Source organism: Enterobacter sp. SST3 (genome assembly GCF_000286655.1).
GTDB classification, from domain to species: Bacteria; Pseudomonadota; Gammaproteobacteria; order Enterobacterales; family Enterobacteriaceae; genus Enterobacter; species Enterobacter roggenkampii.
In genome coordinates, this window is record NZ_ALNS01000025.1 from 1 (window position 1) to 45,437 (window position 45,437).

Consider the following 45,437-nt stretch of genomic DNA (forward strand, 5'->3'; position numbering starts at 1 on the left):
CTTATTCGCACCTTCCTTAAATACTTCACGTTTACTCAAAATTCAGAATGTGATCGCAACTGGCTGGTGAGATACATTCCTGTTGGTGTTTCCAAAGATTATGTTGCCAGAGATCTTAATCAGAATGTCTACGGAGATTTTCCTTCGGTATCAGAAGTGAAGAGAAATATTCTCCACAGACTGCATTATGAACTGTGGAAATCACAGGCTAAATTAACAATTGAGGTCAATAATCTCGAAACGCTCTTAATGGAAGTCGCGCAACGGTCCGCTGATCAGAATAACTACATTCTGATGATCTATGGTTCCCGCTTCAGCGAAGAACTGAGGGAGCTGGTCTACCAGCCGGCAAGGCATGACGCGTTTAGCATACATGTTGATGTATCGGCCAGAGGTAGCCGCTCTCTGCCCTTCAGGATCAATAACTGTCTTATTTACCTTGTCCTCAATTCCGAACAGAAATTTTCACTTATGGTCAGTGCTGAATCCTTTGGTGAACTCAGGTTGTTCAGGTATCCGGATGGAACCCTTTTTAACACTTTCTACCGCAGCAACGGTGATCCACTTGAAGGTGTGATGAAAACGCTCTGGGAAATGGAGATGGAAATTACCGATACACCAGTGGTGCGGTTTGAACATCGCTGAGCAAAATTAAGGTGACCCCGGATGGGGTCGCTGTTAAATTGCTTTGTTGTTAATAATTAATTTGAATTGCGATATTTACAGCAATAATCCACTCATCACAACAATTCACTCTTTTTTGTGCTTATCCTGCAATAATCTCTCTCTTCCTCTCCTGAGATCCGAAAAGATGTTAAGTCGGATCCTTGGCCAGCGCTGGCTCATAACTATGAAGTAAAGGAGAGTGATTTATACCGGGACTTTGGTTGATGGGACATAATACCCCTGGAACATATGAGTAAAAATGTCATTCTCTGTGTACAAAATCTCTTATAGTTGGGAGACTTCTAAAGCGCCATGGAAAAGGAACAATGATGGTAGGATCTCGCTGGTATAAATTTGATTTTCATAACCATACTCCGGCTTCACATGATTACAGATTGCCTGATATCACTCCCAGAGAATGGCTTCTTGCTTACATGCGGCAGCAGGTCGATTGCGTTGTTATCAGCGATCATAACAGCGGTGCCTGGATCGACATCCTGAAAGATGAGCTGGATAAAATGTTTCAGGATGCGAGTACCGGCGAGCTGCCTGAATTCCGACCACTGACGCTTTTTCCGGGGGTGGAGCTGACATCAACCGGCAATGTCCACATTTTGGCAGTTCTTCACACGCACAGCACCACTGCCGATGTGGAAAGGCTTCTGGCCCAGTGCAATAACAACTGCCCCATTCCACGTAATGCCCAAAATCACCAGCTGGTTCTCCAGCTGGGACCAGCCGGTATCATTAACAATATTCGCCGTAACCCTGAAGCGGTCTGTATTCTTGCCCACATAGATGCGGTTAAAGGCATTCTTCAAAGCCTGACCAATCAGGGAGAATTGACGGCCGCATTTCAGGAAAAACCCCATGCGGTTGAGATCAGAAATCAGGTGGAAAATATTACTGATGGAACCCATCGACGACTTATTGATGGTTTGCCGTGGCTACGGGGCTCAGACGCGCACCATCCTGAACAGGCCGGTGCACGAACCTGCTGGCTAAAAATGTCGTCCCCTGATTTTGACGGGCTCCGACATGCCCTGCTTGATCCGGATAACTGTGTTCTTTTCGATCAGCTCCCTCCCGAGGAACCTGCTTCGCATTTACGTAGTCTGAAGCTCAGAACCCGTTACTGCCAGCCTGCAAATCAGGACGCAGCGTCGGTAGAATTCAGTCCTTTTTATAACGCCGTAATTGGCTCTAGGGGCAGCGGTAAGTCCACGCTCATCGAAAGTATTCGTCTTGCTATGCGTAAGACCGGGGGACTCACTGCGTCCCAGAACCGGAATCTGAGCCAGTTCAGTGAGTCGGGGATGACAGAAGATTCCTTCATCGAATGTGTGTTTCATAAAGAAGGCACCGATTTCAGGCTCAGCTGGCGACCGGGTGGTAACCATGAATTACACATCTTCAGTGACGGCGAATGGATGCCTGACAACCACTGGTCGGCGGACCGTTTCCCGCTCTCGATCTACAGTCAGAAAATGCTCTACGAGTTGGCTTCGGACACCGGTGCATTCCTGCGCGTCTGTGACGAGAGTCCGATGGTGAATAAACGGGCCTGGAATGAGCGATGGGAAGAGCTGGAGCGAGAATTTCTGAACGAAAAAATCACCCTGCGTGGCCTCCGGGCCAGACAGGTGACAGCTGACTCGCTGCAGGGAGAATTATCTGATGCACAGCGTGCTGTCAGCCAACTGCAGTCAAGCACCTACTATCCCGTTTGCAGCCAGCTGGCTGTGGCCAGGAGTGAGCTTTCTGCTGTGACCTTCCCTCTGGAACTCTACGAGCAGCATATTGCAGCCATTCAGGCTCTGGCAGCAGAACCGCAGCAGATACCCGTCATTCCACCGGCTCCGTCCGACACACTGACGGAATTCATGGCCCGCCTGTCATCTGTACAACAGCATTACGACCAACGACTTAATGTTCTCCTGGCAGAATGTGCTGCTGAGCTCAGCGACATCAGGCAGGAACAGTCTTTTAAGGCTCTGGGTATTGCCGTCAGTGAGCAGGAGGCCGCAGTGGAAGCTGAAGCTGTTGCCCTCAGGGCTCAGGGACTTAATCCCGATGTGCTCAACGAACTGATGACGCGCTGTGAGTCACTGCAAAATGAGCTGAGAAATTACGACGGCCTTGACGGAATGATTACTGCCTCACTGGCGCGGTCTGATCTGTTACTGGCTGATATGCGTGCTCACCGAATGACACTGACACATAACCGGAAAGCGTTTCTGTCTTCCCTGTCTCTTAGCGATCTGGATATCAAGATCCTGCCTCTTTGTGCCCCGCATGAAGAGATCGTGTCTGGTTATCAGGCAGTTACTGGTATCAGTAATTTTGCCGAACGCATCTATGATCACGGTGACGGGAGTGGTTTACTGCATGCATTTGTCAGCCAGCGTCCATTCAGCCCCCAACCTGCTGCAACAGAGCAAAAATACAGGGCGCTGGACGAATTGAAAGCGCTGCACCAGGAAATCCGTCAGGATAACTCCGGGGCAGGGGCCTCGCTTCATGGTACTTTCCGGAATCGCCTCAGAGGTCTGAATGACCAGCAGATGGATGCACTGCAATGCTGGTATCCCGACGACGGCATTCACATCCGGTATCGGACACCCGGAGGACAAATGGAGGATATTTCGTCCGCTTCTCCGGGACAAAAAGGGGCGAGCATGCTTCAGTTCCTTTTATCTTATGGCACTGATCCACTCCTGCTGGACCAACCGGAGGATGACCTGGACTGTCTGATGCTGAGCATGAGCGTAATACCCGCGATTATGTCGAACAAGAAACGCCGGCAGCTTATTATTGTGTCGCATTCTGCCCCTATCGTGGTTAACGGAGATGCAGAATACGTTATCAGTATGCAGCATGATCGTACCGGCCTGTATCCAGGACTTTGCGGCGCGCTTCAGGAAGCCCCGATGAAGGCACTGATATGCAGGCAAATGGAGGGAGGCGAAAAAGCGTTTCGTTCACGATATGAGCGTATTCTGAGCTAAAGAGTGGGTTGCTGCAATGCCTGATGAGCCATTCCAGTAGACCACGGAGATTCTGCAACAGGCCGGAACGTCTTGGTACAGGACGCAAAGATCAGATGAATGGTCTTTGCGCCTTTTCAGAACAGTTGTTCAGGTCGACCGCGCGCTCCGGATGAGGCTGTTAATATCACTTTTTCTTTTACGCCACACCGCCATCAGGGCAGATCATCAGTCATGAGCATTAAGCCACGCAATCAGACGCGCATCGCTGCGGGATATTGTCCCCTCAATCATTTTTTTCTCAATGGCTGCAATCGCTTTCTTTTCAGTGATCTCGTGCAGAGGATTGAGCTCCCTGAATACGGATTCAGCGGTGAACTGACATCGGGTAAATGCTTCCTCAGCGGTACTAACGCTGGGATGTATCACGACAATATTAAACAACGCGCTGATGGTTGCCCTCAGATAATGTTCCAGATTCACCGTCAGTAGGTCAATATGCGGGCTGGTACCCGCATTATGCACAATTGTGTTTCTCAGAAGATAAAGCCGGTGTAGATGTCGGGTGACTTTCTCGGCATGTTGCTCCAGTTTATGTGCCATTTTTTCGGGTGACGCGCAGATCCCGGCAAGCTTACGCACCCGGTACATTACATACGGATACCGCCGCAAATCTTCCTGCAGCTCACGGGCACGGTCAGCATCTTTAAGGAGAGAATATAGTTGACCAAGCGGAAGTAACGCTATGTCTGGTACGCGTAAGGGATGTCCGGGCTCCCGTTGAATGAAGCTGAGTACTTGTCGGAGTGAAAACAGCTGTTTGACGATATAATCCAGTACCATACATGGAACCACTACGCTGATGACATGCTGTTCATGTGAAGGCGTGCCGGATGCAACGCCTAATGTTAATGATTCAAGAGCAGACCAGTAAGCGGTGAATCGACTTTCCTGTACTTGGCTTTCAATTCCGTTTCGGAAAAAACGAAAGGCAGAACTGATTTTTTTTCGGGAAACGACAGGTGTATCCGTAAACAGTCGATCCATCGCAACCATAAAGCGTGCAAATTCCTCGTCTGTTAAACGGTCCGCATTTGCCTCGATTTCATTATCGAATCGCGGCACTTCGATTTCTCCGTCGTCCCTGATAATCGTGAACTGTTTCTGGACCGTGATTTCCCCTTTCCCCGCCATATAGGCAATCACATCCAGGGATTCACGCAGCATCTGACCGGCCATGTTACGGGCCGATGCATCAGACATTGAACAGACTGGAATGTCGACAGAGAGGGTAAAGCGTGATCGGGATTCAGTCAGTGGCCGGAATACGCATCCATTGAACTGCAGCGTGGGTCCCTGCGTGTTAAGTAGATTATGCAGTTTCTCACTGGTAATAAACATTCGGACCGTCACTTTTCTGGTAGGGGTCACCAGTTTCTGCCGGAACGAATGAAAGGCATCACGAAATGCGTCTGGTTCAGCATTCATATTGCGGAAGATATTGTTGTACAACAGATAACATTCTGTCAGTGTCATTCCCCGGGTGAGAAGAACACTCATGATCCCGTTCGTCAGCGCGTAAATATTCTGAGCATTTCGTTCTTCAAAGGCCTGTTCCGTAAACAATTCCTGCTCAAGCATCTCAAGCGCCTCCGTTACATAACTGGCCTCGGTGACTTCAGCCAGTTGCACACAAAGGCTGCTGATGAGGCGTGGACGTCTTTCCACGGTACTTCGTGTGGGATCGGGGAGGATATCCCTGTCCAGAAGTCTCATCAGCTGATCGGGTATGCCACCAAAGGCCTCTCTCTTGAGAACCTGATCATTTTCAAGTAATTCAAGTAATTCAGTTGCAACCCTGAGTCTTTTTTTATCAGCACTGAAACGATCTTCCATTCCGTAAAGAAACAGCAGTTCCCGGATGGTACTGAGGGTGTTGCTGTACCCGACACGATCCGTGTCCGGGCTGTATTTATGGCAGAAATTAGCCCAGCACTCTGTAAAATAGAGCTGACGCTCAGTGAGTGCATCCCTGCTAAGACGTCGGTCGATGCGCATAGGTCTGGAAATCTCTTGTTCTGTGAGTTATGATTCATTCATACCATATTTAAATCATCTGCCGCCATGCGGGGGATGTTACCGAAAAAACCGGCTCTCCCTTCCGTCAGTGGTTTAATCCCGGGGAGGCTCAGAGCCTCATATTCAGAAAGCCACCCCCAGAGGGTGGCTTTTTTCATTTGGTCGACCATCAGCAGGAATATGCCGCCCGGGACCTTTCACTAGCGAAGATAATCCGCCGCTGTGGCCTTCCCCGGGGTCACCGATGATGAACCGGAATTGTAGCGGCATACGGGCGCAGACTGTCATCCACTGTGCTGACAAGCAGACTCGCCACTTCGCTAAGGGTTTCCGCAGGGCCGGTACGTTCGTCCGCCAGGGTATAGCAATGCAGTGAACTGCTTTCATCGTGAAAACGGAAACCCAAACCGAGCGTATTAAAGTGGCCCACCTTCGGTACCCCGTAGCCTGGATCAGGCGTCAGTATATGGCCATTGAGTCCCGGAATCTGGAAAAAATCGAACACACCAGTCGGCAGTGTCCGCGTGTTCTCGGCGCGCAGCGTCAGAAGCACCTGGCTCAGTCCCTGCTGCCCGCTCTCATCTTGAAACACGGATACCCGGCTGTACAGACCCACGGCATGCGCTTCACTGAGCCCATCCGCAGGCTCATAACCCATCACACCGCGAAGCTGGTTAATCTGAGAGTAGTAATCCTGGCGGCGATACCAGGTACCCCAGAAGCGCGCAATGCTGGCCCAGAAGGCTTCAATCGTCGGCTCATCGCGACTGGCGACCTCACAGAACAGGGCAAAATAGAGCGCCGTTCCCCCGTAGAACTGCTGCTCTCTCGCCATCACCTGGCTGGTTCGCATCCGGAGGTACTGCGCATTACGAAGCAAAATACGTGTCAGATCATCTTCCGTGTGGATACCAAGCAGATCGCGGTAGGCCGCCTCAAACTGCGGTGCCGGAGGAGCACAGTTCCAGGCTGGCAGGAGATGACTGGCGTTATACTGGGCAATATCCTGATCCAGGGACGCGACAAGCGGGCTCTTGAGACAGAAGACGTGGATGATACTGCCCATGCTGGCATTGACCATCTCACGCAGCAGTGCAGACTGGTTAATATCACGCGCCTTTGCCACTTCTTTCAGTGCGAGGCCCTGGTCGGTCGGAATGCCCTTGAGCGAGACTGACACGGTCCCCTGGGATGCATTTTGCTCAGATGAAGTCTGACTATCCATAATGAACACCTCTTTGACGTTTTAAGCTAAAACAGAAATAATACTCCCATTTGGTAATTTACACCCAAACTGGAGGTGATAATACTATTTCATTTATGTATTACTTTTTCAAGAATTTTATTACCTTTTCGCCTTCTCATCATTCCGGATCCGATTTCTGGTGGTTCCGGATCTTCCGGAACAGCCCCGGCGCGCAGCGGCCTAAAAACACAATATGTGCTACGCCATAGGCTGATTTTTCTTCTATATATAGTGTTTACCCCCTTCCCTGCGACCCTTCGTGCAGGGGCAGATATTGCCGCTTTGTTTATTCCCTCACCGTGTTACACTTCCGGAAAGTTGTTATATGACGGAAAGTCGGATCTGCCGGAAACGGGTATCCGGTAATTTAATGGCGTGGTTATATGGCTGCTTATTATCTTTCTGGTGATATTCATGGCAGGAAAAATAAGCAGGGGAATATTCAGGTGGGTGACTGATGCAGTCCTGTGCGCAGTCAGTTGTGCTGCACATAATAATTACTCTGAGTGACTATTGCGTATGAATACATCATCACATGAAAGCGAGCGCGTCCCGGTTTCACTTGAAACCGTCTGGCGGGCGCTGACCGCCCTCGGTCATCAGCGGCTCTGGCTCCGCCCTCCGGATGAGCGGAGCGTGAACACTTGGCTGATCGTCACCTGGGACGGCCTGACGGTGGCTGAGCGAATCAGAAATTCCGGAACGTGGTGGCTGGCCGGGGATGCGAATGCCATCTACACCAATCCGGAACGGATCGTCCCGGACGGGCTGGAAGAGCTCACCTTGCTCTCTGTGCAGCGGCGAATGAAGGACGGATTCTGAGAACGTCATGAGATAACTGGTGGCGGGATTTCTCAGTAGAGGAAGGGTTATGTGTGATTTATGCAGGGCGGACGGAAATTACTTTCACTCGGCTGAATGCGTATATGACCAGCTGGTCAGTGAGTACCCCGTTATGTGGCTGCGGGACTCGACCCGGATTGGCGCCTGCTACACGCTCCGTGAGCTGCTGTCGCCGGAAGGGATGGTGCTGGCCATACAGAACGCGCCTCCCGTGACGGGATGGCGGCTGCGTATGTGGTATAACGAGGCCACAGATGAAGAGATCGACCCGCTGCGCGGGGACTGTACCGAGCTGCCCTCCAGGACGTACGCCCTGTTGGCCTTTGAGCCGTTCCGTGAAGGCGCTACGTCAGTATGACCGACGGGATTTTTCATTTACAGAACCATACAGAAGGGTACTGGCATTATGGGAAGCATGAAAGACCAGATGATGGATATTGAATCTGAACGATTTGATAAATGGCTTGCGGAAAATTCTCCGGATGTTGTACCCGGCTCAGAAGAATGGGAACAGGCCGCTAACCTTTATTACTGGGAACAGGAGTATCTCGCCGATCAGGCTCAGTGGGATCATGAACACGGGCTGTTTGTGGCTTCCCTGAACAATGTTCATCAGCGTTACCTTCACGCCAGGCAGGAGTTGAAGGGGCTGTATACCCTGCTCGATACAGAGCAGCCTGAACTGGTGTACAGGATGTCTTTCGTCCATGCCGTGACGGTCATGGAGGCGTACCTGATGTACTGCGCCAGGGCTCTGCTGGAAGAGGATTTTCCGCTTACACGGTTCAGGGATGAGTTTTATATGAAGTCCGATAAAATCAAAAATCCGGTAAAACATGCTGCCCGTGAAATGGCTCTTTCTATGTTCCGGCCTGCGGCGCAGAATTTTGTTTCCCGGATGACGTTTCATAACGTAAAAACCATTGAGCGCTATTTCGGGACTGTGCTTCATATACCGCCCGTCTGGCCAACTGAGCCGCTGGGTATCATCGCAGACTGGCGAAACGATCTGGTACACCGCAACGGTGTGGATGTGCATGATGTGCAACGAGTGATATCAGCGCCGCAGCTGCAAAGCGCCCTGCAGAAAGTGTCGGATCTGATAGAGGCTGCAGATCATTCCCTGCGTCTGGAAGTGGACTATTTTGGTAACTCGCGTACCGAAGAAAACCGGGAAATCATTGCGGAAGCACTGCGCATATCCCCGGGCGGAGAATCATCCTGATGACCGGACTCGTTACCCTGGGAGGGTATTCGACCACAGGGGCTCAGTTACCTGTTTCTATCGACTATCCGGCGGCGCTGGCCCTGCGTCAGATGGCTCTGGTTCAGGACGAACTGCCGAAATACCTGCTGGCCCCGGAAGTGAGTGCCCTGCTCCACTATGTGCCCGACCTTCACCGCAAGATGCTTCTTGCTACCCTGTGGAACACCGGCGCCCGTATTAACGAAGCACTGGCCCTGACCCGGAGTGATTTTTCCCTGGCACCGCCCTATCCGTTCGTGCAGCTGGCCACACTCAAACAAAGGGCTGAAAAAGCCGCCAGAACGGCTGGCCGTGCGCCCGTCGGCAGTCAGACTCACCGGCTGGTACCGCTTTCTGATGCGAATTATGTCGGTCAACTGGAGATGATGGTGGCCACGCTGAAAATTCCTCTTGAACGACGTAATAAGCGAAGCGGCAGAACCGAGAAGGCACGCATCTGGGAGATCACCGACCGGACGGTCCGCACCTGGCTCAGCGAAGCAGTTGAAGCCGCAGCGGCCGACGGGGTGACGTTCTCCGTGCCGGTGACCCCGCACACGTTCCGTCATTCCTACGCGATGCACATGCTGTATGCCGGTATACCACTGAAGGTGCTGCAGAGTTTGATGGGGCATAAGAGCATCAGTTCGACTGAGGTGTATACGAAGGTGTTTGCGCTCGATGTCGCGGCACGGCACCGGGTGCAGTTCCAGATGCCGGGCGATGAGGCGGTAGCGTTGCTAAAAAAATAGATGATTAAGATAGCAAGATAGTAATTTATTATCTTGCTATCTTATTAAGTTATTAAATTATTATTTTAATCTAGATTTTTCAATGAGTTGAGATATTTCTTCTCGCGATAAATTTTCTAACGCCATCACTGCAGCTCTAACTACATCTGATCTATTGACTCTCCTGTTCCCTGATAACATCTCTTCCCTTATGACATTATCAATTGAGCTAAGATTCTCTTCAGCAAGAGAGATGCTGACTGGTTTTGCTTTACTAGTCGCAGGTTTATTACTTGGTTCGTCAAGATTTTTTGCAGTAAGGCCAGCTGAACCTCCATTTATAAACGAAGCTTCATCCTTTGGCGGCGTATGTGCTCTATTTCTCACAGAATGATCTCCTTAACCAGAGCTTCAATTTCTTCTTGGGCTTTGATGTTCTGTGTTTCAAAAATAGTCATTGATTCGGCCCAGGCATCCCTGTGAGCTTTTCTGTCACATACGCGAGCATTAGACAGATTCATTTCCGGAAAGTCTTTGAGAACATCCGCCGCCTGATTAGCTTCATTAACGAACATGTTAGTTGGTGTCATATTCAACACTAAATACCCACGTACAGACTCGTTGAAATCTTTAGCAGCAGTAAAAACAGAGCATGTATGAGGTACAACATCCAAATCCATTTGGGACGGTCGTAAAGGGGAAATAAACACATCTGCAGCCATTAATCCACTTCGCATCTCTGCACTGTCACGGCCAGCACAATCGGCGATTACAAAGTCATAAGATTTTTCATGCTCTTTAAGCATGGCTTTGATGTTGCCGGACGCTCCAGTCACAGGCATATGAGGCAAGTTCTCTGGTCGATTGTTATACCAGGTCAGCACTGATTTTTGATCGTCGGCATCTACAATGAGAACTCGCTTTCCTAATGCCATAAGATATGCAGCGATGGAAACTGCGAGCGTACTTTTACCTACTCCACCTTTTTGACTACCAAGAACAATGATCATATTCCGCACACCTTGTTTGTTATCTTATTAAGATAATAGGATAGCAAACATTAATTTTCAATATGCGCTGGAGTTGATATTTTGTTATCATGCTAACTTAATATGTTAACAACTACATTAAATTCAATTGATTAGAATGTAACACTACCATCTTGCGATATTAATAAGATATTACGATAACAAGATGCTATCTTGTTATCGTAATCGCACTTTTGAGTGAAGGAGTAAAGCAATGGACCTGGTGTGGAAAAAAAATCCAAGGGGAAGGCTTGAAAGGAAACTGAATCTGGCAGAGAGAGAGGCATTGCTGCATGTGTTCAGCAACGGTCGAAAACCCGCTCAGGCTGATTTACGTATAGCAAATTCTGTGCTTGAAGAAATGGACCGCCGTAAGTTGTGGTTAAAATGCGATTGCGTCGAACATGACCCGAACATTGAAGGTCCTTTTAACTGCGAGGTTAACGTTGCCAGGTTACGCCACGTCAAGACGACAAGACAGCATGATGAACAGTGCCCTTTGTTCAGGCTAAAGAAAAGTAAGGACGCTGATAACACTATCACTGAAGGAAAAACCAGCCCACTAAATCCGGTTGGCGGTAATGACTGGCTACCTGACAAGAAGAAAGACACCAAAATCACCGCTGTGGAAGGGCCGGTAGTGCCCCGTAAGCGTCGACGCAAAACTCTTAAACCCATTCCGGCTCTAGGCCGAAAATTGCTGACTCTCATTCAGGCAGCTGGCCTGAACCAACTTGAACTAGTACCTGAATATAAAAGTCCGGGGTTAGTCGGTTCGGTCAAAAGAATAAAAGAAGTTCTGGATGAACATACAATGGGCAATGGAACACAGCTTAATATGCTGTTCAGTTGCGCGCCCTGGCTGTCCCTCGAACGGATTAACGACATGCTGACTCAGCTGGAAGTCTCACTGCAGACTGATAGCAGTGATAAGGAGTCATGCGTGTATATCATTGGTATTGCGACCGATGCCAGTCGGGAAGAAGTAACCTTTAGCGTTCGGAGTAATACTTTTATCCATAGGCCTGAAGCCCGAGTCAGTATCAATGGCGAAAGCACCTACAACACTGGCAGTCGGGCCCCATACTGGGCAATTCTGGAATACCGCAGAGGTAGGGATGGCAAGGTTTACTGCCATGAGGGCTATGCGCATGCTGCGTATACGCTTGATAATCCTGTGCCTGTGGATAGCAACAAAGAACGCGACACACTGAAGGTAATAATAAACGCCAGCAGCTATGCTGGCCGTCAGGAAAATCATCCGGATGCTATCAGCCTCAGCAAGCCACTTTTCACGTCTAAAAGCACTAAAAATGGGGTGGAGGAGGTCATTCATCCTGACTTCATACTGAATGTAGTTCCGAGCAAAGAAAACATCGTTACCACTTTGATCATCGAAACAATGGGCTCTGAATCCGAGGAGTATGTCGAGCGTAAACTGCAAACACATAGCTGGATGGAGCAGGAAGGTGTGCTCTTAACTGATCCTCCGGGTTGGCCAGAACCTTCAGACAGGACATTTAACAGCTTCCTGCTCAAACACATTTTTAGTGCAGGGAAAATGCACAATTAGTTCAGGCAGCGGTTTTGAATTCAAATAGTGACAATGCACCCTCAGCCAGAAGTGGAAAGGACGCACTTAAGTGTGACAAACGACACTCAGGGCTGAGGGGATATGTGACAAGCTGCACTGAACTAAATGTGACAAATTGCCCTCATTAAGTGTATTTAAAGCACAAAATCGGAACCATGTAGTTCCAGAAAACCAGTCAGGGCAAAGGAAGACAAACTATTCTGTGACAAATCACCCTGAGAGCTTTAACTCTAGTGTGACAAACCACCCTGCTAATTGTGACAAATCACCCTCAAAACTCACTCAGGTGTAATCGACATTATGTCGCTGAAAGAAAAGACTATATGAGTCGTCTGGCGTCCTTTCTTTTTCTCTATATAAGACAGGCGCATTGGCGTTCTGCTGTTAATCTCATCGACACTCGCCTGCAGGAACCTACGGCGAAAGTCCGGCATACGCTGATAACTTTGCGGAAGCTGATAGCGCTCCATGATCCAGTCTATTTTCAGGGATACCACGCCAGAGCCATCCGGCTTACGGTACTGGCATAATGACTCGTACAGGCGCATGGCATAGGGATTGGTGATCTCTTTCGTTTCACTTAGTCGGAACTGTGTGAAACGGTTCTGAAGGCCAATAAAGAAAGGAATGAGGTACGGGTTAATATGAACGCTGTAGAGCCCTCTGGAGGGACTATGGGCACGTTTGATGAACCAGGGAAAGGACTCATAACCTTTTTCTTCCCCGGCATCCTCTTCAGGCCGATAAAAGACCACTTCTTTACCCGCGAATCCCTTGAGAGCCTGACGGATATCTTTGCTTGCCTCGGCGGAGGTCAACCCGAAGGTTTCCGCATATTTGGCGACCTGAATTTCACAGATCCCATCATGCTCCTGCAGCGTACCGTCAGATTTTCTGATCTGGTCCACAAAGAGATATAGCATACGCTTTTGATCGCGGGACAGACTGTATGCCGCCTCAGTAAGTTCGTTTGACTGAACAATACGCGGGCTATTCTTACGTTTTTTATGGTTGATAACCGCAACTTCCGTCATGACAGATCCGTGTAAAGTGTGACAGATTTTAAGATTGTCACACTAAATGAAAAAGAGTCAACAGGTAGGGATAACTTTGTGAAATACTGCAGCTTTTGAGGGCAATTTGTCACAGGGTAAAGGGCAATCTGTCACAGATAAACCGGGGTTTTGAGGGTGATTTGTCACACTGAAAGGGCAAATTGTCACAAAGATCCTTCTCAAACCCGCATGAATAAAGGGCTGAGAGACGTTCTAAAAAGGTAAACCTAACAACATATTAAAAAGATCTTATAAAAATATGTCCGTGGATAAGTGGATAAACCTGAAGGAGCTAACCATTAGACTCCGAGCGTAAGCAGAATTTATCCGTGCAGTTCCCTGGTGCTTCCTCGCTCACTCGCGGGCTTCGCCCTGTCGTTCGGCTGCGGCGAGCACTACTGGCTCTCTCTGAAAAGCGAAATTTAACCGATCCTCGCTATGGGGATATCTTTCCAGCGTGTGGTATACGCAGGGGAGAGCATATCGCGTTTCATCTGCCATGCAGGCGCAATCCCTCGTCCTGCAAACCAGACCTGTCCCAGCCCGGAATGATTAATGCCATCGAGAACCTTCATCAGCTCAGCGCTGTGAGGACGGGGAGGACGTTCGTCGAACAGTTGCAGCTGCGAAACGCCGGAGCCGGTGAAGTCATTCAGCATCACACCGGCTTTAGCATACCGGTGCCCATCCTTCCAGATACGCTCCAGAGCCGTTGTGGCGGCCGCAATGATGTCCCGGGTGTCCTGAGTGGGGGTAAGCAGTTTCTCCGTGGCCACGTTGCCGTAGTAAGGCTCTTTAACGGCGAACGGAGACGTTTTGATAAATACGGAAATATGCCGGCAGTACTGGCGCTCTTTACGCAGCTTTTCTGAGGCCCGTTCTGCGTACTGACAGACAGCCTGGCGCAGCGAATCGTACTCCGTGATTTTCTCTCCAAAACTGCGGCTGCAGACAATCTGCTGTTTCACTGGCGGGGCTTCCTCAAGTGACATACAGCTTTCCCCGTTCAGCTCCCGGACCGTTCGCTCAAGGACCACGGAGAAATTTTTGCGGATAAAGGCCGGGTTCGTCAGGGCAAGATCGAGCGCGGTCCTGATGCCCAGTACATTGAGCTTGCGTGCAATGCGGTTTCCCACGCCCCAGATCTCTTCGACCGGCTGCAGTGAAAGCAGTTTCCGCGTTCGCTGAGGATTCCCCCGGGTCAGGGCGAGCACGCCGCGAAACTGTTTCCACTCCTTTGAGGCCCACTGGGCTGATTTCGCCAGCGTTTTCGTTGGTCCGGCGCCCACACCGATGGTCAGACGGGTACAGTCATACACGTGCTGGCGCAGCTGCCGGCCGAAATCCTCAAGATCCATGCAGTGCTCCACGCCTGTCAGGTCAAGGAACATCTCGTCGATCGAATACTGTTCCACCCTGGGGGCCAGCTCCTCCAGGCAGTTCATCACGCGCGCCGACATCGAGGCGTAAAGCTCATAATTGCTTGAAAAACAGTATATTTGTTCCGGGTAAAGCTCGTTCTTTATCTGGAACCACGGGGTGCCCATTTTGATCCAGGGCTTCGCCTCGGCGCTGCGTGCGATCACATTTCCGTCGTTGTTGCTCAGGACGACGATCGGCTTTCCTTTCAAATCCGGGCGGAAAACGCGTTCGCAGCTGGCATAAAAGCTGTTCACATCGGCCAGGGCAAACATCAGTACATCTCCCTCGGGCGGTGGATGATGTGCGTGACGACGCCAAAGATATCCAGATCGTCCGGGTCGGGATAAATCGGCGACCAGGCGGCGTTCATTGGCTGCAGCGTCAGTCGTGGCGTCAGCAGAAGCCGTTTACCGAAGGATGTCGGTTCCCTCCGCCTTATTGCCGCCAGCCGGCGGCGTGTTCAACGCCGTGCCTTCACGCTAACCCGGCCGCTGCGGTCGCAAGGGTTCACGTTGTCTCCGTCCTCACCCGTTCGCACCTTTCACGGTGCATTCAGCCCGTGAAAGGCTTGCGCTGCGGCTTGCGGCGTCGCCCCTGCGCCCTCCGCTTTTCGCCGGGTTTTTGTGGCGGCACGGCGCAAGAGGGTGCCGCATATCAGAGAGGAGTGTGTCTATGTCCCGTTTTATTCTGGGTGACTGCGTGCAGGTGATGTCCCGTTTTCCGGCGCGTGCCGTCGATTTTATTCTTACCGACCCACCGTACCTGGTTGGCTATAAGGACCGTACCGGCCGCACCCTGGCCGGGGACAACTCTTCCGAATGGCTCCAGCCCGCCTGTCATGAAATGTACCGCGTGCTGAAAAATGACAGCCTCATGGTGAGTTTCTATGCCTGGAACCGCGCGGATCTGTTTCTGAATGCGTGGAAAACGGCCGGTTTCAGGGTGGTTGGCCATATCGTCTTTGCCAAGAGCTACGCCTCAAAATCGACGTTCGTGGGTTACACCCATGAGAGTGCCTACCTGCTGGCAAAGGGAAGGCCGCAAACCCCGGACCGTCCCATCCCGGACGTGATCCCCTGGAAATACACGGGCAACCGACACCATCCGACGGAGAAGCCGGTGCAGAGCCTGCGGCCGCTGATTGAATCGCTCACGCGTCCGGGGGCTATTGTCCTTGACCCGTTCGCCGGAAGCGGCTCCACCTGCGTGGCCGCCGCCGAAGCCAGCCGCCGCTATATCGGGATCGAGATGCTTGAGCAGTACCACGCCGCCGGCGTTCGACGTCTGGCACAGGTTGAACGGGCAAGAAGGATGCCGGCGGCCAATGACGGCGCGTTTTACCCCGACTATCCGGAGGCGGCATGAACTACCCGGGCCTTGAAAACCTGCGCGCGGACGTGGCCGCGCTCAGCAATGCCATGTGTGACGTGCGGATGCTGCTGAACCGCCTCGAATCGCAGCACCGGCACGACGCGGCAACGCTTACCGAACGTATGGCTGCGCAGACTCTGCGCCGGATCAACACCCTGCTTCTTGAAGCCTACCGCGAAGCCCTGGTGCTGGACGAAACCTTTCAGGACTGACTGACCCTGCCGGGCTGATGCCCGGTCTGTAACCCCTTACAAGAGAGAACAAACGATGTACGGAACCCGCGAAGAACTTTGTGTACAGCTTGAAAACATGTTCACGTCTGACGAACCCCTGGTCCTGCTGGTCTGGACGGAAGAGGGGATTAGCGTGGCCTGCCGTGAAGCCCAGCCAGAACCGGACGGGACTGAAATCCGGAATCTGATGAAGGCGATCGGCGAAATGAAAATGACGCAATACCGCCAGGAGGGGGTAAATAATCTGACTGTCAGCGATCTCCTGGCCCGTCAGCGGGAAGTGGCAAACCGTCAGGTGAGTGTTCCGGCGGTACTCCTGTCCCGCGTCCTGCGTAACTATGAATGCGAGCTGGAAAACCGGATCGGTATGGCCTGGGAAGCCGGGCGGCAGGAGCCTGAATCCGTCAGGAATGAGCTGAAGGACGTTCACGCATTACAGGAGACGCTGGCCGCGTAAGGGAGAGAGCCGGGGTAACGCCCCGGCAACCGGTGGCCATCCACTGCGAAAAGGATGTCAGTGCCTTCCGCTTTTATCCGCCGCTGCCCTCCGGGCCACGTCGGGACAATGAAACTCCCCTGAAGCTCCGTGCGGTGACGGCATGCGCCGTGACTTCACTGTAGCCCGGCCGCATCGGCCACAAGGGTTCGCTTACGCCTCCGTCCTCACCCGTTCGCACCCTTCACGGTGCATTCAGCCCGTGAAGGCTTTGCGCTGCGGCTTGCGGCGTCGCCCCTGTGTCCTCCGCTTTTCGCCGGTCTGTCGTGTCGTCACGGCGATGCCGGAACCGAGAATATGTTAACCGTGGAGGATCTATGAACCAGACCGTGACCTGTGATGCTGTTCGTCTTGAGGGTGCGCAGCGCCTGACTTTCCTGCCTGATTTGTTTGGCGGCGATTTTATGACGTCCGAGGCATCCGTGTACGCCTATGCCCAGCGTTACTGCCCTGAGTATCAGGGGGGATTCTGGCAGTTTTACCGGCTGCCGGAAGGTGGCGGATATATGGCGCCTGACGTGGAGAGCCTGACCCTGTGCAATCCGGACAACTGGTTTGAGCAGACTGTCAGCGGGGAAGTGGCGGGGATCATTCTCACGGCGCTGGTACTGAATCACCGGAGCTGGCACCACAGCAACCATGACCATGAAGAGCTGTGCCGCCACTTCTGCCGCCGTTATGAGCAGCTTATGGCATTTGCTGATACCCATCCGGAAAGCGCCACGATCTGGCGTGCCCTTGACTGACTGACCACGGGCGGCGATGCCGCCCGACTAAAGGAGAAAAACATGATTGGTACAGCAAAAGAGATCGCCATCGAAATGCTGCGTGATGACGATAATGACGGCGAGAAATTTGTATTCGCCAGCTGGAGCCGGAACGATATTCGCGGTCTCTGCATTGACTGGGATCTCAGTGATGAAGAGATCGACGTGGTGATGGAAAGACTGGAGGCAGAGCTGTATCCCTCCGGATGTGTCCCTCTCATCTACAACATTGTTGAGATGATGGTGGAAGAAAAACGGAAACACCGTAATGTCACCATTCCGGCTGCGGCGCTTGCGGTGGTGATGCAGCTTGCAGGGAAGGAAATGGAGCGTATCGCTGTATGCGCGGAGGATGGAGGCGGATCAGCGGAAGAAACCCTGAAAGAAGAAAATGACGTCATGTTGAGCCTGCGCGCGGCGCTCGATGCCTGACTGAGAAACCGGAGGCATTGCCTCCGGAAACTGAAAAAAGGAGAACACCATGCAACTGTCACCGGAAAACGGAGACGCCTGTTAGCGACATCGTGGCCGACTGGACGGACCGGACGCCGGAGGCGCGGTCCCGTACCCTCATTATCACCCAGCTGAACGCCGACCGTCGTGCGGTAAATGCCGGCATTCATGCTGTGCTGGCTGCCCGGGGAGAGCTGGGGGAGAAGGCCATTACGGTGCCGGTGCTCGATAAAATCACCCACACCCGTCATGAGTTCAATAAAACCGATGCATGGGAAGCCGGGATGGTGGTTAAACGCGGCGATCGCTACCAAGACGTGCTGGCCGTTGACCGCAACGGCAGTACGGTGACGGTGCGAGATGAGGAAGGCAAAATTGGGCTGTATTCCCCGAAGCAACTCATCACCGGCGACGTGCAACTGTTTCGCCGCAGCGAGAGGGAAGTCCGTGCCGGCGATCTGCTGAAGTTCACGGCGACAGACAAGGAGCAGGGACAGATGGCCAGCCAGCGCTATACGGTAGAGTCGGTCAGCGAAACGGGCAATATTCGTCTGAAGGGGGAAAACGGCCGCATTACCATCAATCCTCAGGCCGTCAGGGCGCAGCAGCATATTGATTACGGCTGGGCCGTCACCGGCTACGGTGCTCAGGGGGCCAGTAGCGATTATGTCATTGCGCTTGAGGGCACGGAAGGCGGGCGTAAGGCACTTGCCTCCCGTCGCGCCTTCTACATCTCGGCCTCGCGCGTGAAAGAGCACGTCCAGATATACACCGACGGGAAGGCGGACTGGGTTAAGGCGGTAAAAACGCCGGAGCGGGATATCAAAACGGCGCACGATGCGCTCGCACCAGAAACGCAGCGTAAACAGGCGAAAGCCATCTGGGCAATGGGACAGCCGGTGAATAAAACGGCCATTGGCCGCGCCTGGGTGCGCCATCAGGGTATGCAGGACGCGTCACTGACGGCAAAAATCATTCCGGCCACCCGGCGCTTTCCCGAACCGGCGCTGGCGCTGCCAGTGTATGACAACAACGGCCGGAGTGCGGGCCTGGCCCTGGTTTCCCTGGTTGCCAGCCCGGAAGGGCGGATGACACAGGGGGAGACCCGGATGGTCATGACAGAACGTGCCCGTGGTGCGGTACTGCAGCGGAGTCAGTCCGGAAACACGATTGTGGCCAGCGACCTGACTGCCGCGCTCGATGCTGTCCGCAACCATCCAAAGGATGGTGTGGTCTGGCAGACCAGCGATGAACCGCCTTCAGCCTACCTTCTGAAAGTCAGTGGTGGAAGTCTCAGGCGCGAGGAGGAAGGACTTGCTCAGCGTATCAACGCCAAAGAGAGTGACATCCTGCTTTCGGCAAAAGCTGAACGTAATGAAACCGCATCAGAAACAGTGGATCTTAAAGCTGCCCTGGCTCAGGAAGAAGCAAGACGCCAGCAACAGGAGCCTCTTATCAGTAAGGCACTGTTACAGGAGAATGCGACAAAAGATGTGGAGGAGAAATTCATGTATACAGATCCGGATGTTATTCACATTCGGCCTGATATGCTCACGGACAGTGATGGTACTGAATCCGTAAAACCTGACAGTCGGGTATTGAAACAAATTGCTGCCAGTGACAGTAACGCCGCCAGTGAGGCAGGAAGGGAACTTCGTGACGAGAGGCTGCCTGAAACTGCCCGTTCAGGCAAAGAACAACATGCAGCATCACTGATTGTTAATCAGCTTGCCAACAGTGAACGGGATATTGTTCGTCAGCCGGACGCCGGCGAACGTGGGCGTATGCCAGAACATGGCGAACACACCCTCACCCGAACCATTCAGAAAGAACGTTAATCCCCCTTTAAAAATGAGAGTTCAGTAATGAAAGCAAACACAATAGCCGCATTAATAGTTACAACATACATTGGCTTTGGTTTTACTGCCCACGCCTCAGCACCTCAGCCGGTATTCAGCCCGGAGCAGGAAGCACGAATCGGCGAAATTGCCGCAGACTACCTGGTGGCACACCCGGAAATCCTGGTCACGGTCAGCAGTAAGCTGCTGGAGCAGCAGCAGACGCGTAAGCAAAATATGTTTGCACTCAGCGTGATGGATAATCAGACCGCTCTGTTGCAGGATCCTGACACCCCGGCCTTCGGCCCGGAAAAGGCGAAAGTGGCAGTCATCGAGTTTTTTGATTACCAGTGCGTGTTCTGCAGTCGCTTCGCGCCGGAGCTGGAAAAAGTCATGAAAGCACAGCCGGACGTCCGCTATGTCTTTAAGGAGTGGCCTATCTTTGGCAACCGCTGGCCAGAATCTCTTCAGGCCGCACAGCAGGGTCTGTCGGTCTGGAAACAAAAAGGAGCACAGGCGTATGTGACCTACCATAACGCCCTTTACGCCACTGGGCACAACGAGGGCGCCCTCACAGAGAGCGATATCAGGGCGGCGGCGTCAAAAGCCGGACTGGCAACGCCAGCGAAGGACGAAAATACCGCATCCCTTGAGAAAAACAGCAGCCTGGCTGAATCGCTGGGCCTCACCGGAACACCCGGGATTATCGTGATGCCGGTCAGTGGTGCCACACCCGACACCATCACGGTTTTCCCGGAAGCCGTTACCGCTGAAAGACTCCAGGCAGCAATCCTGAAAGCCTCACGCGCACAGTGACCCAGGTCCTGTAGATTGTCTCCCGCCAGAGACTGTTTTTCAGGTTCCGCGCGTAAATGCCATCTTCCCGTTCCGTTCTCCTGCGCTTCCTCGATCAGGCCTGCCGGCCTGATGCTGCGGCGAGCGCTGCCGGTTATAGTCCCTTCAGGACAATTAGCACGCAAACAATGAACGCTAATCTGGCCTGACATCTGGAAATATTGCCAGCGAGAAGGTAGTATTCGGATCGTCAGCGATCGTCTTGTGGTGGGACAGATTGTTGATTCAGATTACTTTTGTGACCTAACTCAAACTGACGGTTTGACTGCTTTGTGGTGAGGCAGGCGGGTGGCAGAAGATGGTTTTACGGAAGAAATGCGGACTTCCGGAAACAAACAGGGACAGGACGTGTCCAGTAAAACGTTCAGGAGCAGGTGACGGGATTTCCCGGAGCCTGAATGCACAAACCCCCCGATATCTGCTACGAACTTGGCGGAACGTCAGATATCAGGGGGTCCAAAAGCAGGCGCGTTGCCTGTGAAGGATTATAACGCATGCACCATAGAAAACAACACCCGGCCGCCATAAGAACAGGCCGCCGTGAATGACAAGCAGATTTCTGTTCACTGGTCTGAGCTTCCGGCCGAAGAGTTAATCCGTTTCTGGCAGGACGTCGATGCCGGCACACAGGATAATTTTCTTACTGAGCCGGTCAAAAAGCGGACCCGCCGTAAGCGCGGTGAACACTCCACAAAAGCCAAATGTGAAAACCCGTCCTGGTTCCGTCCTGAGCATTATAAAAAGCTCTCCGGGGAACTGGGGCATGCCTACAACCGTCTCGTGATGTTCGACAAGCGGACCGGCCGCCCCAGACTGCGTGTTCACGTTTCCCGTCATCCCCTTTTTGTCACGGGTCGCCGTAAGGCAGGACGCAGATATGGTTTCCGGCCGGAACGGCGGAGCCTGATCGACTCCCTCTGGCCCCTGCTCATCAGTTTCTGTGATGGCGGCAAGCATACCGTCGGCATATGTATCTCCAGGCTGGCCAGAGAGTTAAGCCCGAAGGACGCTAAAGGAAATGTCATCCCGGAAACGGAGGTGACAGTGTCACGCTTATCCCGCCTGATTGAAGAGCAGGTACGCTTTGGTGTGCTTGGGCTGGCGGAAGAGCGCACCTGGGATCGGGAATCCCGCTCCTGGCTGCCGACCTATGTCTATATCACCCATCTGGGATTCCAGATGCTGGGCGTCAATATGGACAAGCTGTTTAAGGAGCAGGATAAGAAGCTCCGTCAGAGCGCCGAGCGCGAGCAGCTGATCCGGGACGGGGTAATTAACGAACATGATGATGTTCAGCCCCACTCTGCGCGTAAATGCTGGTCTGCCCGTAAGCGCCGTGAAGCACTGATTTACCGTCGTAAAAAAGGCGCTGAGCGTAAACGTGCCAATAATCTGATAAAGCTGCCGGTGGATGAACGTCTTTATGCCATGGAAAAGTGGGTGTTCAAAACCCTTTCTCATGATGAGGCATACTGGTGTACACCTGAACGACTGACACAACTGGCGATTCAGAACCTGTACCAGCTGGACCTGGCACTTTCACCGCCGGAATAGACCGGCGTACCGCACTCACTGACCCTCTTTTCACATGCCCCTGACCGGGGCTTCTGGTGCTGGTTTTTTCCGGAAAATCCGCGCATTTTTTGCCCTTCCCTCCCTGTCCCCCACGGTTTCAGACCCTGTAAAACCGTTCTGATGACTCAGAACGCCGGTCATTTTCTTTTATCCACAGAAATCCGCAAACGAATAAGTCATCTTTTCCGTAAAGGAAAAAAACAGAACCCGCAATTTAATCTAACCCCCCTTTTTTATCGCTCTGTTCATTTCATTCCAGAGTGAATCTTTGTCTTCCGCCACACTGTGGATAATTAAAAAGGCCTTCGCATGCAGCGGCCTCACGGCCACGCGCTCAGAAAAAAATCAAAAGTACCTCCCGTCGCATACGACGGGCCCCGTTCAGGCCAAAACCTGCCCCCCTCTCCTGGCCTGACCCCTGCTAAACCGACGCCGCCCCGGCCCGAAGGGCCGGAACACCCTCGCTTTAAGAGGGATGTTGTAACTAGAATTCTGAATCGCTGTCAGTAAGTCGCTGAGGCTTTTGAGTACACGCCCGTAAGCGGCCCTCACGGCCCGCTAACGCGGAGATACGCCCCGACTACGGCTACGCCTTGTCGTGACCACTCCGACGGCGCAAACCGGCAACCAGAGTGGCTTTCAGGGGATTTGGCTTTGCAGGGAATGGGATGGGCAAGGCAGAAACTATCAATCCGTAACGGCTGAAGCCGGTCACGACGCCCCTCACCGGCTGCGTTCCGCGTGACTTCAGCTGGCGTCTCCATGCCGCTGCACGGCATAATGACCATCCGCCGTAATATTGAACAGATTCGCAGTGGAGAAATCAGGATGGACTATTCAGAAGCGTTCCTGCGCCAGCATGAAGAAATGTGCCAGGTCGTGGGCAGTATCGTTTTTTCGCTCGTGGAGGCCGGACACGACTCCACAAGCAAAAATATCATCACCGTGCTGCGCAATGAGCTGGCCGAAAGTAACGGGAAATGGGAGCCGGACCAGGTCCTTTATCTTCAGCTGGCCATTGATTTACTGGAGCGGGGGCGAGGGGTTCCCGGGGTGCGCTGACGCCCCGAAACTGTGGCTCTCTCACCAGAGGTGCAACAGGAGGAGGAGCACCAGAAGATGGCCGATATAGGCAATGTAGAAGAAATGTCGTGGCATGAAGCGCGGGCAGCCTTCCGGACACAGATGAATGCTCAGGGACAGGGCCATCAGGGGAAATACGAGTGTGGGAAGAGTGGCGAACAACAGCGTGTCTGCCGGCAGACTCAGCAGGTGCGATAATCCGTTCAGGCAACACAGCGCCAGGACGGACACGATAATTCCCGTGAGCTGCACGCCAGGTTTTTGTCCGCCGGTGGTGATTACCATGCCGATGGCCAGCGCAACACCCGTCAGACCGTAACTGGCCGGACTCAGCGGCCAGATCATGATGGCCAGCAGCAGAGCACCGGCAAGACTTCCCTTTCTGCCGAACCGGTACTGCAGGGCGAGCAGCTGCGTGACGCCGGCGAACACGAAGAGAATGTTCAGAGCCCACCACGGCTGATGGCCGGCAAAGACCAGGCTGAAGACGGGCTGGGTGATGATGGCCCATATCCACTGACGGTTTGCTCTCACCTGAAGACGTTCTGGTGCGCGCCGCACGTTCATCGCCCAGATAAGCGTGAACAGGGGGAATGCCATCCGGCCAAGCGCATACATCACCGGCTGAGCTGGGGTCATAAACACCGTATTGATGTGGTCGATCAGCATGGCCAGGAGCGCCAGAAGCTTGACCATATCCAGGGCGGCCGGACTGAGCTGGCCGGGTGTCTGAAGGGGGTGAAGAAGGCCGGGAACGGACTGATTCATTCGGTATACTCTCCTGGCGGCACGCATTCAACAGCCAGCGCTGGACATCATGCCAGAACGCCCTGCCCGTCAGCGATGTCACCGTGACCTTTATTTTTTCCAGAATCTTACGCGCGGCAAACTCTGATTTATCGCGCAGAACGCGCATGGCGCCTGCCACATCCTTATTCTGAATACAAAGACTTAAAATATGAAAATCGTACATACCACCCTCATTACAATAATATTATTATCGGCAGCAGACGCAATATATTCAGATTAAGGTGCGTTGTTCTTTGTTAAATTTTATTTCATAAGTAATTATATGTTATCTGACATTGACCTCCCTGCCTGTCAGTTAACCGGTATTCCGGCCAGTTCACACAGCCAGTCCATATCCCTGTCCAGGTTTTCAGTTGATATGCCGAACTGGGATGCAAGTGCTCTCCAGTGGAGGATAATTCCCCTGAGTATGCCCAGCTCATTTTCGCTGAGCTGGACCCTGCCCTGAATTCCTGTGATGGTTTCTATACTCATTGCTGTGATGTTCATCAGGTCATCATAGGTGATTTTGATTTTGCGCGAGGTGTTTTTCATCTTTATCATCCGTTTCAGAAAGGTCATTGGTATTGGAAAGTATCAGCGTTACTGATTAATAGAAAAACAGACCATCAGTATATCAAAATAAATGCTGTGCTGATTAAATTAATATTACCTGACTGAACTTTAATAATGACATTTAATGATGCCATGAGTATTTCCCGTAGAGATAGAAAGTAATACAGCAGCAGATTGTTCAGGACGGGGTGGCAGGAAGAAGATAATGGGGTCGGTTCCGGCTGAGGGCGAAATGACACCCTAAGCTTTCGGTTCCTTGGGCCAAAGATATTCGCCAGTCAGTAGAATGTGCGCCCAGCCCAATGGGGATATGTGGGGAAGAAATTCAGGGGGAACATCCAACCCTTCGTTCCGCCGCTCCGTGACGGCATGACCAAGATGGACGGTATTCCAGTAAATGATCACCGCAGTCAATAAATTGAGCCCAGCGATTCGGTAGTGCTGCCCCTCTGTCGTGCGATCGCGAATTTCCCCCTGCCTCCCGATACGGAGCGCATTTTTGAGCGCATGGTGGGCCTCTCCCTTGTTAAGACCGATCTGAGCACGCCGCTGCATGTCCGTATCCAGGATCCACTCAATAATGAAAAGGGTCCGTTCAATACGACCAACTTCACGAAGCGCAACTGCAAGGTTGTTTTGTCGTGGGTAAGAAGCGAGCTTGCGCAGGAGTTGGCTGGGCCTGATTTTGCCAGCGGTCATCGTCGCGGCACAACGGAAAATATCAGGCCAGTTCGCAACGATAAGATCCTCCCGGGCTTTTCCACCTACCAACTTGCGTAACTCCCTGGGGGTCGTATCGGGATTAAATACGTACAACCGCTTCGATGGCAGATCCCTGATTCGCAGAACGAGATTGTAGCCGAGCAGGCTACTGGCTCCGAACAAATGGTCGGTGAATCCTGCTGTATCGGCATACTGTTCGCGAACATGGCGACCGACCTCGTTCATCAGTAGTCCATCGAGAATATACGGTGCCTCGCTCACGGTCGCCGGGATCGACTGACAAGCGAATGGCGCGAACTGGTCGCTTACGTGAGTATACGCTTTGAGGCCGGGAACAGAACCATATTTGGCATTGACCATGTTCATGGCTTCGCCATGCCGCGCTGTCGGGAAAAACTGACCATCGCTCGATGCTGACGTGCCCATCCCCCAGACGCGTGACATCGGCAGTTTACCCTGCGCGGCCACCACAATTGCCAATGCCTGGTTCATGGCTTCGCTTTCAACATGCCAGCGGGCAAGGCGTGAGAGCTGCCAGTAATCATGCGTGTTTGTAGCTTCCGCCATCTTACGCAGGCCCAGATTGAGCCCTTCAGCGAGCAGGACGTTGAGCAGACCGATCCGGTCGCGACATGGAGCCCCGGTTCTCAGATGGGTAAACGCATCTGTGAAACCAAGGGCTGCATCAACTTCAAGCAGCATGTCGGTAATCCGAACGGACGGCATTCGGCGATACAGATCCAGTATGAGTGCCTCGGCACCATCCGGCACGTCTGCTGTCAACCTGTCGATCCGCAACGTTCCATCTTCTATGCTACCGTGCGGAATAGTGCCGTTACGGGCAGCCCGGGCCAGCCGCTTAAGAGCGATCGTGAGTCGCGCCTTTCTGTCTGCCAGCCAATCCTGTGGGTTGGAAGGCTCGGCCAGTTTTGCATTTTCCTGCGCCGCGATCATCGGCACCAGTACCTGCTTGAGGTCACCATAGCGGCGCGAATGAGCGAGCCAGACATCTCCGGAACGAAAAGCATCCCGGAGGTGAAAGAGTACCGCCACTTCCCAAAGACGGGTATCTCCTTTTTCCTGAGCTCGTAAATGACGGTTCCATTTGGAGCTGGGCCGCAGGAAACGCCTTTCTGGCGATGCAACACCTTTCATCTCTCCGATCGACAAAGCTGCTGCTACCAATGGTCCGGCGACCGGCGCGGCTTCGAGCTTCAGACAGCGCAACATGCGGGGCGCATAACGACGAAAGCGATGGTATCCCTGCCCGACATATGCAAGAGGCTCATCGGCTAGCGTGTTGCTGAGTTGAGTCCCTGTCGCTACCAGTTGAGCGAGCCGGTCCCATGCAACCGAACTGGCGACAGCCATCTCCAGCGGGGTTCCGTCACTGCGGGCCTCAAGCAACGAAGCTCCCAGCGCGGTGAAGGTACGGATCGTATCCGTGAGTGTGGCTTTAGAGCCGGAAATTGTTTCGTCATGCTGGCGCTTCGCTTCCCGCCAGGTTTTTCCTACGATCCTGTCATGGGTTTCGACTATGGCATCAGCAATCGCCGCTTCCCACTCCACAACACAGACGGCAAGGATCGCCCAGCGGCGGTCCGAAGTGATGTCACGCAAACCGTCGGTGAAGTAGCGTTCACCCTGCCGACGCAGCCGGGCAATGCGATGGGCAGGTATGCTGGCCAAAGCACTATGATTGATATTCAGGGTACGCAGAAATTCGAGCCTGTCGAGCAAACGGTTAGCAGCAGCCGAGTTGTTACCAACCTCGAAGTTGCGAAGCCAGATGAAACGACTGATATTGCCGGCGAGCATTTCACTCAGAAGTTTGTCCAGGTGATCGCGAACATCCGCTGTTAAATTTTCCGCAATCCGCGTTTCAATCCGCCGCTCAGCGGCGACCAGAGCATCCGCGCACAAGCGCTCGATTGTCGATACTGCGGGCAGAATGGTGGAAGTTTCCCGACACCGCACAATAAAACGATGAGCAAGATCCTCGTTTGATCTGGCATCTTCGGCCTGGCCGAAAGTCCACTCCCGCAGATCACGGGCACCACGGCCCGTGAAGGTCTTGTAGCCGTAAATTTCGCGCAGCGTGTCCATGTGCTGCTGACGGGTTTGGCGCCGTGTGGCATAAGTGAGAAGCGCATCAGCCGGAACTCCAAGCTGAGCACCGACGAAGGAAAGGACTTCACGCGGGATCATCTCACCAGGAGCCAGTGCACGGCCCGGATATCGTAAGGCACAAAGTTGCAGGGCAAAGCCAATCCTGTTTTCCGGTCTGCGGCGCTGCCTAATGTTTTCCAGGTCATCATCGCCCAGCGTGTAGAACTTCAGTAGCGACAGTTCGTCCGTGGGCAGATCGAACAGCGCTGCTCGCTGCCGTTCGGTGAAAATATGGCGTCGTGACATACAAATTCGTCCCTTTTGAAGTATAGTCTGTTTTGGACAACAGCCAGCCCATATAAATCAGGGCGTTCCGATACAAAAATCCAGGAGGGTTCAATTGGGACATCGTGCCGCCATTTACTGCCGGGTTTCAACAGCGGATCAGTCTTGTGAACGCCAGGAATTTGATCTGCGAGCCTTCGCCGGCCGTGCCGGCTACGACGTGGTGGGAATATTTAAGGAAACAGGTTCAGGAACTAAACTCGACCGGGCCGAGCGAAAGAAAGTCCTGGCGCTTGCCCAGTCCAGACAAATTGATGCAATCCTGGTCACTGAGCTTTCCCGGTGGGGGCGCTCGACGCTCGATCTGCTCAATACGCTACGTGAACTGGAGAACTGGAAGGTTTCCGTGATAGCCATGAATGGAATGGCGTTCGATCTTTCGTCGCCGTATGGACGAATGCTGGCGACGTTTCTTTCCGGCATTGCGGAGTTTGAGCGGGATCTCATCAGCGAGCGGGTCAAGTCAGGCCTTGCTGTTGCGAAGGCACGTGGTAAGAGGCTTGGTCGTCAGGCCGGAGTGCGACCAAAATCAGACCGACTTTTGCCTAAGGTGGTTGCGATGAGGGCCGAGGGACGCAGCTATCGCTGGATCGCACGCGAGCTCGGTATCAGCAAGAATACCGTCGCTGACATCGTGCAACGACACAGAGCTAACGCTTAGGGTGTCATTTCGCCCTCAGCCGGAACCGACCCCGGCCATAACCGGGTGAACCCGTCGGTCCGCGGAATGGCCGCCGCGTAAAAGATCTCACAGCATCCGGCAAGCAATAAATATATCCAGCCCAAAACTTCTGGCCTCAGTGTTAACGAAATGCGCCATTTTGACCTGTGGTATGTCTTTTCTGACAGCCATTCGTCACCGGCATGGACGGATAATTATCCATCAGCTGCTGTTCAGGCTTTTCAGGATAATGCGGCTCAGAGCAGCATCTGTCTGCAAACGGTGTCCTGTGTAATCATTTTCCATCACTACCCGTGTCAGTTTACGTTGCCAGCTCTTACTGACAGATACTATTTACTGACACGCGGCGGATAGTAAATTTCAGCCATGTTCTGGAAACAGACTGAGCAAATTTCTCAGAATGGAAACGCACCCTAGCCCCGCCAAGGCTTCGCTTTACGATAATTTACCTGAAGGCGGCCATTTACCTGACGGTGCATGATAAAATGTAACCACAGACCGACCGAATTTAACTTATTAATTTAATTATCTAAATTTCTTACATCAGTCAATCAGGCTGTGCATTGCATTTTTGGAGTGCACAGTCTCTGGGTTGCCTGATTCACAATTCGTAAGTCAACATCTCAGGGGGAGATTAAGTGACAGAAAACCCAATCGGATTAACCAGAAAAGTTATCAAGCCCGTTTCTAATTTTTTCAGTTCACCTGTAGCGGGCGGTATTGTGCTTATTATTGCTTCGGCAGCCGCTATCATCGTGGCCAATTCGCCCCTCAGGGAAGGTTATGAAACACTCCTGAAATACAAAACAGCAGGCCTGTCCGTTGAGCACTGGATAAACGATGCCCTGATGGCCGTATTCTTTATGATGGTCGGGCTGGAAATCAAGCGTGAGCTTGTCACCGGCCAGTTAGCCACCTGGAGCCAGCGTGCGTTGCCGGGCTTTGCCGCACTGGGTGGTCTGGCCGTACCTGCCCTGATTTACGTGGGGTTTAATGCCGGTCATGACGAAACCCTTTCCGGCTGGGCCATCCCGGCGGCCACGGATATTGCTTTTGCGCTCGGTGTACTCGCCTTACTGGGCAGTCGTGTGCCAGTCTCGCTAAAAATTTTCCTGTCGGCGCTGGCTATTCTGGATGACATGGGGGCGGTGGCTATCATCGCGCTCTTCTATACCAGCAACATTTCGCTTCTGATGCTGGGTGGTGCAGCGGCAATGGTTGCTCTGCTGTTTAGCCTGAACCGTGCCGGCGTGACGCGCCTGCTGCCCTATCTGCTGACGGGGGGAGTACTGTGGTTTTTCATGCTTCAGTCAGGCGTGCATGCCACCGTCGCGGGTATCCTGCTGGCGTTCTTTATCCCGCTGCGAACCAGGAATGCGGCTGATGAAGTGCCTCTGGACAGGCTTGAGCATGCCATCAACCCCTGGGTCACGTTTATGATACTGCCGCTGTTTGGCTTCGCCAATGCGGGCGTCGCGTTGTCGGGCATGACGATGAATGACCTGTTGTCGCCGGTTCCGGTAGGCGTGGCGCTGGGCCTGTTTTTGGGTAAACAGGCAGGTATCTTTGGCCTGTCGCTACTGGCCGTCAGCCTGGGCCTGGCGAAACGACCAGAGAAAAGTACCTGGTTACAGGTTTATGGTGTCTCGGTACTGTGTGGGATTGGTTTTACCATGAGCCTGTTTATCGGCAATCTGGCCTTTACAGGCAGCCCTCTGCTCGTTGATGAGGTCAAGGTGGGGGTTCTGGCAGGGTCCATACTGGCCGCTCTGGCCGGTATTTTGATACTGCGCTTTGCGCCTTCTAAGCAAGTCAGGTAACGTATTATCTACAGGAAAATCCCCGTGATAACGGGGGTTTTTTCACACTGTCAGTGTATATTCTGAAGAGAAAATTGAAATTATTTAATTTTATTATAAATAATTACCTTTCTATCTTTCACATTTTACAGGCGGAGCCCTGTTCAGATAAGTCAGGATGAACGCTGGCATATCAGTTAAAATATTATGTTATTCAAATAAATAGTCGGCTAACGTGGTTTTTTACACGACTGGCCCTCTAACCCCGCTACTGAATACTGACCGCCAAAAGGCGGTTTTTTTGTTCAAAGAAACTGATCTCAGTATCGCGCCCGGGGCAGCTGGCCAACGTCGCCGGCATCGCGCCGGCAAAAATCGAAAAACAGAAATATCAGCAAGATAGCTTAAACAGGTGTCGGGAAATTTCGTTGAGATATTTTGAAGGAATCACAGTGTAAGCAGGCGCTTTTTCAGGGAGGCGCGTTCTTGCGGGTTGCGTCCCTTGTGATTGGCGATGCGATCCGCCGTGGCGGCCTGGCGCTTGACGGGCCAGTAGGAGCGGCCATCCTTGCCCATCGACCAGACGCTGCTGGCCTGGTTTTCCAGCAGGGGCAGATGGGCGCTCAGGGCTTCGGGCGACGCGCTGGTCAGCGCCGTGCGCTCACGGGTGCGCCAGCGCTGATGCCAGAGCTTCTTGTCCTCGCGCTCGCTGCCGCAGGTCGTGTGCCCGACGATGGGTGTTTTGCGGCGGCTGCGGCTCATAACGTAGTGGTCTCCAAGAACATTCAGGACTGATCCCAGGCGTCGATGGTCAAGACCTGATCGGCAGGACAGGCGGCTACGCGGTCGGGAACTGGATGGTGTTCAGTCTCATGCCGACCCCATTCGATTGATCGCGTCGCTTGCGGCACGCTGCGACGCAAGGAGGTTTGCGACCTGGTTTAGCAGCCGTGTCCGCTGCATGTCTGTTACCTATCTCCCCGACCGCTCATTGGACCAACTCCAGAGATTGGGCTCTATCGCTCAGCCAATACGAAACCGGCATTGGCTGATGCCACAACCGAGACTAACACAAATGGCTCGGTACCTGTATTTCGCGCCCCGTGCACTTGGCCCGGTCTTGCCACGGCTATCTCACCTTCCCTGAGGGCACGAACAATCCCATTGCCCTGAAAGTAATCAGCCATTCCCGACAAAACAGTCCACGTGTCTTGGCCGTGAGGATGAATGTGAGCCGCAATTTCCTGCCCGGGATGGACATGCCAAACCACGATAATTGAGTCTCGGGTTTCAAGCACAACGGAACGAATAGGCTCGCCTTCGGACGGCTGAACATACTCGGCTACAGAAAATATTCTCGATTCAACAGTCATCGGAGATCCCTCTTTCACAGTTGTCGTTACGGTCTTCATCGTCGGCATCCTGACGCACGGCGGGCAATTGCTGGAGCAACGCCGGCAGCCATTCCTGTACCGTCTCCCACACCACATCGAGGTTGATGTCGAAATAGCCGTGAGCCATGCGATTACGCATATTGCGCATGCTGCGCCACGGCACGTCGGCATGCGCCTGGGTGAACTCGACGTAGCCATCCATCACCTTTGTGGCCGCCTCGCCGATGACGATCAGGCTCATGATGACGGCCTGCTGGGTGCGCTTGTCGGCCAAGAAGTCGTCCTTGGCCATCCCTTCCACGAAGCTGCGCGCATCGGTTGCGGCCTGCTGAATGTGGTCGAGGTAATCGGGCAGGCGGTTCTCGCTCATATCGGTTGCGCCTCCGCGAGCACCTTGGCCCGGAACTTCGGCGGCAGGTCGCCGGGAGTCAGCAGATCGACGTCAACGCCGAGCAGCGATTTCAGTTCTTCTTCCAAATCGCCCAAGTCCAACAACGTGGCACCGGGCAGCGCATCGACCAACAGGTCGAGGTCGCTGCCATCCCGGTCGGTGCCATGCAGCACCGAGCCGAAGACGCGCGGGTTCGCGGCGCGAAAGCGGCCTACCGCTTCACGCACTGCGCTTCGCTTCATGTCAAGCACAACAGACGGTCGCATGCGCATCCTTTCTTATCGAAACTCGTTGAGATGATATGCAATCAAGAATAGAATTTCAAGAAGAAGGAAACCGCATGCCCCGCCGTTCGATCCTCTCCGCCGCCGAGCGCGAAAGCCTGCTGGCGTTGCCGGACACCAAGGATGAGTTGATCCGTCACTACACGTTCAGCGAAAGCGACCTCTCCATCATCCGGCAGCGGCGCGGCCCGGCCAATCGGCTGGGCTTCGCGGTGCAGCTCTGCTACCTGCGCTTTCCCGGCGTCATCCTTGGCGCTGATGAGCCACCGTTCCCGCCATTGCTGAGACTGGTCGCCAACCAGCTCAAGGTCGGCATCGAAAGCTGGGACGAGTACGGGCAGCGTGAGCAGACCCGACGCGAGCACCTGGTCGAGCTGCAAACGGTGTTCGGCTTCCAGCCGTTCACGATTGGCCACTACCGGCAGGCTGTCCAGTTGCTGACCGAGCTGGCCATGCAAACCGACAAGGGCATCGTGCTGGCCAGAGCCTTGATCGAGCACCTGCGGCGGCAGTCGGTCATTGTGCCCGCCCTCAACGCCGTCGAGCGGGCGAGCGCCGAAGCGATTACCCGCGCCAACCGGCGTCTCTACGACGCCTTGGCTGAGCCGCTGACGGACGTGCATCGCCGTCGCCTCGACGATCTGCTCAAGCGCCGCGACAACGGCAAGACGACGTGGCTGGCCTGGCTGCGGCAATCCCCGGTCAAACCGAACTCGCGGCACATGCTGGAACACATCGAACGCCTCAAGGCGTGGCAGGCGCTCGACCTGCCCTCCGGCATCGAGCGGCTGGTTCACCAGAACCGGCTGCTCAAGATCGCCCGCGAGGGCGGCCAGATGACGCCCGCCGACCTGGCGAAGTTCGAGCCGCAGCGGCGTTACGCGACCCTGGTGGCGCTCGCCATCGAGGGCATGGCCACCGTCACCGACGAAATCATCGACCTGCATGACCGCATCCTGGGCAAGCTGTTCAATGCCGCCAAGAACAAGCATCAGCAGCAGTTCCAGGCATCCGGCAAGGCGATCAATGCCAAGGTGCGGCTGTTCGGGCGCATCGGCCAGGCGCTGATCGAGGCCAAGCAAGCGGGCCGCGATCCGTTCGCCGCCATCGAGGCCGTCATGTCCTGGGATGCTTTCGCCGAGAGCGTCACCGAAGCGCAGCGGCTCGCGCAACCCGAGGACTTCGATTTCCTGCACCGCATCGGCGAGAGCTACGCCACGCTGCGCCGCTACGCGCCGGAATTTCTCGACGTGCTCAAGTTGCGGGCCGCGCCCGCCGCCAAGGACGTACTCGACGCCATCGAGGTGCTGCGCAGCATGAACAGCGACAACGCCCGCAAGGTGCCCACCGACGCGCCGACCGAGTTCATCAAGCCGCGCTGGCAGAAGCTGGTGATGACCGACACCGGCATCGACCGGCGCTACTACGAACTGTGCGCGCTGTCGGAGCTGAAGAACGCGCTGCGCTCCGGCGACATCTGGGTGCAAGGCTCGCGCCAGTTCAAGGACTTCGAGGACTACCTGGTGCCGCCCGCGAAATTCGCCAGCCTCAAGCAGGCCAGCGAATTGCCGCTGGCCGTGGCCACCGATTGCGACCAGTACCTGCATGACCGGCTGACGCTGCTGGAAACGCAGCTCGCCACCGTCAACCGCATGGCGCTGGCCAACGAGCTGCCGGACGCCATCATCACGGAGTCGGGCCTGAAGATCACGCCGCTCGATGCGGCGGTGCCCGATACCGCACAGGCCCTGATCGACCAGACGGCGATGATCCTACCGCACGTCAAGATCACCGAATTGCTGCTGGAGGTAGACGAATGGACGGGCTTCACCCGGCACTTCGCCCACCTGAAGTCAGGCGACCTGGCCAAGGACAAAAACCTGTTGCTGACCACGATCCTCGCCGACGCGATCAACCTGGGCCTGACCAAGATGGCGGAATCGTGCCCCGGCACGACCTACGCCAAGCTGGCCTGGCTGCAAGCCTGGCACATCCGCGACGAAACCTACGGGGCGGCACTGGCCGAGCTGGTCAACGCGCAGTTCCGACATCCCTTCGCCGAGCATTGGGGCGACGGCACCACGTCATCGTCGGACGGGCTTTGTTGAATAAATCAGATTTCGGGTAAGTCTCCCCCGTAGCGGGTTGTGTTTTCAGGCAATACGCACGCTTTCAGGCATACCTGCTTTCGTCATTTTGTTCAGCGCTCGTACCAGGGCCATAGCCTCCGCAACCTGACCATCGTAGTCACGCAGCGTCAGTGAACCCCCGAACAGCTGTTTTACCCGGTACATCGCCGTTTCCGCTATCGAGCGACGGTTGTAATCTGTTGTCCATTTCCACCGCGCATTACTCCCGGTCATTCGCTGATTAGCCACTGCACGGTTACGGTCTGCATATTCACCGGGCCAGTAACCCGCACCTTTTCGGGGCGGGATAAGCGCGCTGATTTTCTTACGCCGCAGTTCATCGTGACAGAGCCGGGTATCGTAAGCGCCATCGGCGGCGGCTGACCTGATTTTCCGGTGGGTTTGCCGGATTAACCCGGGGAAGGCCTCTGAGTCCGTAACGTTGTTCAGCGACAGGTCAGCGCAGATGATTTCATGTGTTTTACTGTCAACGGCGAGATGCAGCTTACGCCAGATACGGCGGCGTTCCTGGCCATGCTTTTTGACTTTCCACTTTCCTTCACCGAAGACCTTCAGCCCGGTGGAATCAATTACCAGGTGTGCGATTTCACCCCGGGTGGGCGTTTTGAAACTGACGTTAACCGACTTTGCCCGCCTGCTGACACAGCTGTAATCCGGGCAGCGTAGCGGAACGTTCATCAGAGAAAAAATGGAATCAATAAAGCCCTGCGCAGCGCGCAGGGTCAGCCTGAATACGCGTTTAATGACCAGCACAGTCGTGATGGCAAGGTCAGAATAGCGCTGAGGTCTGCCTCGTGAAGAAGGTGTTGCTGACTCATACCAGGCCTGAATAGCTTCATCATCCAGCCAGAAAGTTATGGAGCCACGGTTGATGAGGGCTTTATTGTAGGTGGGCCAGTTGGTGATTTTGAACTTTTGCTTTGCCACGGAACGGTCTGCGTTGTCGGGAAGATGCGTGATCTGATCCTTCAACTCAGCAAAAGTTCGATTTATTCAACAAAGCCCCGCTTCGGCTTTGTCTTTTTTATTCCCGGTCAGCACCACACTGCCGCCCGCTTCCAGTACCATGCGTGCCACGGCGAGACCCATGCCGCTGGTGCCGCCGACGACAAGCAGTTTTTTACCTTTGAAAAATGTATTCATTTTCAGACTCCATTACTGGTGGGTAAGACGTTGCCGGCAGCGTGAAACTGCTGGCGGTTGACGGATTAAATGCTGCAGCCATCCGTTCCGCAGGTCTGACCCGCTGTGGCTGAAAATTCGGTTTGCTGTTCATCCCAGACCTGACGCAGGGCATTCAAAAAGTTGTCTGCCCCCTGAGCCCCGCTGATGGCGTATTTCTCGTTCATCACAAAAACCGGAACGCCGCTGAGGCCAATAGACTGTGCGTGGGCTTCATCGTCGGAAACGGTGGCGCGAAAATCGTCATTTTCCAGAGCGGCTTCGGCGTCAGCTTTCTCCATACCGGCTTCTACGGCCATTGCAACGAGCTGCTGACGGTCAAAGAGAGAGCGACCTTCGGTGATACTGCCGTGATAAAAACGTTCTTCCACCGCGTCCGCAATTCCGGCCTTACGCGCGGCAACCAGCAGGGTGTGTGCATCTTCTGTATCACCAAACATCATGCCGTCAAAGTTGTAGATCAGACCTTCAGATTTACCGGCGGTGCCCACCTGATTCATCATCAGCTCCGCTGAATGCTGACTGCCCAGTTTTTTAACGATGGCATCCTTAAAAGGCATAGCGGGAGTACCACCGGCCAGACGGTAGCTGTGATGACGGATCACCACCTGATCGCGAAATTCAAAGCGATTCAGACCCTGTTCAAATCTTTTCTTAGCAATCCAGCACCACGGGCAGACCAAATCTGACCAGATATCGATGGTGAGGGTGGGTTTCAGCGTTTGCATAATGATTCCTCAAAGACCTTGGGCGGTCGGGTCTCACTTATCAGAGAACCGCGACCGTATGGGATTTATTGCGCCTGCCAGACCGGGTAATCGGTATAGCCTTTTTCCGGGGAACCACTGACGCCGTAGTAGGTGGCGCGGTCACTTTCTGCCAGTGGCCAGCCGTTTTGCATTCTTTCAACCAGATCCGGGTTAGCGATGTAGGGCACACCAAATGCCACCAGATCCAGCTCATCATCTTCCAGAGCCTGCTCTGCGATATCACGGGTGAAACCGCCGGCAGCGATGATGGTGCCTTTAAACGTGTTGCGAAAACGGCGGCGGAATCCTTCCGGAAGTGGCGCTTTGGTGTACACCGGCTGATAGTAAAGGTGTACGTAAGCCAGCTCCCGCTGACCGAGCGCGTCGGTGATGGCTGACCAGGTTTGCTCTTCACCTTCATACGGCGCGAGGTCATAAATGCGGCCGAACGGTGACAGGCGCACGGCAACGTGGCTGTTACCCACGGCTTCCGCCACGGCGTCAATGGTCTCCAGCAGGAAACGCTGACGATTTTCCACCGAGCCGCCGTATTCGTCAGTGCGGGTGTTCAGTTCGCTACTGAGGAACTGGTCAAAGATGAATCCGTTTGCAGCCATGATTTCCACACCGTCAAAGCCGGCTTCCATCGCCAGGCGTGCGGAGTGCACGAAGTCTGCAGTGATGCGTTTCACTTCATGCGTTTCCAGCGCGCGTGGCTGGCTTGGTACAACCGGGCCCGGTTCTCCGGATTCGGTCAGCGCAAAAACGGTGGTATTGACCGCCTGAACGGTGCCCGCTGAAACCGGCGCTATGTGGCCTGGCTGAAGAGAGACGTGAGACATACGGCCGACGTGCCAGAGCTGCGCGAAAATACGGCCACCTTTGGCGTGAACCGCTTGTGTCACCTTACGCCAGCCCTGGACGTGTTCGTCGTTGTAGATACCAGGGGTATAGAGGTAACCCCGGCCTTCTTCTGAAACCGGCATCCCTTCGGTGATGAGCAGGCCAGCAGAAGCACGCTGTGCATAGTACAAAGCCACGACCTCATCCGGCACGTCATTCATGGTGCGGGTGCGGGTCATCGGTGCCATGACTACACGGTTTTTTAACGCCAGGCCAGACAGATTGTAGGGGGTGAAAAGCTTACTCATCGTATACCTCACAGAAACAAAAAGGAGTATCCCGGCAGGGATTTGCACAACCCGGAAGTATCATCGACCGGACGTCGCGCACTGGAGTTGCATAAACATCTGATGGATGGCAATATACCAACCATCTAGTAGGTAGGTCAACGGGTGTGCCGTATTTTTTTGTCATAACGCAGCCATTTCTGAATTGTCACTCATTTTGCGAGGTCATCACCATGCGTACATTAACAGCTTATAACGAAGATAATTTCCGCCAGATAGAGCAGTACAAAGGAATATCGGTGGTACGTTTCTCTGCACCCTGGTGTCCGCCCTGTCAGGCCAGCGAAGAAATGTTCAGTCAGTTTGCAGACCGGCTCGATGGAGATATTCAGGTGGGGAAAGTCAATGTAGATCAGGCGCCGGTGCTGACAACCAAATACGAGATCTGGGGGCTGCCGTCTGTGCTGATATTTCATGAAGGGCAATTAGTTAAACGCATACCGGGTGTGAAACCTGCATCGGTATATGCTCAGGCGATTGCGGACATAAAAAAAGGGCAGTAATGCCCTTTTAACGTGGAATTTATTAATGCTTAACCGCGTGCCTGACCGACGGCATCCAGAGTGCGGGCTGAATAAATGACCGCCGCGCCAGCGTTGAGGTTAATCGCCACGCCCAGCGCTTCAGCAATTTCAGCGTCGGTTGCACCGGCTTTCACAGCGGCGTCGGCGTGAAAAGCAATACAGCCGTCGCAGCGGGTTGTGACTGCGCACGCCAGGGCAATGAGTTCACGCACTTTTGCGCCCAAAAGGTCAGTTTTGTTACCTGCGTTGCCCAGGGCAACCACGCCTTTCATGGTCTCGGGGGTCAGTTTGCCCAACTCGCCTAAACGTTGCATTAACTCTGAGCGATAGTTGTTCCAGTCCAGCATAGTGTCATTCTCCTGAATGAGGGGTATTAAGAAGCAGTTTTATATACTTAAGGCTGTTGGCGAAGACTTCGGGTCTGGCCGTTGCATGCGCCACTACGCTTGAGCCTTCACAGACATTAATGATCATCAAAGCAATATCTGATGGTTCGGCATGGGATGAAAACTCACCTGACTCCATGCCCGCCCTGACGACTTTTGTGAGCCACTCGATTTGCATATCGAAATAAAGTGATGTCTGTACAGTAATTGCCTGAGGCAGATTGGCGGTCTCTGCTGACAACGCACAACACAGTGGCAGTAGTGAAGCTTTATGGCTTTGCGCGAAGATATCGATGTAGGCCGCAATTCTTTTCTCCGCGCTTTTCTCAGTAGCCTCTATCTGCTCAAATACGCGTTGCGTATCAGAGAACGCCTGTATTACCACCTGCTCACCCAGAATATCTTTGGTCGGGAAATGGTGATGAATACTGGCCTTGGTGATACCCACTATTTTTGATAAATCAGCATAGCTGAATGCTGAATACCCTTTTTCGCGCATCAGGTGTTCTGCTTCGCTGAGCAGCCGTTCCCGTGTCATGGTTGTCATAATTACTCCATATAATCTACTAGTTGATAGATTATATTGTTGCTATTTTTCCGTAGCAAGTTGTATCACTGACTCAGTATCGTGCAGAGCTGAACGTCACTGCCATCCTGCATTCTGAATGGCAGCATTACATCTCTGACATCACGCCAGGCGTGTAATCATTTCAACCGGATTAGCCAGAGTATCGTGGATTGGCGAATTCTTTTGCATTTCGCTGACCAGCGCTTCTAACTCCTCGCGACTGGCGGTCTTGCTCGTAAGGTGAACATCGACGCGAATAGATTTCGCACCTTTACGCACGTTGCTGTCCAGCCCAAGGAAGCCGTTGAGGTTGATATCGAAATTAAGATCCAGCTCGATACCGTCCAGGTCGATCCCTTTTTCAGCAGCCATCATGGTGAGGGTGGCGGTATAACAGCCAGCCAGCGCCTGCATGATGTATTCAGTCGGGCTCATGCCGGTATCGGTGCCGAGTAAACCTGCGGGTTCATCACCGATATTAGAAAATTTCCCCACGCGGCTGGTATCGATAACGCCGTTCTGGATTGTGGCGCCGGTCTCTGTGCGAACGGTTAATCCGCCGCTGGAACGGGCTTTCATCTGGAAAGTCAGGTTACCCAGGCCAGGCTGGCTGCGAACTGCTTCACGGGTATTGTGGATCGCAGCTGCGTCTGCAGAAGGTTTAACGGTAGTAGACATAATGGCTCCTGTAATTTCTTGATAAAAGTTATAGCTGGTGTAATCAGTGCCAACCATCTAGTTGGTAGGTTAATATCGCGAACCTCTTTTGTCTACTCTTTTATAAAAAATAGGGGGAAAAGAACCCAGAAGGCTGTTTTATCTCATAATAACCATTTGATTTTTTTTATAATCTTCCCAGCCGCTCACTCTTGCAGCAATCCAGCCTTTACCCGAAGGATAGTCTGGCGGGTGGTATTAAATTCCCGGGCAATAGCACTGATACTGATGCCAGCATTTAGGCGCTCTGTCACTGTTTGCTTTTGTTCCTCGCTCAGGATGGGAGGGCGACCGAAGCGTTTTCCAGCCGCTTTTGCCCTCGCAATACCTGAATGCGTTCGCTCAAGCAGCAAATCCCGCTCAAACTCCGCTACAGCAGAAATTACCTGCATAGTCATTTTTCCGGCCGGACTGGTCAAGTCAACGCCTCCGAGTGCGAGACAATGAACGCGAATATCTAAAGCCGCCAGTTGCTCTACTGTTTTTCGGATATCCATCGCATTACGACCCAGACGGTCAAGTTTGGTGACAATCAGTACATCCCCATTTTCCATGCGATCTAGCAACCGGATAAATCCGGGGCGTTCGCTGGCAGCAACCGAGCCACTGATATGCTCCTCAATAAGTCGTTGGGATCTGATGGCAAAACCCGCCGCTTCAATTTCACGACGCTGGTTTTCTGTGGTCTGTTCCAGAGTTGAGACCCTGCAGTAGGCAAAAACACGTGACATGGGAAACTTTCCGTACGAAATAGGTGTCCGAATTATAACGTGTGTCCGAAATTAATTTCACTAAGTTTCGGACATGTGCTGTAAGCGGTGTACGAAACCGACCGGTTTCGGACGTTTAAGTCACATGCACGTTAACTGTCGGTATTCATCGCCTCACTAGTACTACTCTGCTAGTTCATCATGTTCTTCGAGAGCATATTCAAAATCGGCAACAAGCAAGAAATTTTCTATCCTATAAGCCTGATTTAACTTAATTCGTTGGTATCTTTCGTTCAATAATCGCCATGCTGTTTTCCGTAGTACCATCGGTACGGATTCATCTTTTAAAGTACGCATGAGCACAGAACAGGTTGTCAGAAAAGCAGCGTCCTTACGTTTTCGGTAATACGCATCAGTCGAAAAAACCGCAATGATCTCGATTGATTCAGGGTGATGACAGATAGCATTAACCGTAGTTTGTTCATGTATCTGTACCTTGAGTTCAGCCTGAATTTTTGATTGATGATACATAGCCTTGAGATAGCTAAACATGATTTCCCCATCAAACAGTAAGTCGTGTCAATTCCTAGAGTTAACACATTTCTGATCATGACTCACACGTTACGTTCAGTCGGTAGCCATCTGTGCAAAAAATGCGCTTAGCGTAGGATAATTTCCTTTTTCCAAGCGGACCCCTAAGTGAACTGCAGTTGCCATGTTTTACGGCAGTGAGAGCAGAGATAGCGCTGATGTCCGGCAGTGCTTTTGCCGTTACGCACCACCCCGTCAGTAGCTGAACAGGAGGGACAGCTGATAGAAACAGAAGCCACTGGAGCACCTCAAAAACACCATCATACACTAAATCAGTAAGTTGGCAGCATCACCGGCGATTGTTACTCGTTTTGGACAAGTCAGCCTGAAGGAAAATCAGCGACGAACCGGCACTGATTATTTGCATCCTGAACGTCTGTCCTTACCTCTGACATTGCGACCATCCTTAAAGCCCGCTTTACGCAACATCAGACGTTAGTAAGTCATTCTCAATATTGCTCTAATCAAAGTGAATCCCCAGATCTGATGCAATTTATGCAAATCAAATGCTCCAGAAGACGGCTGGCAGACTATCAACAGGATATCTGTATGGCCACTCTTGCACTCTGCATTCCGATTGACGCCGCATCGTAAGTTGAAGTTTGCTAATCTTTGAGATGTAGTACCCTCTATACAGTGCGGATTTTAATTAATGGAATAAATGATTATGAGTGAAAATGATACAATCCAAAAGAAGTCTAAAAGCCAGATTAACAAAGCGGTATTCTTTACATCTGCTTTGTTAATTTTCCTTCTTGTCGCCTTTGCCGCTGTATTCCCGGATGTCGCCGACAAAAATTTTAAACTACTTCAGCAACAAATCTTCACGAATGCCAGCTGGTTCTACATCCTTGCAGTGGCCCTGATTCTACTGAGTGTCTCGTTCCTGGGACTCTCACGCTACGGTGATATCAAACTGGGTCCGGACCATGCGCAGCCTGATTTTAGCTATCACTCCTGGTTTGCGATGCTTTTCTCGGCAGGGATGGGGATCGGCCTGATGTTCTTTGGCGTTGCTGAACCTGTGATGCATTATCTTTCACCTCCTGTCGGCACTCCAGAGACCGTTGCGGCAGCGAAGGAAGCAATGCGCCTGACGTTCTTCCACTGGGGCCTGCACGCATGGGCAATCTATGCCATTGTGGCACTGATCCTGGCCTTTTTCAGTTACCGTCACGGTCTGCCTTTAACGCTGCGTTCCGCACTTTATCCCATTATTGGCGAGCGCATATACGGACCTGTAGGCCATGCGGTTGATATTTTCGCCGTTATTGGCACCGTCTTTGGCGTTGCGACATCGCTGGGGTACGGTGTTTTGCAGGTGAATGCTGGTTTGAATCATCTTTTCGGGGTGCCTATTAATGAAACGGTGCAGGTGATTCTAATCGTTGTCATCACTGGTTTAGCGACGATTTCGGTGGTGTCCGGCCTGGACAAGGGAATACGTATACTGTCTGAGCTCAACCTGGGCCTGGCAGTGCTGCTGCTGGCGCTGGTCCTGTGTCTGGGACCAACCGTGCTTCTGCTGAAGTCATTTGTGGAAAATACGGGCGGTTATCTTTCTGAACTGGTGAGTAAAACTTTTAACCTTTATGCGTATGAACCTAAGTCGAGCAACTGGCTGGGGGGCTGGACATTACTGTACTGGGGATGGTGGCTTTCATGGTCGCCGTTTGTGGGGATGTTCATCGCAAGAGTCTCGCGCGGTCGAACCATTCGCGAGTTTGTCACCGGCGTGCTGTTTGTTCCCGCCGGCTTCACGCTCATGTGGATGACGGTGTTTGGTAACAGCGCAATCTATCTCATTATGCACCAGGGGGCGGCTGATCTCGCCAATACCGTTCAGCAGGATGTCGCGCTGGCCCTGTTTAATTTCCTGGAGCATTTCCCGTTTTCTTCCGTGCTGTCATTTATTGCAATGGCGATGGTCATTGTCTTCTTTGTCACCTCGGCTGACTCCGGGGCAATGGTTGTTGATACGCTGGCATCGGGTGGCGTCGCTAACACGCCTGTATGGCAGCGAATTTTCTGGGCCTCGCTCATAGGGATTGTGGCAATCGCACTGCTGATTGCGGGGGGACTGAGCGCGCTGCAAACCGTGACAATAGCGAGCGCATTACCTTTCTCAGTGATTTTACTGATATCCATATACGGATTATTAAAAGCCCTGCGTCGGGATTTGACCAAGCGTGAAAGCCTGAGCATGGCGACTATTGCTCCGACTGCAGCGCGTAACCCGATTCCATGGCAGAGACGCTTGCGCAATATCGCTTATCTGCCAAAGCGCTCTCTTGTGAAACGCTTTATGGGCGACGTTATCCAGCCCGCCATGACGCTGGTTCAGGAAGAACTGAATAAACAGGGAACGATAAGCCATATAAGTGATACTGATGACGAACGAATTCGGCTTGAAGTCGATTTGGGCAATGAGCTGAACTTTATTTATGAAGTGAGACTTCGTGGCTATAACTCACCGGCTTTCGCCATGGCTGCAATGGACAATGACGAGCAGCAGGTTGAGCAACATCGATATTATCGCGCTGAGGTCTATCTGAAAGAAGGCGGTCAAAACTATGATGTGATGGGCTGGAATCAGGAACAGCTGATTAATGACATACTGGACCAGTACGAAAAACACCTGCACTTCCTGCACCTCGTTCGTTAATACAAAAATGCCGTCCTGCCGGGCGGCATTTATTTTCCCGAACTTAATACAAGGATATGCTGAATGATTTTACGCTGGCAATGGATTCTCAGGCAGACACTTAAAAAACTATGGTTCAGGGCAACGTTATTTGCAATGATAGCAATAATAACGGCCCTTTTATCTATTCTTTTTAGATCAATGATCCCAGAGTCAGTATCAGTGAAGGTTGGTGCGGAAGCAGTTGATAATATTCTGAACATACTGGCATCGAGTATGCTGGCGGTGACCACATTTTCACTGAGTATCATGGTCACCGCTTACGGTTCAGCCACTACTAATGTGACGCCCAGAGCCACGCGTTTAGTTGTAGAAGACGTAACCACACAAAATGTACTGGCCACTTTTATCGGTTCTTTTCTCTTCAGCCTGGTAGGGATTATTGCCCTCAATATGGGAGCCTACGGAGAAAGGGGTAGAGTCATTTTATTCATTGTAACACTGGTTGTCATTGCCTTAATAATCATCACATTGCTTCGCTGGATACAGCATTTGACCTCTCTGGGCAGGGTAGGTGAGACAACAGCAAAAGTAGAACAGGCGGCGATCGAGACATTTATTGCGAGAGCAAAAAGTCCATGTCTTGGCGGATATCCATGGCTTGAGAACAATGAACAACCAAAAGGAACTGTTGCCGTATATCCGGAGAAAATTGGCTATGTTGAATATATTGACATGGTCAAGCTCGGCAGTCTGCTGAGCAATGATCCTCGTCATGTATATCTTGTGGCGCAGCCAGGCAGTTTCATACATCCATCGATGCCAGTTTTGTACCTGAGTTCTGGTCAGGAGTCATCAATCTGTACCGATTTACTTGAAACGATCATTGTCTCGGATGTGCGTTCATTTGCTCAGGATCCCCGATTCTGTCTCAGCGTCATGGCCGAAATAGCCTGCAGGGCCCTTTCGCCCGCAGTAAACGATCCCGGTACTGCGATTGATGTCATTGGCAGAGGTGTTCGAATACTCTCCGCTTACGCGCAGAATAAAATAGATGAAACTGAAGTGATATATCCTTCAGTACATGTTGCGCCACTTCAGATCAAAGACCTACTGGAAGACTTTTTCTTACCTGTTGCACGTGATGGTGCGAGTATGAGGGAGATTCAGATAAGAGTCCTTAAAGGACTGTCTATGCTGAGTAAGGGTTGGCCTGGGATGTTTGCTGAAGCCGCACATATACTGGCATCTGAAACATTAGAGCATGCAACTCGTACTGGTCATATAGCCCATGACGAATATCTTATAAAATCAATTTATTATAATTTATTCAGTGGCGAAAATCCTAAGGAAGGTGCGAACAAGT

The 45,437-nt window shown here is 52.8% G+C and carries 40 protein-coding genes and 6 pseudogenes; 22 read left to right on the forward strand and 24 right to left on the reverse strand.

Translation table 11 applies throughout. The features are described from left to right. Together B498_RS06875 and ppl are read left to right on the forward strand one after the other, a co-directional pair. Positions 1 to 645 (forward strand): annotated as a pseudogene (locus B498_RS06875) (hypothetical protein); the annotation flags it as partial. Positions 646 to 992: 347 nt separating this feature from the next. After that, entirely contained in the window at positions 993 to 3,674 is a 2,682-nt protein-coding gene (gene ppl, locus B498_RS06870; RefSeq protein WP_032622986.1) for an anti-phage protein Ppl, read from the forward strand. 207 nt (positions 3,675 to 3,881) lie between these two features. On the opposite strand, the gene B498_RS06865 is transcribed toward ppl, so the two are convergent. Next, a complete protein-coding gene (locus tag B498_RS06865; RefSeq protein WP_008502202.1) occupies positions 3,882 to 5,711 on the reverse strand; it encodes a hypothetical protein in 1,830 nt (609 codons plus the stop codon). Positions 5,712 to 5,970: 259 nt separating this feature from the next. Beyond that, the gene (locus B498_RS23405) at positions 5,971 to 6,957 is read right to left on the reverse strand and encodes a hypothetical protein (RefSeq protein ID WP_008502203.1); all 987 of its coding nucleotides are present in this window, start codon (positions 6,955 to 6,957) and stop codon (positions 5,971 to 5,973) included. Between the two features lie 540 nt (positions 6,958 to 7,497). On the opposite strand from B498_RS23405, the gene B498_RS06860 reads away from it, so the two are divergent. From B498_RS06860 to B498_RS06845, 4 genes are read left to right on the forward strand one after another with little or no spacing between them, the layout of a single operon-like run. Next, entirely contained in the window at positions 7,498 to 7,800 is a 303-nt protein-coding gene (locus B498_RS06860) for a hypothetical protein (protein ID WP_008502204.1), read from the forward strand. Positions 7,801 to 7,849: 49 nt separating this feature from the next. Further along, positions 7,850 to 8,179 (forward strand): hypothetical protein, encoded by a 330-nt coding sequence (locus tag B498_RS06855; protein ID WP_008502205.1) that lies wholly within the window; start codon positions 7,850 to 7,852, stop codon positions 8,177 to 8,179. Between the two features lie 48 nt (positions 8,180 to 8,227). Continuing rightward, positions 8,228 to 9,046, forward strand: a complete 819-nt coding sequence (locus B498_RS06850; protein ID WP_008502206.1) for a hypothetical protein — start codon at positions 8,228 to 8,230, stop codon at positions 9,044 to 9,046. Then, a complete protein-coding gene (locus B498_RS06845; RefSeq protein WP_008502207.1) occupies positions 9,046 to 9,819 on the forward strand; it encodes a site-specific integrase in 774 nt (257 codons plus the stop codon). Before B498_RS06850 ends, B498_RS06845 begins: the two co-directional genes overlap by 1 nt. 60 nt (positions 9,820 to 9,879) lie before the next feature. Here B498_RS06845 and B498_RS22450 read toward each other — a convergent pair whose 3' ends face one another. Together B498_RS22450 and B498_RS06840 are read right to left on the reverse strand one after the other, a co-directional pair. Further along, positions 9,880 to 10,185 carry a hypothetical protein gene (locus B498_RS22450; protein WP_071530977.1) on the reverse strand — a complete coding sequence of 102 codons (306 nt, stop codon included), beginning with the start codon at positions 10,183 to 10,185 and terminating at the stop codon, positions 9,880 to 9,882. Continuing rightward, positions 10,182 to 10,808 (reverse strand): ParA family plasmid-partitioning AAA ATPase, encoded by a 627-nt coding sequence (locus B498_RS06840; protein WP_008502208.1) that lies wholly within the window; start codon positions 10,806 to 10,808, stop codon positions 10,182 to 10,184. Before B498_RS06840 ends, B498_RS22450 begins: the two co-directional genes overlap by 4 nt. A gap of 232 nt (positions 10,809 to 11,040) precedes the next feature. On the opposite strand from B498_RS06840, the gene B498_RS06835 reads away from it, so the two are divergent. Beyond that, complete coding sequence (locus B498_RS06835; protein ID WP_008502209.1) at positions 11,041 to 12,399, forward strand: hypothetical protein; 1,359 nt, start codon at positions 11,041 to 11,043, stop codon at positions 12,397 to 12,399. Positions 12,400 to 12,698: 299 nt separating this feature from the next. Here the strand turns inward: B498_RS06835 and repE are convergent, their stop codons facing one another. The 3 genes and pseudogenes from repE to B498_RS0121550 form a co-directional block, all read right to left on the reverse strand. Beyond that, the gene (repE, locus tag B498_RS06830) at positions 12,699 to 13,454 is read right to left on the reverse strand and encodes a replication initiation protein RepE (RefSeq protein ID WP_008502210.1); all 756 of its coding nucleotides are present in this window, start codon (positions 13,452 to 13,454) and stop codon (positions 12,699 to 12,701) included. Between the two features lie 443 nt (positions 13,455 to 13,897). Further along, a complete protein-coding gene (locus B498_RS06825; RefSeq protein WP_008502211.1) occupies positions 13,898 to 15,169 on the reverse strand; it encodes a Y-family DNA polymerase in 1,272 nt (423 codons plus the stop codon). Continuing rightward, positions 15,169 to 15,306, reverse strand: a pseudogene (locus tag B498_RS0121550) (peptidase); the annotation flags it as partial. The gene B498_RS06825 and the pseudogene B498_RS0121550, both read right to left, overlap by 1 nt. Positions 15,307 to 15,569: 263 nt before the next feature. Between B498_RS0121550 and B498_RS06820 the strand changes: the two are divergent. From B498_RS06820 to B498_RS06780, 9 genes and pseudogenes are all read left to right on the forward strand, one after another. Further along, on the forward strand, positions 15,570 to 16,262 hold the full coding sequence (locus tag B498_RS06820; protein ID WP_008502212.1) for a DNA methylase: 693 nt from the start codon (positions 15,570 to 15,572) through the stop codon (positions 16,260 to 16,262). Beyond that, positions 16,259 to 16,480 carry a hypothetical protein gene (locus B498_RS06815; protein ID WP_008502213.1) on the forward strand — a complete coding sequence of 74 codons (222 nt, stop codon included), beginning with the start codon at positions 16,259 to 16,261 and terminating at the stop codon, positions 16,478 to 16,480. The genes B498_RS06820 and B498_RS06815 overlap by 4 nt, the downstream gene beginning before the upstream one ends. A gap of 55 nt (positions 16,481 to 16,535) precedes the next feature. Continuing rightward, the gene (locus B498_RS06810; protein ID WP_008502214.1) at positions 16,536 to 16,958 is read left to right on the forward strand and encodes a DUF1380 family protein; all 423 of its coding nucleotides are present in this window, start codon (positions 16,536 to 16,538) and stop codon (positions 16,956 to 16,958) included. 356 nt (positions 16,959 to 17,314) lie between these two features. Continuing rightward, entirely contained in the window at positions 17,315 to 17,743 is a 429-nt protein-coding gene (locus B498_RS06805; protein WP_008502215.1) for an antirestriction protein, read from the forward strand. Positions 17,744 to 17,785: 42 nt separating this feature from the next. Next, positions 17,786 to 18,196, forward strand: a complete 411-nt coding sequence (locus B498_RS06800; RefSeq protein WP_008502216.1) for a DUF1380 family protein — start codon at positions 17,786 to 17,788, stop codon at positions 18,194 to 18,196. Positions 18,197 to 18,264: 68 nt separating this feature from the next. Beyond that, positions 18,265 to 20,055 (forward strand): annotated as a pseudogene (locus B498_RS06795) (conjugative transfer relaxase/helicase TraI domain-containing protein); the annotation flags it as partial. A gap of 27 nt (positions 20,056 to 20,082) precedes the next feature. After that, on the forward strand, positions 20,083 to 20,871 hold the full coding sequence (locus B498_RS06790) for a DsbA family protein (protein ID WP_008502218.1): 789 nt from the start codon (positions 20,083 to 20,085) through the stop codon (positions 20,869 to 20,871). A 579-nt stretch (positions 20,872 to 21,450) separates the two neighbouring features. Further along, positions 21,451 to 22,464: a plasmid replication initiator RepA gene (gene repA, locus B498_RS06785; protein ID WP_008502219.1), complete on the forward strand. Its 1,014-nt coding sequence runs from the start codon at positions 21,451 to 21,453 to the stop codon at positions 22,462 to 22,464. 783 nt (positions 22,465 to 23,247) lie between these two features. After that, a complete protein-coding gene (locus B498_RS06780; RefSeq protein ID WP_226840878.1) occupies positions 23,248 to 23,547 on the forward strand; it encodes a DUF2767 family protein in 300 nt (99 codons plus the stop codon). Between the two features lie 21 nt (positions 23,548 to 23,568). Here the strand turns inward: B498_RS06780 and B498_RS06775 are convergent, their stop codons facing one another. The 3 genes from B498_RS06775 to B498_RS06765 all read right to left on the reverse strand — a co-directional run bounded on the left by B498_RS06775 (position 23,569) and on the right by B498_RS06765 (position 28,071). Continuing rightward, positions 23,569 to 24,336, reverse strand: a complete 768-nt coding sequence (locus B498_RS06775) for a TraX family protein (RefSeq protein WP_008502221.1) — start codon at positions 24,334 to 24,336, stop codon at positions 23,569 to 23,571. Between the two features lie 333 nt (positions 24,337 to 24,669). Next, positions 24,670 to 24,912: a hypothetical protein gene (locus B498_RS06770; protein WP_008502222.1), complete on the reverse strand. Its 243-nt coding sequence runs from the start codon at positions 24,910 to 24,912 to the stop codon at positions 24,670 to 24,672. Positions 24,913 to 25,173: 261 nt separating this feature from the next. Beyond that, positions 25,174 to 28,071 (reverse strand): Tn3-like element Tn5403 family transposase, encoded by a 2,898-nt coding sequence (locus B498_RS06765; protein WP_008502223.1) that lies wholly within the window; start codon positions 28,069 to 28,071, stop codon positions 25,174 to 25,176. Between the two features lie 94 nt (positions 28,072 to 28,165). Here B498_RS06765 and B498_RS06760 point away from each other — a divergent pair, with 94 nt between their 5' ends. Next, a complete protein-coding gene (locus tag B498_RS06760) occupies positions 28,166 to 28,771 on the forward strand; it encodes a recombinase family protein (RefSeq protein WP_000509966.1) in 606 nt (201 codons plus the stop codon). 659 nt (positions 28,772 to 29,430) lie between these two features. Further along, complete coding sequence (gene nhaA / locus B498_RS06755; protein ID WP_004194048.1) at positions 29,431 to 30,612, forward strand: Na+/H+ antiporter NhaA; 1,182 nt, start codon at positions 29,431 to 29,433, stop codon at positions 30,610 to 30,612. A 426-nt stretch (positions 30,613 to 31,038) separates the two neighbouring features. Here nhaA and B498_RS06750 read toward each other — a convergent pair whose 3' ends face one another. From B498_RS06750 to B498_RS06735, 4 genes are all read right to left on the reverse strand, one after another. After that, on the reverse strand, positions 31,039 to 31,353 hold the full coding sequence (locus B498_RS06750; RefSeq protein WP_000091613.1) for a hypothetical protein: 315 nt from the start codon (positions 31,351 to 31,353) through the stop codon (positions 31,039 to 31,041). A gap of 254 nt (positions 31,354 to 31,607) precedes the next feature. Further along, the gene (locus B498_RS06745) at positions 31,608 to 31,964 is read right to left on the reverse strand and encodes a cupin domain-containing protein (RefSeq protein WP_000215515.1); all 357 of its coding nucleotides are present in this window, start codon (positions 31,962 to 31,964) and stop codon (positions 31,608 to 31,610) included. Continuing rightward, positions 31,954 to 32,355: a DUF86 domain-containing protein gene (locus B498_RS06740; RefSeq protein WP_001293886.1), complete on the reverse strand. Its 402-nt coding sequence runs from the start codon at positions 32,353 to 32,355 to the stop codon at positions 31,954 to 31,956. Before B498_RS06740 ends, B498_RS06745 begins: the two co-directional genes overlap by 11 nt. Next, complete coding sequence (locus B498_RS06735) at positions 32,352 to 32,642, reverse strand: nucleotidyltransferase family protein (protein ID WP_001247892.1); 291 nt, start codon at positions 32,640 to 32,642, stop codon at positions 32,352 to 32,354. The genes B498_RS06740 and B498_RS06735 overlap by 4 nt, the downstream gene beginning before the upstream one ends. Positions 32,643 to 32,716: 74 nt before the next feature. Between B498_RS06735 and B498_RS06730 the strand changes: the two are divergent. Beyond that, a pseudogene (locus tag B498_RS06730) lies at positions 32,717 to 34,759 on the forward strand (Tn3-like element ISPa38 family transposase); the annotation flags it as partial. A gap of 54 nt (positions 34,760 to 34,813) precedes the next feature. On the opposite strand, the gene B498_RS06725 reads toward B498_RS06730, so the two are convergent. The 4 genes and pseudogenes from B498_RS06725 to B498_RS06715 form a co-directional block, all read right to left on the reverse strand. After that, positions 34,814 to 35,782: an IS5-like element IS903B family transposase gene (locus tag B498_RS06725; RefSeq protein WP_008502226.1), complete on the reverse strand. Its 969-nt coding sequence runs from the start codon at positions 35,780 to 35,782 to the stop codon at positions 34,814 to 34,816. A 33-nt stretch (positions 35,783 to 35,815) separates the two neighbouring features. Beyond that, positions 35,816 to 35,953: pseudogene (locus tag B498_RS22460) on the reverse strand (sugar dehydrogenase); the annotation flags it as partial. 65 nt (positions 35,954 to 36,018) lie between these two features. Further along, positions 36,019 to 36,720 (reverse strand): DsbA family oxidoreductase, encoded by a 702-nt coding sequence (locus B498_RS06720; protein ID WP_008502228.1) that lies wholly within the window; start codon positions 36,718 to 36,720, stop codon positions 36,019 to 36,021. 65 nt (positions 36,721 to 36,785) lie between these two features. Further along, positions 36,786 to 37,892 carry an alkene reductase gene (locus B498_RS06715; RefSeq protein WP_006687059.1) on the reverse strand — a complete coding sequence of 369 codons (1,107 nt, stop codon included), beginning with the start codon at positions 37,890 to 37,892 and terminating at the stop codon, positions 36,786 to 36,788. Between the two features lie 212 nt (positions 37,893 to 38,104). Between B498_RS06715 and B498_RS06710 the strand changes: the two genes are divergently transcribed. Continuing rightward, positions 38,105 to 38,434: a thioredoxin family protein gene (locus B498_RS06710; protein ID WP_008502229.1), complete on the forward strand. Its 330-nt coding sequence runs from the start codon at positions 38,105 to 38,107 to the stop codon at positions 38,432 to 38,434. A gap of 29 nt (positions 38,435 to 38,463) precedes the next feature. On the opposite strand, the gene B498_RS06705 is transcribed toward B498_RS06710, so the two are convergent. The 6 genes and pseudogenes from B498_RS06705 to B498_RS0121560 all read right to left on the reverse strand — a co-directional run. Beyond that, positions 38,464 to 38,802 (reverse strand): carboxymuconolactone decarboxylase family protein, encoded by a 339-nt coding sequence (locus tag B498_RS06705; RefSeq protein WP_000888080.1) that lies wholly within the window; start codon positions 38,800 to 38,802, stop codon positions 38,464 to 38,466. Between the two features lie 4 nt (positions 38,803 to 38,806). Next, entirely contained in the window at positions 38,807 to 39,388 is a 582-nt protein-coding gene (locus B498_RS06700) for a TetR/AcrR family transcriptional regulator (RefSeq protein ID WP_008502230.1), read from the reverse strand. Positions 39,389 to 39,529: 141 nt separating this feature from the next. Further along, the gene (locus B498_RS06695) at positions 39,530 to 40,087 is read right to left on the reverse strand and encodes an OsmC family protein (protein ID WP_000108589.1); all 558 of its coding nucleotides are present in this window, start codon (positions 40,085 to 40,087) and stop codon (positions 39,530 to 39,532) included. Between the two features lie 185 nt (positions 40,088 to 40,272). Then, the gene (locus B498_RS06690; protein WP_008502231.1) at positions 40,273 to 40,857 is read right to left on the reverse strand and encodes a recombinase family protein; all 585 of its coding nucleotides are present in this window, start codon (positions 40,855 to 40,857) and stop codon (positions 40,273 to 40,275) included. A gap of 162 nt (positions 40,858 to 41,019) precedes the next feature. After that, positions 41,020 to 41,388 carry a hypothetical protein gene (locus tag B498_RS0121555; protein WP_032622988.1) on the reverse strand — a complete coding sequence of 123 codons (369 nt, stop codon included), beginning with the start codon at positions 41,386 to 41,388 and terminating at the stop codon, positions 41,020 to 41,022. A gap of 146 nt (positions 41,389 to 41,534) precedes the next feature. Further along, positions 41,535 to 41,666, reverse strand: a pseudogene (locus tag B498_RS0121560) (IS1 family transposase); the annotation flags it as partial. A gap of 428 nt (positions 41,667 to 42,094) precedes the next feature. On the opposite strand from B498_RS0121560, the gene B498_RS06685 reads away from it, so the two are divergent. Continuing rightward, positions 42,095 to 44,092, forward strand: a complete 1,998-nt coding sequence (locus B498_RS06685; RefSeq protein WP_008502232.1) for a BCCT family transporter — start codon at positions 42,095 to 42,097, stop codon at positions 44,090 to 44,092. Positions 44,093 to 44,155: 63 nt separating this feature from the next. After that, positions 44,156 to 45,437: DUF2254 domain-containing protein (locus B498_RS06680; protein WP_008502233.1), on the forward strand; the 1,282-nt coding region annotated here is incomplete at its 3' end.

Excerpts from the sequence above, each read along its gene's own strand:
- B498_RS06695 (WP_000108589.1), bottom strand. The coding sequence starts at position 40,087 with ATGTCTACTACCGTTAAACCTTCTGCAGACGCAGCTGCGATCCACAAT.
- B498_RS06865 (WP_008502202.1), bottom strand. The coding sequence starts at position 5,711 with ATGCGCATCGACCGACGTCTTAGCAGGGATGCACTCACTGAGCGTCAG.
- B498_RS06780 (WP_226840878.1), top strand. The coding sequence starts at position 23,248 with ATGCCGCTGCACGGCATAATGACCATCCGCCGTAATATTGAACAGATT.
- B498_RS06850 (WP_008502206.1), top strand. The coding sequence starts at position 8,228 with ATGGGAAGCATGAAAGACCAGATGATGGATATTGAATCTGAACGATTT.
- B498_RS06825 (WP_008502211.1), bottom strand. The coding sequence starts at position 15,169 with ATGTTTGCCCTGGCCGATGTGAACAGCTTTTATGCCAGCTGCGAACGC.
- B498_RS06860 (WP_008502204.1), top strand. The coding sequence starts at position 7,498 with ATGAATACATCATCACATGAAAGCGAGCGCGTCCCGGTTTCACTTGAA.
- B498_RS06835 (WP_008502209.1), top strand. The coding sequence starts at position 11,041 with ATGGACCTGGTGTGGAAAAAAAATCCAAGGGGAAGGCTTGAAAGGAAA.
- B498_RS06845 (WP_008502207.1), top strand. The coding sequence starts at position 9,046 with ATGACCGGACTCGTTACCCTGGGAGGGTATTCGACCACAGGGGCTCAG.
- B498_RS06710 (WP_008502229.1), top strand. The coding sequence starts at position 38,105 with ATGCGTACATTAACAGCTTATAACGAAGATAATTTCCGCCAGATAGAG.
- B498_RS06720 (WP_008502228.1), bottom strand. The coding sequence starts at position 36,720 with ATGCAAACGCTGAAACCCACCCTCACCATCGATATCTGGTCAGATTTG.
- B498_RS06750 (WP_000091613.1), bottom strand. The coding sequence starts at position 31,353 with ATGAGCCGCAGCCGCCGCAAAACACCCATCGTCGGGCACACGACCTGC.
- B498_RS0121555 (WP_032622988.1), bottom strand. The coding sequence starts at position 41,388 with ATGTTTAGCTATCTCAAGGCTATGTATCATCAATCAAAAATTCAGGCT.
- B498_RS06740 (WP_001293886.1), bottom strand. The coding sequence starts at position 32,355 with ATGAGCGAGAACCGCCTGCCCGATTACCTCGACCACATTCAGCAGGCC.
- B498_RS06745 (WP_000215515.1), bottom strand. The coding sequence starts at position 31,964 with ATGACTGTTGAATCGAGAATATTTTCTGTAGCCGAGTATGTTCAGCCG.
- B498_RS06790 (WP_008502218.1), top strand. The coding sequence starts at position 20,083 with ATGAAAGCAAACACAATAGCCGCATTAATAGTTACAACATACATTGGC.
- B498_RS06815 (WP_008502213.1), top strand. The coding sequence starts at position 16,259 with ATGAACTACCCGGGCCTTGAAAACCTGCGCGCGGACGTGGCCGCGCTC.
- B498_RS06700 (WP_008502230.1), bottom strand. The coding sequence starts at position 39,388 with ATGACAACCATGACACGGGAACGGCTGCTCAGCGAAGCAGAACACCTG.
- B498_RS06855 (WP_008502205.1), top strand. The coding sequence starts at position 7,850 with ATGTGTGATTTATGCAGGGCGGACGGAAATTACTTTCACTCGGCTGAA.
- B498_RS06770 (WP_008502222.1), bottom strand. The coding sequence starts at position 24,912 with ATGAAAAACACCTCGCGCAAAATCAAAATCACCTATGATGACCTGATG.
- B498_RS06685 (WP_008502232.1), top strand. The coding sequence starts at position 42,095 with ATGAGTGAAAATGATACAATCCAAAAGAAGTCTAAAAGCCAGATTAAC.
- B498_RS06735 (WP_001247892.1), bottom strand. The coding sequence starts at position 32,642 with ATGCGACCGTCTGTTGTGCTTGACATGAAGCGAAGCGCAGTGCGTGAA.
- B498_RS06840 (WP_008502208.1), bottom strand. The coding sequence starts at position 10,808 with ATGATCATTGTTCTTGGTAGTCAAAAAGGTGGAGTAGGTAAAAGTACG.
- B498_RS06715 (WP_006687059.1), bottom strand. The coding sequence starts at position 37,892 with ATGAGTAAGCTTTTCACCCCCTACAATCTGTCTGGCCTGGCGTTAAAA.
- B498_RS06810 (WP_008502214.1), top strand. The coding sequence starts at position 16,536 with ATGTACGGAACCCGCGAAGAACTTTGTGTACAGCTTGAAAACATGTTC.
- B498_RS06805 (WP_008502215.1), top strand. The coding sequence starts at position 17,315 with ATGAACCAGACCGTGACCTGTGATGCTGTTCGTCTTGAGGGTGCGCAG.
- B498_RS06690 (WP_008502231.1), bottom strand. The coding sequence starts at position 40,857 with ATGTCACGTGTTTTTGCCTACTGCAGGGTCTCAACTCTGGAACAGACC.
- repE (WP_008502210.1), bottom strand. The coding sequence starts at position 13,454 with ATGACGGAAGTTGCGGTTATCAACCATAAAAAACGTAAGAATAGCCCG.
- B498_RS23405 (WP_008502203.1), bottom strand. The coding sequence starts at position 6,957 with ATGGATAGTCAGACTTCATCTGAGCAAAATGCATCCCAGGGGACCGTG.
- B498_RS06800 (WP_008502216.1), top strand. The coding sequence starts at position 17,786 with ATGATTGGTACAGCAAAAGAGATCGCCATCGAAATGCTGCGTGATGAC.
- B498_RS06820 (WP_008502212.1), top strand. The coding sequence starts at position 15,570 with ATGTCCCGTTTTATTCTGGGTGACTGCGTGCAGGTGATGTCCCGTTTT.
- B498_RS06705 (WP_000888080.1), bottom strand. The coding sequence starts at position 38,802 with ATGCTGGACTGGAACAACTATCGCTCAGAGTTAATGCAACGTTTAGGC.
- B498_RS06765 (WP_008502223.1), bottom strand. The coding sequence starts at position 28,071 with ATGTCACGACGCCATATTTTCACCGAACGGCAGCGAGCAGCGCTGTTC.
- ppl (WP_032622986.1), top strand. The coding sequence starts at position 993 with ATGATGGTAGGATCTCGCTGGTATAAATTTGATTTTCATAACCATACT.
- B498_RS06775 (WP_008502221.1), bottom strand. The coding sequence starts at position 24,336 with ATGAATCAGTCCGTTCCCGGCCTTCTTCACCCCCTTCAGACACCCGGC.